The organism is Thiohalorhabdus sp. Cl-TMA (assembly GCF_041821045.1).
Taxonomy (GTDB): Bacteria; Pseudomonadota; Gammaproteobacteria; order Thiohalorhabdales; family Thiohalorhabdaceae; genus Thiohalorhabdus; species Thiohalorhabdus methylotropha.
The window spans coordinates 166,221-222,697 of record NZ_JBGUAW010000004.1 but is presented as its reverse complement, the minus strand read 5'-3'; the positions used below and the strand labels follow the sequence as shown (position 1 = coordinate 222,697).

The following is a 56,477-nucleotide window of genomic DNA, read 5'->3' as shown; positions in this document are numbered from 1 at the left end:
GGACCGCGACACCTCCGGGCTGCTGGTGGTGGCGCGTACGCCTCATGCCCGGGAGCGCCTGGTGGCACAGTTCAAGGAGCACGCCGTGGACCGCCGCTATCTGGCGGTGGTGCAGGGGGAGATCACCAGCGGCGGCCACGTGGAGGCCCCGATAGGCCGCCATCCCCGCCACCGCACCAAATTCGCCGTGGTGGAAGCGGGCAAGCACGCGCTCACCCATTACCGTGTCGAGCGGCGCTATGCCGGCGCCACGCGCATCGAGGCACGCCTGGAGACCGGCCGTACCCACCAGGTCCGGGTGCACATGGCGCACATCGGCCATCCGGTGCTCGGCGACCCCCTGTACGGCGGCAAGCGCCGGTTCCCGGGCGGGCTCGACGAGGCGGGGCGGGCCTTCGTGGGCGGATTCTCGCGGCAGGCCCTGCATGCCGGCCGCCTCACCCTCAGCCACCCCGTCACCGGCCAGCAGCTGACCTGGGAGCAGCCGCCCCCGGCGGATATGGCACGGCTGCTGGCCATCCTGGAGGACAGCGCAACATGACCGCCGTATCCGGATTCGAGCCCCACTGGACCGCGCCGCCCAATGTCCGCACCTTCGTCACCACGCGGACCGGCGGGGTTAGCGCGCCGCCCTTCGAATCCTTCAATCTGGCGCTTCACGTGGGCGACGATGCGGAGGCGGTGGCGGAGAACCGACGCCGTCTCCGGGAAGGGCTGTGCTTGCCCGCGGAGCCCGCCTGGACGGCGCAGGTCCATGGTACCCGCTGCACCCGCGCCGAGCCGGAAGGCGCCGCCGACGCGGAGGCCGACGCGGCGGTGGTGGAGGGCCCCGGCGCGGTGGGGGTGGTGCTCACCGCCGACTGCCTGCCGGTGGTGCTGGCTAGGGCCGACGGCGCCGCCGCGGCGGTGGCCCATGCCGGCTGGCGCGGTCTCGCCGCCGGAGTGGTGGACGAGGCGGTGCGCGCGCTGGGGAGCCCGGAGCGGATCCACGCCTATCTCGGCCCGGCCATCGGTCCGGACGCCTTCGAGGTGGGCGCGGAGGTGCGCGAGGCCTTCCTGGCCGGCGCGGACGAGGACCGCCGCGCTTTCCACGCCCGGAACGACCGCTGGCTCGCCAACCTCTACATCCTGGCCAGCCAGCGGCTCAAGCGCCTCGGCGTCCCGCCGCACTGTATCTCCGGCGGCGGATTCTGTACCTTCTCGGACGGGGACCGCTTCTTCAGCCACCGCCGGGATGGACAGACCGGCCGCATGGCCACCCTGGTCTGGCTGGAGGAGGGCGGGGCCTGAGATGTCGCGGCCGGGAGGCCCCTCCCACAGGGCTCCCTTGCCACCCGGCCCCTAGTGGGAGCGGCTGCCACGACAAAACCTCCAGCCGCCACCCGCAAGGGGTGCCGGGCCTTTGTGAGAGCGGCCTCCGGCCGCGACGGGCGCCGGCTTCCTCCCGGCGAGGGACGTCCGCCGCGCCCGGCGCATCGGAAACCGCGATACAGGAACGCCTCTTGACCCACTCCCTCGCCATCGCCGCCGGCGGCGCCGTCGGCGCCCTGCTCCGCTACTGGGTGGCAGCGGGCATGCACGGCCTGCTGGGCACCGGCTTCCCCTACGGCACCCTCGCCGTGAACGCGCTCGGCAGCCTGCTCATGGGCTTCCTCTCCGTGGTGCTGCTGGACCGCGCCGGGATGGGCCCCGAGGTCCGGGCGGCGGTGCTGGTGGGGCTGCTCGGCGCCTTCACCACCTTCTCCACCTTCTCCATGGAGACCCTGAACCTCCTGGAGGGCGGCTCCCGTCTGAAGGCGGCGGGGAACCTGGCCGCCAACCTGGCCCTCTGCCTGCTCGCCGTCTGGATCGGTGTCTCCGCGGGGCGCAAGCTATGACCCATACCGATGTCACCATGGTCCGCATCTACCTGACCGAGGGCGACCGCCTCCTCGACCGCCTGCTGGAGCACCTCCACGACCGCGAGCAGGTCATGGGCGTGACCGTCTTCCGCGGCACCGCCGGCTTCGGGCGGTCGGGGAAGGTCCACGGCCAGTCCCTGGTGGACATCGCCTTCGATCTGCCCCTGGTGGTGGAGTTCTTCGACGCCCCGGAGCGCGTGGAGGCGGTGCTCGACCACATCGGCGGCTGGTTCGGTCCGGGCCACATCGTCCAGTGGTCCGCCCGGGTTAACGCCTGAGCTACTTCCCCGCAAGCCCTTCCGCTCCCGTTCCGTGTGCGGTGCGTCACTCCCGCGTCCTCGGCGCCACGGGAAGCTATTGCGCATCCATAAGAGAATTGTCAGTATTCTTGCCGGGGATGCCGGACAATCCCGCCCTGGCCCGGGGAATTGCGAAATTTCGGGACAGACAGGCGGGGCCACCGGCCAAAAAGGGGGCACATCGGTCTGAACACGGGGAACACCATGACGGCACGGGCGCTCCGTCTGGGGTTGGCATGGGCGGCCATGACACTGCTGGCTGGCTGTGCGACCTACGGAGAGGGAATGAACAAGGCCCTGGTCCAGGTTGAGCAGGGCAAGTACGAGAAAGCCGACAAGAGCGTACAGAAGAGCCTCGATCCCACCGGAGACGACCAGCTCCTCTACCACCTGGAGCTCGGCACCATCCACCACCTGGCGGGCAGCTACGAGAAGAGCAACAAGCACCTGGAGCAGGCCCACGACCTGGCGGACAGTCTGCGCTCCAAGCAGGCCGAGGACTATCTGGCCGCCGCCATGGTCAGCCCCCGCGAAATGACCTACATGGGCAGCGATGTGGAGCGCGTCTACATCAGCTACTACAAGGCCCTCAACTACCTGATGCTCGCCCAGCAGGCGAAGCAGGAGCGGGTCCGGGACGAGCACCTGGAGAAGGCCGGGGTGGAGGTCCGGCGCCTGGATAACACCCTGTCCACCATCTCCTTCGACAAGGGCAACTACAAGGACGTCAAGGACAAGGAGGAGAAGACCTTCACCAAGCTCCTCGATCTCTTCCAGAAGTTCCAGGGCAACTGGCTGGACGAGGAGTGGCTGGTCTTCCGCGAGGACGCCTACGCCCGCTACCTGGCCGGGGTGCTGTACGAGAAGCGCGGCAACCTCGACGACGCGCGCATCTCCTACCAGAAGGCCGCCGAGCTGTACGAGGAGGGCTACACCAAGCAGTACCACCTGGGCGGCGGCATGGCGGAGCAGGCCTGGTTCGACGCCATCCGCATGATGCGGCGCAGCGGCGGCTGGGAGGGCGAGTGGCCGCGCCTCGCCGAGGAAAAGCTGTCCGAGTCGCGCCGGGCCCGGCTGGACCGCTACGACGACGAGACCGCCCAGATCCTGGTGATCCAGCACCTGGGCATGGTGCCCCAGCGCAAGGAGCTGAACCTGCGGCTCACGGCCCTTCCCCAGCAGCAGTCGCTGCTGCTGCGGCCGGTGCTCACCGGCGACGGCATGGAGGAGAAGGACCAGCTCAGCTGGTTCTTCCTCCTCTACGGCGACAAGGGGGTGCTGGACCTGCTGAACGGCTACCGGGAGGGCGGCCTCTACGGGGTGGCGCGCAATTTCACCAGCAAGACCGTGCCCCTCGGCCCGGCCTGGGACGTGGCGGAGCAGCTCAAGATTCCCCAGACCCTGGGCAGCACCGGTATCCGGGTTACCGTGCCCTACTACTCGCCGCTCCGAACCGCCGCCAACGGCACCCGGCTGCTGGTGGACGGCGAGGACGCCGGACAGCTCCTGGATGCGGAGTCCCTGGCGCAGCTCACCATGCAGGAGCAGCTTCTCAACGCCAGCAGCGACCTCTACAACGCCCTGGCCCGCGCTACCCTGAAGAACGTGGCCGGGTCCGAGGCGGGCGGCATGGTGAGCTCGGCCCTGGGCGGCGGAGAAGGCCTGGGCAGCCTGGCCGGCAAGCTCCTGGCCTCCGGGAGCAGCGCCGCGGAGACCCGCAACTGGCTGACGCTGCCCTACGGCATCCGGCTCATGCGCGTGGCGGTTGAGCCCGGCAAGCATCACCTGGAGCTGACCACCCTGACTCAGAACGGCAGCAGGATGGCCCGGACCGGCCGTGACTTCGAGCTGGCGCCCGGGGAGGTCCGCGTCTGGGTGCGCCGCACCATCGACCGCACCCAGGAGCGGCCGGACCGCGAATCCGACATGAAAACGGCTTCCAACTGATCCAAGAGGGGATTTCTCAGATGAACAAAGAGCACGCCTATAAAACCGCCGCCGGCCTCCTGATGGCCGCCGTGGTGGCCACTGGCCTGACCGCCTGCGGCGGCACCCAGGTCTCCCGGGTGGGCGCCAACAAGCAGATCGACGTCACCGACAAGTGGAACTCCACCGACTCCAAGCTGGTGGCCAAGCAGATGATCAAGGACATGGTCAGCTTCCCCTGGCTGGAGAAGTGGAACCAGAAGCACGACCGGATGCCGCGGGTGATCATCAAGACCGTCCGCAACAAGTCCCATGAGCACATTCCCACGGACACCTTCATCAACGACCTGAAGCGCGCCATGCTGCGCAACGGCCAGGTGGAGTTCGTGTCCGGCGGCGCCGCCCGGGAGGAGGTCCGCGAGGAGCGCAAGGAGCAGGACATCTACGCCTCCGAGGACACCCGCGCCGAGATGGGCGCCGAGACCGGCGCCGACTTCGCCCTGGCCGGCAGCATCAACTCCACGGTGCAGCAGGCCGACGGCACCCGGGTGACCTTCTACCAGGTGGACCTCAATCTGGTGGACATGACCACCACCCAGGAGGTCTGGTACGGCCAGAAGAAGATCAAGAAGGTCGCCGAGAAGGGTGGCTTCTTCTAGCGCCGGGTGGAATCGGAATCGGCTGAAAACAGGCGGTTGGGGTCCGAGGAGACTCCAACCGTTTTGGTTCGGCGAGGCCGGCGCGGAATGACGCCGCCGGCCGGCAATCCGGGCGGGAGCCCGGAAAAGGGGATTCGCATGCAGGTCAGAACGTTTCTGGGCACGCTGGCGGCGGGCCTGTCGGCCCTGGTCCTGGCGGGCTGTTTCGGCGGTGGTCCCGATGTGGGCGGCTCCGCCTCTTCCGGGGGATCCTCGGAGCTTCCGCAGTGGGTGACCTCCCCGCCGAGCGGCGACGGCTTCGCCTACGGCGTGGGCTCGGCGCGCGTCTACGCGGACCCCGCCTCCGCCCTGACGCAGGCCCAGGACCAGGCCCGGCGCGAGCTGCTCAAGCGCCTGGAGGTGACCGTGTCCGGGGAGACGGTCACCAAGGCCAGCCGCACCACCGCCGACGGCGACAGCAGCATCACCCGCTCGGTGATGGATACCGCCCGCAGCAAGGTCCGCGAGACGGAGCTCACCAACATCAAGGTGGCCGAGACCCACGTAAACCGGTCCGAGGGCATGGCCTACGCCCTGGTGAAGCTCAACCGCAGCCAGGCGGAGCTGAACCTGGCCAGCCGCATCGAGGACCTGGACGCCCGCATCGCCGAGGTGGCCGAGCGCGATAGCGGCGGCGCGCGCCTGGACCGGCTCAAGGCGCTCATGCCGGCGCTGCCCCTGCTGGCGGAGCGTAAGGAGCTCCTGCGCAAGCTGCAGCTTGTGGCCACCATGGACCCCGGGCACCGGCTGCCGGCGGAGTTCCGGGACCTGGAAAGCCGCATCGCGGGCCTGCTGGACTCCCTGGTGGTGGTGCTGCAGCCGCGGGGCGAGAGCACCCGCAAGATGGATTCCACGCTGCGCAAGGCGCTCAGCAACGAGGGGGTCCAGGTGCGGGAAGGCGGCAGCGGCGACCTTACCCTGCGCTACGAGGCTGGCCTGCGAACGGTGAACCGGGACGATCGCACCTTCGTCTTCGCCGACGGCAACGTCACTGTTCTGGACCGCGGCGGAAACGTCATCGACGAGTTCCAGGAGCGGGTCAAGGCCGGCTCCGTGGATGCCGGCGTGGCCTCCGACCGTGCCGTGGGCAAGCTCGCCGAGGGCCTCGGCAAGAAGCTGGGCTCCAGCCTGCTGGAGAGCTTCGAGCGGGCCGCCGGACGCGGCTAGTCCGCCCCGTGCAATCGCGCCGCCCCCAAAGGAAGAGCCCATGAAGCCCGGCATGCTGTGGCGCGCCGCGCTGCTCCTGCTGATGCTGGTTCCCGCCTGGGCCCAGGCAGAGCCCGACGGCGTGGTCCTGCGCACCCAGGGTACCGTCACCCTGGACGGGGAGGACGGCGCGCGAGCCCTCTCCCGGGGGGACGCCGTGAACCGGGGCGCCGCCCTCCGCACCGGCCCCGGGGCGCGCGCCAAGATCCGGATGCGCGACGGCACCGTCCTGACGCTCGGGGCGGATACCGTATTCCGGGTCGAGCGGTACCGTACCGGGCGGGACGGGGAAAAGCCGCCCGAAGGGGTCTTCCGCCTGCTGGAGGGCGTGTTCCGGGCGGTTACCGGGGCCATCACGGACAAGGGCGGCCAGATCCTGATGAAGACCCGGGTCGCCACGGTGGGCGTGCGGGGCACGGACTTCTGGGGCGGCTTCTACTTCTCCGAGGCCCTGGACGTGATCCTGCTGGAGGGGTCCGGGGTGTTCATCCGCAACGGGGCGGGTACCGTGCGGCTGAACCGGCCCAAGGAGATGACCACCGTGCGCGGTCCGGACCGGGCCCCGGAGCGGCCGGCGCTTATCGCCCCCGAGCGCCTCCAGCGGGCCGCGGGCAGCGTCGCCTTCGACTGAGGGCGCCGGCTGACGCCGAATGAAGGAGCACCTCTCGGCCGGGGGTGCTCCTTTTTGTTCCGGCCAGGCCCCGTGGGAGCGGTCTCCGGCCGGGACAATGCTTGCGGGGCCCGAAAGGCGGGGCGAGGCCTCCGGGCTCCAAGGGGACCCTGTCCTTCGGACTTCCCTTCAGTCGCCCTCCGACCTCGCCCCGCCCTTCGGGGAATGCTTTTTACGATTGCACCGCGTCAAGTCGCGGCCGGAGGCCGCCCCCACGGGCGGTCCGGCGGGCTCCTAGCGCTTGACGGCCAGGGTGATGCCGTCGGCCACGGGCAGCATGGCGAAATCAACGCGGTCGTCGGCGGCCACCTTTTCGTTGAAGTGCTTGATGGCGTCGGTGGTGGGGTCGCCCGCCCATTCCGGATCGGCCACCCGGCCGTAGCGGAGCACGTTGTCCACGGCGATCAGGCCGCCCGGCCGCACCAGCTCCAGGCAGTACTCCCAGTAGACCGGGTAGCTCTCCTTGTCGGCGTCGATGAAGGCATAGTCGAAGCTGTTGGAGCGCCCCTCGGTATTCACCAGCGTGTCCATGCTGCGGTCCGCCTCGTCGAGGTACAGGTGCATCTTGTGGCCCACGCCCGCCTCGTCCCAGTAGCGGCGCGCCACGTCCGTCCACTCCGGGCTGCTGTCCAGGGCCACCACCTCGCCGTCCTCCGGCAGGGCGAGGCCCACCGCCAGGGCGCTGTAGCCCGTGAAGACGCCCACCTCCAGGTACCTGCGCACCCCGATAAGCCTGGCCAGCAGCGCCATGAAGTGGCCCTGCTCCGGCGCGATCTGCATGTTGTGCTTGGGGTCCTTCGCCGTTTCCTCGCGCAGCCGGGTGAGGATCTCCGGCTCGGCGGGGTTGTGGGCCAGCAGGTACTCGTGTATCCGGTCATCCAGTCCGAAGGTGCGGTTGGACATTTCCGATCTCCATGAAAAACTTGTATAAACGGAATACCCTACCCGGTAGGGCCTGCTGCGGGGAAGGCCGTTCGGACCGGGCCCCGGACGTTCAGCCCGGGGGTCCGCCGCCGCTTTCGCCGTCACGCCGTTGCTTCTCGCGGCGGGCGGCCTTGGCCGCCTCGATGCGCGCCATGCAGCGCAGCGTGGCCAGGGGGCCCACCGCGACGGCGAGCACTACGGCGGCCAGCAGAAGGAGCCAGAAGGTCTCGCTCATGGTTTCTTGCTCCGGTCCTGGTAATGGCGTTGTCTTGCCGAGCGGCCCGGGCCGGGGAGGCCACCTCTTTGGCGGGCGGGGCAAAGGGTTCATTCTGTGGGGTGAGGGCACCCGGCGGGGGCCTCACCATTCCGACCTTAGCAAGGGGAGCAGCCGATGGACACGTCGTTCCTGCACAAAGCCGCCGACCTCCTGCGCAGCTGGTACGGCGAGCACACCGAGCAGGGTGCCGAAATTCCGGTGCGCACCCGGGTCAGCGACGAGGAGGACGTTCCGGGAGCGGCGCCGGTGGAGCCCCTCTATCCCGATCAGGTGGAGACCATCGCCCAGACCCTCGACCAGCGGCTCGAATCCATGGCCCAGGGTCGGCTCTACGCCTACCAGGGGGAGCCGCCCGAGGAGCTGGGCAATGCCCTCAACCTGGATGCCGGCCTGATTCTCATCGCCCTGGACGAGACCCTGAACAGCGGCGAGTCCGGCGTTGACCACCTGCGCGACATCATGGAGCAGTGGGGGCGGCTGCGCGGCGAAGCCCTGCCGGAGCAGGAGCTGGAGGACTTCCTGGGCATGGCCACCGAATACCTGTCGGCCTGGAAGGATTTCCCCGACCAGGAGGTCTTCCCCTTCGTCCTGGCCATCGGCGCCACGGACACCTACATGCTCGCCGAGGGCGAGGAAAGCCCGGAGCCCGAGCACGTTGCGCGGGTGGCGGCGGCCATGCTGGACGACGCGGCGCGCTTCTACGCCGACGTCAGCCGGATCGTGGGCGTGCGCTAGGGGCCGCTCGGCGGCGGCCCCGTGGGGGGTAGCCGGTGGCCGCGACCGTGCTGGTGGGGCCCGGAAAGAGCCGTGCTCGAAGGCGGGGCGGGGTCGGAGGGCGACTGAAGGGATGTCCGAAGGACAGGGTCCCCTTGGAGCCCGGAGGCCTCGTCCCGCCTTCGGGCCCCACCGGCATCCTGTCGCGGCCGGAGGCCGCTACCACAAAGGCGCTTCCGTACCTAGCGCGCCTCAGCGCTCCGGGCTGATCCGCTCCTCCTCCACCTCGTAGGGATAGCCCAGCCAGTCGGGGAAGTTACACACCGCCTGCCGATATTCCGCGCACTCGTCGCAGTCCGCCTGGGCGGCGCCGGGAGTGTGCGCCTGCAGCTCGCGGCAGGCCTCCAGTCGCTCCGTGATGCTCATCTCCAGGACGTTCGGTCGCATTGCCGGCCTCCCCTCGGGTATGTCCCGCATGGGCTTACCCTGTATTGGACAACGGGGGCGGCGCTCCGCTCCCGGAAAGCCGTTGTCCCCCGGGAAGGCCGCGGCTATTCGGCGGTGACCTTGCGGAGCTGCGTGAAGTCGGCCTGACCGGCCAGCACCTTGGCGATGCCGTCCTGCATGAGGGTCCGCATGCCCTGCTGCATGGCCAGGTCGCGGATCTCCGCCACCGGGGCGGAGCGGGCGATGGTCTTCTGCATGTCGGGCGAGCTCACCAGCAGCTCGTGGATGCCGGTCCGGCCCTTGTAGCCGGTGTTGCCGCACTTGGAGCAGCCCACCGCGCGGTAGAGCGTGATCTCCTCGCGCTTCAGACCCAGCTCCTCGAAGGCCTCGTCGCCGTAGGCGTGGGAGAGATTGGCGTACTCCTTCTCGTCCGGCGTGTAGGGCTCCTTGCACTCGCCGCACAGGGTGCGCATGAGCCGCTGGGCCAGCACCCCGAGCAGGGAGTCGGCGAAGTTCATGGGGTCCAGCTCCAGGTCCAGGAGCCGCGTGATGGTCTCCGGGGCGGAGTTGGTGTGCAGGGTGGAGAACACCATGTGGCCGGTGAGCGAGGCCTCCACCGCGCTCTCCGCGGTCTCTTTGTCGCGCACCTCGCCGATGAGGATGACGTCGGGGTCGGCGCGCAGGAAGGAGCGCAGGGCGGCCGCGAAGTCGAAGCCGATCTTGGGCTGCACCTGCACCTGCTGCAGGCCCTTCTGCGTGATCTCCACCGGGTCCTCGGCGGTCCAGATCTTGCGCTCGGGCGTGTTCAGCTCGCCGAGCACGCCGTGGAGCGTGGTGGTCTTGCCGGAGCCGGTGGGGCCCACCACCAGGAACAGCCCGTGCGGATGGGAGATCAGCTCCTGGATGTGCTCGTGGTTCCAGGGCTGGAAGTTCAGCTTGTCGAAGGGCAGGGCGCCGCCCGAGGCCAGCAGCCGCATCACGGCGCTCTCGCCGTTCACGGTGGGCACGGTGGCCACACGCAGCTCCAGGGGCTGGCCCTGGAGCTTCACGGAGATCTTGCCGTCCTGCGGCTTGCGCCGCTCGGCGATGTCCAGGCGCGACATGATCTTGATGCGGGCCAGCACCGCTTGGATGTGGCTGGCCGGGATGTTGAGCACCGTGCGGCAGACCCCGTCCACGCGCATGCGCACCGCCGCCGGGTCGTTGCCCTTGCCCGGCTCGATGTGGATGTCGCTGGCGCCGAGCTGGTGGGCGTCGACGATGAGCCGGTTCACCACCTGGACCACGGTGGGCTCGTTCTCGTCCACCAGCCCCTCGTCGCCCGCCTCGTCCAGGTCGTCCTCCACGTCCCCTTCGGCGAGTCGGCCGACCAGAGCCTCCAGGTTGTGGTCGGGCCCCTTGGTCTCCACCTTGGCGCCCAGGTAGCGGAGGATCTCGTCGGGGAGGCTGACGCGGATGTCGAAGTTGTAGCCGGAGAGGAAGGACTGCAGCTCCAGGATGCGGTTGGTGTCGTTGGGGTTGTCCAGGAGCAGCGTGACGGTGCTGCCCTCCACCGCCACCGGCGCGATGAGGTTGTTGCGCAGGTAGCTCCGCTTGAACCGGCCGAGCAGCTCCTCGGGGGGCTCGATGTCCGGGTCGTAGGGCATGTAGGGCACCTGGTAGTAGTGCTCCAGGGATTCCCCCACCACCGCCGGCGGCAGCTCTTCCTCCTCCAGCAGCAGCTGCACCACCGGGCTCTTGCGGTTGGCCGCCTCCTGCTGGATCTCCTGCAGGCGCTCCTGGGTGATGTGGCGGCGGCTCACCAGGTGGTCGAAGGGCCCGCGGGTGCCGCGGAAATCGTAGCGGTACTTCTGGCCGATGATGCGCGCCAGGTCCTGACAGCGGCCCAGGTCGGTCTTGTTGAAGCTGCCGCCGCCCTGGCGGTTGAGGATCTGCAGCACGCCGAGCAGCACGTCGCCGTGGATGATGGGCACCACCACCATGGAGCGGGTACGGAAGCCGGTGCGCGCGTCCACGCTGGCGTCGAAGCCCAGCTCCTCGTGGACGGCCTTGAGCTCGTCGGCGTCGTAGACGTCGCTGATGAGCAGCGGGCTCTTGGTGAGGGCCACGTAGCCGGCCACCGAGCTGGGTCCCACCGGAACGCGGATCTCCTGCACCTCGTCCCCGGTCTTGAAGCGCGAGACGATCTCGCGGTTGTGCCGGCCGCGCTGGTAGACCGTCATGCGCTCCGCCCGCAGCAGGGCCAGCATCTCCTCCTGCAAGTGCGGCAGGGCCTCGTCGAAGCTGCTGGCGTCGTGGATCTGCCGGAAGATGGCGTTCAGCCGCCGCTCGTACTCCTGCTTGTTGGCGGGCGCCTGGGCCGGCGCGGATTCCTTCTGGGTGGAGGCAGCCATGGACGTCCTCGGTAATGTCCGCAGGGAAACTGGGGGCGGGGGTCCGAAACCCGGGAGCCCCCGCCTATCGTAGCCGCCACACGTCCTTTTGGGGAGTGCCCTGATCCGTTGCGGGGTAGACCCCATGGCGGCATCCGGGTATGGTTCCTGTCGCGGGAAAGAGGGGGCCGACAAGGGCGGGGAGAACCGTATGCAGCTGCGGGTGCTCGGTTGCAGCGGCGGGGTGCAGCACGGCGCGCATACCACATCCTTTCTGTTGGACGACGACATCCTGGTGGACGCGGGTTCCGGCGTGGGGGAGCTGGACCTCGATTCCATGGCCGGGATCCGCCATATCTTTCTGTCCCATTCCCATCTCGATCACATCGGCTTCCTGCCGCTCCTTATCGACACCATCTTCGAGCGCATCCGCGAGCCGCTGGTGGTCCACGCCCGCGAGGCCACCCTGCAGGCCCTGCACGAGTACATATTCAACTGGGTGATCTGGCCGGACTTCACCGTCCTGCCCACCCCGGAGCGGCCCGTGGTGCGCTTCGAGCCCATGGAGCCCGGCGAGGTCCGGGAGCTGGAGGGCCGGCGCGTGGAGATGCTGCCCGTCCGCCACGTGGTGCCGGCCGCGGGCTTCCGCCTGAGCGACGGCGCTTCCGTGCTGGCCTTCAGCGGCGACTGCTCCACCAACGAGGTCCTCTGGGACGCCCTCAACAGCGGGCCGCGCCTGGACCACCTGCTGGTGGAGGCCGCCTTCCCCAACGAGAGCACGGAGCTGGCCCAGCAAGCCGGCCACTACACGCCGGACCTGCTGGCCGAGGACCTGCGCCGGCTTCGCCACCGGCCTGTGATCTGGATCACACATCGCATGCCGGGCGAGGAGGAGCGCATTTTCGCTGAGTGCCAACGGGCCATCGGCGATCGCGACGTGCGTCCCCTGGAGTCGGGGAAGGTGCTTCCGGAGGGATAGCGCCGGAGTCGGACTGTCAGTGCAAGGGGGGATTTCGTTATGCTCCGGGGCGCCATGGCGCGGCCCCGGGTCGGGCTGTGCCAACGGGCGGGAGCGTGCCTATGCGGGGATGGCGGAACTGGATTTTGGCGGGACTTCTGGGGGCTTCCTCGGCGGTCCACGCGCAGTCGGAGCTGGCGCCCCTGCGGGAGATGGTCCAGCAGGGGCGGATGGAGGCCGCCTACCAGTGGGCCCTGGAGCACCGCGCCGAGTACGAGGGGCGGTCCGGCTTCGACTTCTACTACGGCACCGCGGCCATCGACACCGGCCACGTGGCCGAGGGCATCTTCGCCCTGGAGCGCGTCCTCATGCGGAAGCCGGGCCTGGACCGGGCGCGCCTGGAGCTGGCGCGCGGCTACTTCCTGCTCGGCGAGGACCGGCGGGCCCGGGAGGAATTCCGCACCGTCCTCGCCCATGACCCGCCCCAGGCGGTGGTGGCCACCGTGGAGCGCTTCCTGGAGGCCATCCGCCGCCGCGCCGACCGCTACGAGACCGTCCTCACCGCCTACGCCGAGATGGGCGCCGGCTACGACACCAACGTCAACAGCGCCACCGACGCCGACAGCGTCGCCATCTTCGACGGCGCCCTGCAGCTCGAGCTGAGCGATTCCAGCCAGGAGCAGGCGGACCTCTTCCTGCGCTCCGCCGCCGGCGGCACCGTCCGCCATCCGCTGAGCCCCGACACCGGCGTCTACGGCGGCATCGACGTCCGCGGCCGCTTTCATCCCGACGAGAGCGACTTCGACACCGGGCTGCTGGCCGGCCGCGCCGGCTGGGAGTGGCGCGGCATCGACACCCGGCTGCGCCTAACGGCGCGCGCCCAGCGCTTCTTCCTGGACGCCGGCCCCTACCGCGACAGCTACGGCCTGGGCGGTGACCTGCGCTACACCTTGACCGACACCACGGCGGGAACCGGCTTCGCCCGGGTCAACCGCATCGAGTACACCGGACAGTCCATCCGCGACTCCAAGATGCTGACCGTCGGTGTCGGCGGCTCCCACCTGTTCCTCGGCGCCTACCAGCCGGCGGTGTCCGCTTCCCTGTACGCCGGGCGGGAATTGGCCGACGACAATTCCGACGCCGCCGAGGCCATCGCCGAGCGGACCCTCTACGGCCTGCAAGCGGGACTGCGCTTCGTCCTCGATCCCGATTGGACATTGCGTGTCAACGGCCAGGCGCGTTATAGCGGATACGGGGAGGAGCATGCTCTGTTCGGCGAGACCCGTAAGGAAACCTACTACCAGGCCGACGTGGCCCTGGACTGGCGGTACGACCGGCACTGGAGCGCCGGCCCCCGTCTGCGCCACAGCCGCAACGACGCCAACATCGCCCTCTACGAGTACCAGCGCACCCAGCTCTGGGTGCAGGTCCGGTACGACTACTTCTAGGAGGGAGGGCCCATGATCGCAGTGCCGCCCGAAAATCCATTCCGCCTTACCGGCGCGCCCCGCCGGGGAAACAGGCCCGCCCGAGCGGCGCGTGGCACCGCCCCCGCCTGGCCCGATTCGGCGCTGTCGCGGCCGGAGGCCGCTCCCACGGGGGGCCTCGCTGGTGGGAGCCGGGATTGTGGAAGCGGCCTCCGGCCGCGACTCCTGGAAGGGGCCACCGTCGATTCCGAATCCTCCCCGGTCCAGCCAGCGCGGCGGGAGAGTTCTGACCGAGAAGCCGCCCCGGCCCGTGGCGGCTCCCGTGGGAGCGGCCTCCGGCCGCGACGCCGTTCCCCGGCCCGGAGGCTCCTCCCCCTGGCGGCCCTGCTGCTGGCCGCCCCGGGCGCGCACGCCGCCGAGGTGGTGGGCCGGGTGCTGAGCGCCGTGGGCCCCGTGACCGCCGTGGTCCCGGAGGGCCCCGAGCGGGCCCTGGAGCGCCGCTCCCCGATCCACCAGGGCGAGACCCTGGTCACCGGTGCCGAGGGCCGGGCCCAGGTGCGCTTCGCCGACCGCGGCCTGGTGGCCCTGCGCCCCGGCTCCCGTCTGCGGGTGAAGCGCTACACCGCCGAGCCCGGCAAGGCCGAGGAGCCCGAGGCGGTGCTGGAGCTGCTGGAGGGCGGCCTGCGCACCATCACCGGCACGGTCTCCGACACCAACCGGGACGGCTACCGCATGGAGACCCCGGCGGCCTCCATCGGCATCCGCGGCACCGTCTACGCCCTGGCGGTGGGCGAGGCGGGCCTGCACGGCGGCGTGCAGCAGGGCCGCATCGAGGTCCGCAACCAGGCCGGCGCGGCCCTGGTGGAGGCGGGCACCTACTTCCACGTTGCGGCGCCCACCGTGGCGCCCGAACAGCTCATGGAGCCGCCGCGCCCGCTCCTGAAGGGATGGCGCGGGGAGCTGCGCGGCCAAGGCAAGGCCGAGTCCCCCGAGGAGTGGCGCCGGCGGCCGGACGCCGCCGGCCCCCCGGGCAAGGGCGAGGCGAAGGGCAGAGACCGGGGACGCAAGGCCCGGCCCATCGACGCCCTGGAGAAGGGCCCCGGTAATGCCCCGGCGGTGGACAACGGCCCGCCCCGGCCCAACGAGCGGGTGCGCGCCTCGGGCAATCCGAAGCCCCTGCCGCCGCAGTCCAACGGCGGCGGCAACGGGGGCGACAAGGACAGCCCGGGCAAGGGCCACAACAAATAACCGGAATCGGGAACCGGCCGCGGGCGGCCGATAGGAGAAGCCAATGACAGGGGTTCGGGCAATCGGGCTGTATGTCCTCGGTGTGGCCGTGTACCTGTCCGGTATGGGCCCGGCGGTGGCCGCCGAGACGGTGGGACGGGTCATTACCCAGGTGGGCGAGGTGGTGGCCGTGGGCCCCGACGGCGAGCGGCGCCCGCTGCGACGGCGCTCCGAGATCCGCGAGGGCGAGCGGGTTGTCACCGGCGAGGGCGGTCGGGCCCAGGTGCGCTTCAAGGACGGCGCCCTGGTGGACATCAAGCCCGACTCCGCCTTCGCCGTGAAGCGCTACCGCTCCGAGGAGGCCGGCGACGAGGAGGACAGCGCCGTCATGGGCCTGCTCAAGGGCGGCATGCGCACCATCACCGGCGCCGTGGGCGGCGGCGAGGGGCAGGAGTACGAGGTGGAGACCCCCGTGGCCAGCATCGGCGTGCGCGGCACCCAGTACCTCCTGCGCCTCTGCGACGGCGCCTGTGGCGACGTGCCCGGCGGCCTCTACGGCGGCGTGACCCAGGGCCGCATCGCCGTCTCCAACGACGCCGGCAGCAAGACCTTCGGCGGCGACCGCTACTTCCACGTGGCCTCCCGGGGCGACCTGCCGCGCGGCATCCTCCAGCCCCCTACCGACCTGGTGGCCGCCACCGGCGGCCGGGGCGGCGGCGAGGACGGTGAAGGCGGTGACGGGGAAGGGGACGCTGGGGAGAGCGGGGAAGACGCGTCCGGGGAAAACCTGGGCAGCGCCCTCAATGCCCTGGCGGACCAGGACGACTCCATGCAGGTATTCGAGGTGCCGGAGGAGGACTTCGAGGCTTCGGAGGAATCCAATAACGAAGGACAGCCCACAGGGCTGGAATCGGATCCTACACCAGAACCTGAAATTTGGGGTGCCTCCCATTTGCTTGCCCAGGAAACCTTATACTCGGGGTATTCTGGAATGGGCTACCCGGAGTCTGGGGCTACTGTAAGCATCGATGATGAGGGTGTACTGAAAGCCCAAACAATAACCGCAACCGAAAATCTAGTAATAATGGATTTTCAGGCTAATCAGGGTGCGGAACCCGCTGGGACCGGGAGGAATTTGGATCTTGGAGTTTATTGGGGGAGATGGGCCGCGGGCGATTTCAGTCTGAAGAATACAGTTCCCGGTGAGCCTGCAGGCGACTTTCATTATGCATATGTCACAGATCCTACCGCCGCGGAACAGTTGGGAAGTCTAACTGGAACCGCCACATATAATTGGGGTGGAGGAACCACTCCTACTAGTAGCACTGGCACTTGGCAGGTAGATTCTTTTTCTATGGATGTGAACTTTGGAGATAGGCAGATTTCCGGGGCAAGTTTGGAGCTTTCTCCTCATAAGGGAACATCCGGCGATTCCTTCATCGTAAATGAATACTCTTCTGTGGAACTATCTTCAAATTTTAGAATAACAATGGGCGCTTCAGGGGCGCAGGGTACTATATATGGACAATTTGTGGGTCCCTCTGCCGAGGGAAGCATGGTGATTTTCTCAGTGAAAGATGCAATCGAACTTGGTTCAACTGTGACAGGTGCGGGCCTGCTAAAACGATAAGCGCAGGAGTCCGTCATGACGGAAGTCCAAAGCAATAGATCGGTAGAAGCCCTTCTCGAACGCCTGGAGCGCCTCAACGCCATCGGCACCGCGCTGTCCGCCGAGCGGGACACCACGCGGCTCCTGGAGCAGATCCTGGTGGGCGCCAAGGAGCTCACCGGCGCCGACGGCGGCACCCTGTACCTGAAGAACGAGGCCGGGGACGCCCTGGACTTCCGCATCGTCCGCAACGATTCCCTGGGCATCGCCATGGGCGGCACCAGCGGCGAGACGGTTTCCCTGGGCGCGGTGCCCCTCCACGACGGCGCGGGGGCGCCCAACTACCACAACGTGGCCGCCTATGCCGCCCTCACCGGCAACACCGTGAACATCGCCGACGCCTACACGGCGGAGGGCTACGATTTCTCCGGGACCCGCGCCTTCGACGAGCAGACCGGCTATCGCTCGCGCTCCTTCCTGACCCTGCCGCTGGTGAGCCACGAGGGCGAGATGCTGGGGGTGCTGCAGCTCCTCAACGCCAAGTCCGAGGCCGACGGCGCGGTCACCGAGTTCTCCCCCGAGGACCAGCGCCTCGCCGAGTCCCTGGCCTCCCAGGCGGCGGTGGCGCTCTCCCAGCAGCAGCTCATCGACGCCCAGCGCGAGCTGTTCGAGTCCTTCATCCGCCTCATCGCCAAGGCCATCGACGAGAAGTCCAAGCACACCAGCGGCCACTGCCAGCGGGTGCCCGAGCTCACCATGATGATCGCCGACGCCGCTCAGCGGGCGGAGTACGGCAGCCTGGCCGAGTACGGCTTCTCTTCGGAGGAGCGCTACGAGCTGGAGATCGCCGCCTGGCTGCACGACTGCGGCAAGGTGACCACGCCCGAGCCGGTCATGGACAAGGAGACCAAGCTCCACGCCATGTACGACCGCATCAATGCCGTGGACACCCGTTTCGAGGTGCTGAAGCGCGACGCGGAGATCGCCGCCCTGCGCGAGCGCCTGGCGGCGGCCGAGGCGGGGCGGGAGCCGGCGGCGGAGGCCTCCGAGGCCGCCGTGGCGGAACAGCGGCGCACCCTGGACGAGGAGCGGGATTTCCTGCGCCGGGCCAACGTCGGCGGCGAGTTCATGCCGCCGGAGGAGCAGGAGCGGGTGCGCGCCATCGGCACGGAGCGCCGCTGGCGGGGGCCGGACGGCGCGGAGTGGCCGCTGCTGGACGAGGACGAGATCCATAACCTGTCCATCGCCAAGGGCACCCTGACCCCCGAGGAGCGGGAGGTCATGAAGGACCACATGCGGGTGACCATGGACATGCTCGAGGCGCTGCCCTATCCCCGCCACCTGCGCCGGGTGCCGGACCTCGCCGGCGGCCACCACGAGCGCATGGACGGCCAGGGCTACCCCCGCGGCCTGGTGGGCTACGAGAACCCCGACGGCGCCCGCATGATGGCCATCGCCGATGTCTTCGAGGCCCTCACCGCCGCCGACCGCCCCTACAAGACCCCCATGCCGCTGTCCCAGGCCCTCACCATCATGGGCCGCATGTGCGAGGACAGCCACTTCGACCCGGACCTATTCGACCTCTTCATCCGCGAGCGGGTCTACATGGACTACGCCGAGCGCTTCCTGAAGCCGGAGCAGATCGATGAGGTGGACGAAAGCGTCATCCCCGGCTACCAGCCCTGAGCGGGAATTGGGGGATCTACAGCGGTGTCGCGGCCGGAGGCCGCTCCCACAGGGCCCTTTTCGGATGGGGATGCCTGGGTTTTGGGGCGTAGGGGCTGAGGCTTTGTCGCGGCCAGGGGCCGCTCCTACAAGTGTCTTTCGGGCCGGGAGCGCGTTCTGTGGAGCGGCCTCCGGCCGGGTGAACCGCTCAGTCGTTCCCTCAGGCGCCGTTGTCGGTCGCTACAAAGCCCCTGGGCCCGGCTCCCGGGCTGGAAGGGCCGTTGTGGGAGCGGCCTCCGGCCGAGACGCCGTTCCTGAAGAGGCCGCACATGCCCCCGGACGATCCCCCGAAAGGATACAGGCAGCTTTGCAAAGGCCGAACCTCCATCCCCGGACAGGTATATATTCTCACCACCGTCACCCATCTCCGCCGTCCGGTCTTTTCCAGCCTTAACGACGCCCGCATTCTTATCCGGACCCTTCGCCACCAGCATGAGTCCGGCCAGGTGGACTCCCTGGCTTTCGTTGTCATGCCCGACCACCTGCATTGGCTGGTGGCCCTGCGGGACTCCGGGGAGCTTTCCAAAGTGATGCGATCGGTGAAGACCTATTCAGCCCGGAAAATCCAGTCCCGGTGCGAAATGGCCCCGAGCGGGGGGAGGTTCTGGCAGACGGGCTTCCATGACCGGGCGGTTCGACGGGAAGAGGATTTCAGGGCTCTGGCCCGCTACATCGTGGCCAATCCGCTCCGTGCCGGTCTGGCGGAAAAAATCGGGGATTATCCCCACTGGGACGCGGTCTGGCTGGACGGGGGCGACCCGGCTGGCGGGCTGGTCTGAAAGTCGCGGCCGGAGGCCGCTCCCACGGGGCCCTTTTCGGATGGGGATGGCCTGGGTTTTGGGGCGTAGGGCCGAGGTTTTGTCGCGGCCGGAGGCCGCTCCTACAAGTGCCTTTCGGGCCGGGAGCGCGTTCTGTGGAGCGCTCTCCAGCCGGGCAAACCAAACCGGGCTGTCGTTTCCGCAGGCGCCATTGCCGGTCGCTACAAAGCCCCTGGACCCGGCTCCCGGGCCGGAAGGGCCGTTGTGGGAGCGGCCTCCGGCCGCGACGACCCGGAAATCCGTCTCGACGCCTACTTGCTCTCGTGCCGGTACACCCCGTCCCAATCCGCCGGCATCCGGGTGGGGTCGATGCTTTCGATGCGCTCCAGGTAGAGCTCGTAGAGGCGCTCGTCGGGCTTGGCCCGGGACAGCTCGGTGAACAGCTCCTCGGCCTCTGCCCACTCCCGCCGCCAGTAAGCTGAAAGTGCCTGCTCGAGCTTGTCCACCTCCGCCAGCAGCTCGGCGCTGGCCTCCTCGCGCGGGCAGAGCGGCTCGAAGATGGTCAGGGGCTCGTCGCGGCCCTTCACCTGCACCCGGTCCAGGCGCCGGAACAGGATCTCGTCCTCCAGGCCCTCCCGGGTCACGTCGCTGACCACGATCGACGCGCCGTAGTGCTTGGTAAGCCCCTCCAGGCGGGAGCCCAGGTTCACGGCGTCGCCGAGTACGGTGTAGCTGCGCCGGTACTCGGAGCCCATGTTGCCCACGTTCATGGCGCCGGAGTTGAGGCCCACGCCGATGTCCACGTCGGGCAGTCCCTCCTTTTGGAACTGGAAGCGCAGGCGCTCGGCCTCGCCGCGCATGGCCAGGGCCGCCTTGACGCCGTTGCGGGCGTGCTCGGGGTCCTCCAGCGGCGCGCCCCAGAAGGCCATGATCATGTCGCCCACGTACTTGTCGATGGTGCCGCGGTGCTCGAAGATCACCCGCGTCATGGGCGTGAAGAAGCGGTTGAGGAGGTCCTTGAGCTCGGCGGCGGAGAGCTGCTCGGAGATGGCCGTGAAGCCGCGGATGTCGGCGAACAGCACGGTCATGTCCCGGCGCTCGCCTTCCATGCTGGAGGCGCTTTCCGGGTCCTGGGTCATCTCGTCCACCAGCTCCGGCGGCACGTACTGGCCGAACATGTCCTTGAGGCGCCGCCGGCCGCGCTCGGCGAACAGGAAGCCGTAGGCCATGTTCAGGGTGCCCAGCCCGAGCACCAGGAACAGCGGCAGGGCGATGGGAATGACCCAGTGCCACTGGCTCCACACCAGCACGTTGCCGGCCACCAGGGCGAGGCCCAGGGCGCCGGTGAGCAGGGAGAGGGTCAGGGGGCGCAGCAGGGGCAGCGCCACCGCCAGCAGCAGGCCCATGACCAGCATGAAGATGAAGTTGGCGCCCTCGGCCCAGGCGGGGCTGCGCGGGAACGAGCGGTTCAGCAGGCCGCGCAGGACGTTGGCGTGCACCTCCACGCCGGGGTAGACGCTCTGTACCGGGGTGGCCCGCAGGTCGTAGAGGCCGCGCGCCGTGGTGCCGATGAGCACCAGCTTGCCGGCCAGCTTGTCGGCGCTCACCTCCCCGGAGAGTACGTCGGTGGCGGAGATGTAGGGGAAGCTGCCCGCCGCGCCGCGGTAGGGCACCAGCACGTCGCCGTGGCCCCCGGTGGGGATGCGCAGGCCGCCCATGTCGAGGTGGTCCACGGTCTGCACCTCGCCCACCGGGGCGGTCACCACCCGCACCCGCTCGGCCAGGAGGTAGAGGCGCGCCATCTCCAGTGCCAGCGACGGGTACAGGGTGTCATTATGGGCCAGGATCAGGTGGTAGCGGCGCAGGATGCCGTCGCGATCCGGGAAGATGGAGAAGAAGCCGCCGGAGGCGGCGGCCTCCTGCAGCATGGGCAGGTTGCCCAGGTGGTGGTCCATGACCTGGATGGAGGTGCCCTCGGGGCCCTGGAGCTCGGCGGTGGGGAGCGGCGGTCCCAGGGCGCCCTTCTTGGGGCCCTCGCGGCTCAGCATGTAGCCCATCACCACGTCGTGGCCGTCCAGGGCGCGCGCCAGGGCGCGGTCGTCGTCCAGGGCGGGGGCGGCGGCGGACAGGGTGGCGAGCACCTCCGCCGAGGGGTCCACGCCGGGCGCCTGCTCCAGGTGGCGGGCCGTGGTGGCGGCCAGATTGCGCTGCGGCTCGGCGAAGACCATGTCCATGCCCACCACCACGGCGCCGGCCTCGAACAGGCGGTCGACGAGCTGCGCCACCTTGTCGCGGGGCCAGGGCCAGCGCCCTTCGGCGTCCAGGGACTTCTCGTCGATGTCCACGATGGCCACCGGCTCCCGTTTCTCCGTGGAGAAGGGCAGGGTGACGCGGAAGCGCAGGTCGTAGGCCACCCCTTCGAGACGCTTGCGCAGGTCCTGGACCACCGGAGCATTGGTCTGCTGGGCCCAGAGGGTCAGGACGACCAGGGCCGCGCCCAGGAGGATGGGAATGTAGTGCGCCTTCAGCTTGCCCCGGATCATGCCTGCTCCCCAATGGTATTCACCCCGGCAGTATAGCGGTCGAGCCGTTGCTGGCCAGGGGGGGATGTCCCGTGTCTCCGGGACAGGCCGTCCCGGGACTGCCCGGTGTCCCATGACGCGGTACACTCCGGCGGGGGCATTTCGTGCCGGGGGTTGCCGGATTTTGGTGTCGCGGCCGGAGGCCGCTCCCACAAACCAGGCGCCAACGGTAGGGCCCCTGTGGGAGCGGCCTCCGGCCGCGACGGATAAGGAGGCAGGAATGGCCGAGATCCTGGGCGTGGGCGGCGCCACCCTGGACATAGTCAACGTGGTGGCCGCCTATCCGGAGGAGGACAGCGAGGTGCGCGCCGAGCACCAGCGGGTGCGGCTCGGCGGCAACGTGGCCAACACGCTGGCGGTTCTCGCCCAGCTCGGCCACCGGTGCGCCTGGTCCGGGGTGTGGGCCGACGAGCCGGACGGCCGGCGCATCGTCGCCGATCTGGAGGCCTGCGGCGTGCGCACGGATCCGGCCCGGGGTCTGCCGGCGGGCAAGTCGCCCACCAGCTACATCACCCTGAGCCGGGCCAACGGCAGCCGCACCATCATCCACTGCCGGGACCTGCCGGAGCTGGACGCGGCGACCTTCGAGGCGCTGGACGTGACCCCGTACCGGTGGGTGCACGTGGAGGCGCGGCCCAACACGTCCGATGTGCTACGGATGATCCGCCACGTGCGCCGCCACAACCCGCGGGCCTGGATCTCCCTGGAGGTGGAGAAGGCCCGCGACGGTCTGGCGCACTGCCTGCACGACCCCGACGTGCTGCTGTTCTCGGGGGACTATGCCCGCCGCCAGGGGCATGCGGGGCCGGAGGCCTTCCTGCGGAGCCTGGACCCGGCGGCGGTTCCGGGGCTCAAGGTGTGCACCTGGGGCGCCGAGGGGGCGATGGCGCTGGATAACGCCGGCCGCCTCCACCATCGCCCGGCGCATCCGCCCGCCCGGGTGGTGGATACGGTGGGGGCCGGGGATACCTTCAACGCCGGACTCATCGACGCCATGGCGCGCGGCCGGTCCCTGGACGAGGCGCTGGAGGCCGCGGTGCGGCTGGCGGGGCGCAAGTGCGGCCAGGAGGGCCTGGGCGGCCTGGCGGAGGGGCCGGCATGATCCTGCGCGCCGTGACGGGGCTGTTCCCGCTGTGGGCCCTGGTGGGCGCGGTGGCCGCCTACGCCGCGCCCGGGGCCTTCGCGCCCGCCAGTCCGGCCATCCTGCCGCTTCTGGGCTTGGTCATGTTCGGCATGGGCATGACCCTGACACCGGCCAATTTCGCCGAGGTGCTGCGCCGGCCCGGTATGGTGGGGCTGGGGGTGGTGCTCCAGTACGGCATCATGCCCGCCGCCGCCTTCGCCGCGGGGCGGCTCCTGGACCTGCCGCCGGCGCTGGTGGCGGGCATGGTGCTGGTGGGGAGCTGCCCCGGCGGCACCGCCTCCAACGTCATCTGCTACCTGGGGCGGGGCGACGTGGCCCTCTCCATCACCCTCACCGCCGTATCCACCCTGCTGGCCGTGCTCCTGACCCCCGCGCTCACCTGGCTTTACGTGGGCCGCACCGTGCCCGTGCCGGTGGGCAGCATGCTGGTCACCATCGCCGAGGTGGTGCTGGTGCCCGTGGCCCTGGGCGTGGCGGCGAACGTCCTGGCCGGCGGGCGCCTGCACGGGCTGAAGCGGGTGTTCCCGGCGGTTTCGGTGGCGGCCATTGTCCTCATCATCGCCATCGTGGTGGCGCTGAACCGTGCCACCCTCGCCGGGCTGGCCCCCGCCCTGGTGGCGGCGGTGGTGCTGCACAACGGCATCGGCCTGGGGGCGGGGTACGGGGCCGCCCGGCTGCTGGGGCTCGACGCGCGCCGCGCCCGCACCCTGGCCATCGAGGTGGGCATGCAGAACTCCGGGCTCGGCGTGGCCCTGGCGGCCAAGTACCTGCCCGCCGCGGCGGCCCTTCCCGGCGCGGTTTTCAGCGTCTGGCACAACCTGTCGGGCTCGGCGCTGGCGGCCTACTGGTCGCGGCGGGCGCCCGGCGGGGAAGCCGGGCTGCGGAGCGGCCGGGCCCGCGGGGCCTGAGGAGGCGGCGCCCCGGGCCGGAGAAACACGCCGTGGGAGCGGCCTCCGGCCGCGACAGAGGTGCCGGTGGGCCCGAAGGGCGGGGCGAGGCCTCCGGGCTCCAAGGGGACCCTGTCCTTCCGACTTCCCTTCAGTCGCCCTCCGACCTCGCCCCGCCCTTCGGGGAATGCTTTTTACGATTGCACCGCGTCAAGTCGCGGCCGGAGGCCGCTCCCACGGGCATGCGGCCCGGCGCTCCGCGCGACCGACCCCGGAAAATGCCCGGAGCCATTGCGTTTCCGGAGTCCGCACGGTATGAAGGAGGGGCGGCTCCTGGCAGCCGGGAGGGCGGCCCATGCGACGTGTGATCCGGACCCATTGCGGCTGCCGCATCGTCTGCGAATGTCCCGAAACCACGGAGTGGGACTGGTGGTGCGATGCCGATGCGGTTGCCTTCTATTGCCGGTTGGTGGCCTACCGCGACCGGGAGGGCCACTGGTTCGACAGCACCGGGGCGCGGGTGGGCGGCCACCAGTTCGATCGCATCCCCAGCGCCGGGGTGACGCTGTTCGACTGCGTGCGTCTCGCCCCGGCGGTAGCCACGACTTGAGCACGGCGCGCGAAACCAGCGGTCTAGGCAGGTATCGGGGCATGTGGTAGCCTGCCTCGCTTGACCGCCGTGCGAAAGTGGCGGAATTGGTAGACGCGCTGGATTTAGGATCCAGTGCCTTCGGGCGTGGGGGTTCGAGTCCCCCCTTTCGCACCAAACGCGACCCGCAAATCCCTCCTGCAATCATCCCGTTTGAAATCCCCGGAGTGAACAGGGCCCGTTCGTTGTCGTCACTGCTGCGATCCAGCTCCGATTCCCGATGCGGCAGACCACGGGGCGGCGGGTGTGGGGGGTCCGGTATTCGGCCCGATTTGTAACCAGGAATCAGAGAACGAGGGGCAGAACATGGAAGTTTCGGTCAACGAGGGTTCTGGGCTGCAGCGCCAGGTAACCGTGACGGTCCCCGCGGAGCGGGTGAACCAGGAGCTCGATCAGCGCCTGAGCCAGCTCGCCAAGAACGTGAAGCTCCCCGGTTTCCGGCCCGGCAAGGTCCCCCTGTCGGTGGTGGAGAGCAAGTACCGGGACGAGGTTTACGGCGAGGTGCTCAACGCCCTGGTCTCCGAGACCTACAGCAGCGCGCTGGAGGAGCACTCCCTGAACCCCGTGGCCCAGCCCGACCTCCAGCCCGGCGAGCTGCAGCGGGGGCAGGATTTCTCCTACACGGCCACCTTCGATGTCTATCCGGAGATCGAGCCCACCGGCTACAAGGGCCTGGAGCTGGAGAAGAAGACGGCCGAGGTGGCCGACTCCGATATCGACGACACCATCGAACGGCTGCGCCAGATGCGCGCCGACTTCCAGGAGGTGGAGCGCGCCGCCGCCGAGGGCGATCAGGTGGTGGTGGACTTCATCGGCCGCATCGACGGCGAGGCCTTCGAGGGGGGCGAGGCCTCCGACTATCCCATGGAGCTTGGCGAGGGCCGCCACCTGAAGGAGATGGAGGAGGGCCTGGTGGGCGCCTCCGCCGGGGAGACCCGCACCATCGACGTACCCTTCCCGGAGGATTACCCCAACGAAGAGCTGGCTGGTAAGACGGCCCAGTTCGAGGTGACCGTCAAGCAGGTCCGCGAGAAGGCGCTGCCCGAGGTGAACGAGGAGTTCATCAAGGGCTTCGGCGTGGAGGACGGCTCCCTGGAGACCCTACGCTCCGACATCCGCGAAGGCCTGGAGCGGGAGGTCTCGGAACGGGGCCGCGAGGAGCTGCGCCGCCAGATCTTCGAGAAGCTGGGCGAGGCCAACGACTTCCAGGTTCCGGAGCAGCTCGTGGAGCGCCAGATCGACCGCCTGGTGGAATCGCAGAAGAACCAGTACCGCCAGCAGGGCCTGGACCCCGACACCCTCGGCCTGGATTCCGACGCGATGCGCGAGCAGTTCCGGGAGAACGCCGCCAATCAGGTCAAGATCGGCCTGACCATACCGGAGATCGCTAGCGCCGAGGAGATCGAGACCACCCAGGACGAGGTCCGGGAAGAGCTCGAGCGCATGGCCGATCAGTACGGCTCCCAGCGGGACCAGTTCATGCAGTACGTGGCCCAGAACCAGGAGCAGATGCAGGAGGTCGAAGGTAGAGCGCTCGAAACCAAGGTGATAGATTGGATCGTCGAGAATGCCCAGGTGAACGAGGAAAATGTGCCCGTCAGCACCCTGTTGGGCTGGGACGAGGAATCGGGCGACGGCGAGGGGCAGTAGCGCCCGGGCCGGGTGGGGACGGATGCCGAGCTTGAAACCCCGGGGCATCGTCCCCATCTAAGGGATTACCCGATACCTTCAAACAACCGATAAGACCAGGACACCGCAATTGGATTGGGAACCGAGTCAGCACGGAGCGGTCGATACACAGGCGCTGGGCTACGTGCCCATGGTCGTGGAGCAGACCGGCCGCGGCGAGCGTGCCTATGACATCTACTCCCGCCTCCTCAAGGAGCGAATCGTCTTTCTGGTGGGCCCGGTGGAGGACCACATGGCCAATGTGGTGGTGGCCCAGCTCCTGTTCCTGGAGGCGGATAACCCCGACAAGGATATCTACCTCTACATCAACAGCCCCGGGGGTTCGGTGACGGCCGGCCTGGCCATCTACGACACCATGCGCTTCATCCGGCCCGACGTTTCCACGCTCTGCGTGGGGCAGGCGGCCAGCATGGGGGCGCTGCTGCTTACCGCGGGGGCGGAAGGCAAGCGGCATATGCTTCCCCACTCCCGGGCCATGATCCATCAGCCGTTGGGCGGCTTCCAGGGGCAGGCCACGGACGTGGACATCCACGCCCGCGAGATCCTGAAGACCCGCGAGACCCTCAACAAGATCATGCAGGAGCACACGGGTCAGAGTTACGAGCGAATTCAAGAGGACACCGAGCGCGACTTCTTCATGTCGAGCAACGAAGCGGTGGACTATGGACTCGTTGATTCGGTCCTGGAGAATCGTCCCTCCGGAGGGACCGGCTAAAGGTATCCAGCGATGAGCGATGACAAGGAAGGCCGCAACAACGGCGGGGAACAGCTTCTCTACTGTTCCTTCTGCGGGAAGAGTCAGCACGAGGTCCGCAAGCTGATCGCGGGCCCGTCGGTATTCATCTGCGACGAGTGCGTGGATCTCTGCAACGAGATTACCGCCGAGGAAGAGGAGGAGCCTTCCTCCCTGTCCGGCCTCGAGGGTCTGCCCCGGCCGCGGGAGATCTTCGATACCCTCGATGATTACGTGGTGGGCCAGGATCTGGCCAAACGGGTGCTCTCCGTGGCCGTCTACAACCACTACAAGCGGCTGGAGTCCCGCGAGCAGGAGGACGAGGTGGAGCTCTCCAAGAGCAACATCCTCCTCATGGGGCCCACCGGCTCCGGCAAGACGCTGCTCGCGCAGACGCTGGCCCGGATCCTGAACGTTCCCTTCGCCATCGCCGACGCCACTACCCTCACGGAGGCGGGCTACGTCGGCGAGGACGTGGAGAACATCATTCAGAAGATCCTCCAGAACTGCGACTACGACGTGGAGAAGGCGCAGCGCGGGATCATCTACATCGACGAGATCGACAAGGTCACCCGCAAGTCGGAGAACCCCTCCATAACCCGCGACGTGTCGGGCGAGGGGGTGCAGCAGGCCCTGCTCAAGCTCATCGAGGGCACGACCGCTTCGGTGCCGCCGCAGGGGGGGCGCAAGCATCCCCAGCAGGAGACCCTGCAGGTGGATACCACCAATATGCTCTTCATCGCTGGCGGCGCCTTCAACGGCCTGGAGGACGTGATCCGGCGGCGCAGCGAGACCGGCGGCATCGGCTTCGCCGCCGAGGTGCGCAGCGAGGAGGAGAAGGGCAAGCGCGACGAGCTGCTGCGCAAGGTGGAGCCGGACGACCTGATCAAGTACGGCCTGATCCCCGAGTTCGTGGGCCGGCTGCCGGTGCTCGCCACGCTGGACGAGCTCGACGAGGAGGCCCTGATCTCCATCCTCACCGAGCCCAAGAACTCCCTCGTGAAGCAGTACGAGCGGCTGTTCGAGATGGACGGCGTGGAGCTGGAGCTGCGCGACGACGCCTTGCACGCGGTGGCCCGCAAGGCCATCGAGCGGGGAACCGGGGCTCGGGGCCTGCGCTCCATCCTGGAGTCCGCCATGCTCGAGATCATGTACGAGCTGCCCTCCATGAGCGGTGTCAAGAAGTGCGTCATCGACGCCTCCGTGATCGAGGAGGGCGGGGATCCGCTGCTGATCTACGAGGACGAGGAAGAGAACCGATACGCCGGGGGCGACGCCCAGCGCTGAGGCCCCGGCGCTACAGGCGTGCGGCGGCGCCTGGCCGGCTTTCCGCCGGGCGGGCGCCTCCGAGCGCCGAGGAAGGTAAAGCACGATATGGCCGAACAGGAACAGAATCCGATTACCGCGCAAACCGGGGACGTGGTGCCCGTCCTGCCGCTGCGGGACGTGGTGATCTTCCCGCACATGGTGATCCCGCTGTTCGTGGGCCGGGAAAAGTCCATCGCCGCCCTCGAGGAGGCGATGGCCAACGACAAGCAGATCCTGCTCGTGGCGCAGAAGGACGCCTCCGTGGACGAGCCGGAGGCGGAAGGCGTGCATCAGGTGGGCACGCTCTCCACCATCCTGCAGCTGCTCAAGCTGCCCGATGGCACCGTGAAGGTGCTCGTGGAAGGCGGCAAGCGGGCCAAGGTCGCCGACTTCCAGGCGGAAGGCGAATACTATACCGCGCAGGTGGAGCTCCTCTCCGAGGGTCCGTTCGAGGACAAGGAGATGGATGCCCTCATGCGCTCGGTGATCAACCAGTTCGAGCAGTACGTCAAGCTCTCCAAGAAGACGCCGCCGGAGGTGCTCACCAGCCTCTCCTCCATTGAGGACCCGGCGCGCCTCGCCGACACCATCGCCGCGCACCTCTCGCTGAAGGTGGAGGAGAAGCAGGAGGTCCTGGAGATGGAGGACCTCCGCGAGCGGCTGGAGCATCTGTACTCCATGATGGAGTCTGAGATCGACCTCCTGCAGGTGGAGAAGCGCATCCGCGGCCGCGTGAAGTCGCAGATGGAGAAGTCCCAGCGCGAGTACTACCTGAATGAGCAGATGAAGGCCATTCAGAAGGAGCTCGGCGAGCTGGAGGACGGCGGCAACGAGGCCGACGAGCTGGAGGAGAAGGTCGAGAACGCGGGCATGCCCAAGGAGGTCAAGGAGAAGGCCGACAAGGAGCTCAAGAAGCTGCGCATGATGAGCCCCATGTCCGCCGAGGCCACCGTGGTCCGCAACTACATCGACTGGCTGGTGGCCGTGCCGTGGAAGAAGAAGTCCCGGCTCACCCGCGACCTGGGCAAGGCCCAGCGGGTGCTGGACGAGGACCACTACGGCCTGGAGAAGATCAAGGAGCGGATCCTCGAGTACTTGGCCGTGCAGCAGCGGTCCAAGAAGCTCAAGGGCCCCATCCTGTGCCTCGTCGGACCGCCGGGCGTGGGCAAGACCTCGCTCGGCAAGTCCATCGCCCGTGCCACGAACCGCAAGTTCATCCGCATGAGCCTGGGCGGCGTGCGCGACGAGGCGGAGATCCGGGGCCACCGGCGCACCTACATCGGCGCGCTGCCCGGCAAGATCGTCCAGAACCTCTCCAAGACCGGGACCCGCAACCCGCTCATGCTCCTGGACGAGGTGGACAAGATGGGCATGGACTTCCGGGGCGATCCGGCCTCCGCGCTGCTGGAGGTGCTGGACCCGGAGCAGAACTACCACTTCCAGGACCACTACCTGGAGGCGGAGGTGGACCTGTCGCAGGTCATGTTCATCACCACTGCCAACAGCATGAACATCCCCCCGGCGCTGCGGGACCGCATGGAGATCATCCAGCTCCCCGGCTACACCGAGGAGGAGAAGCTCCACATCGCCGAGCAGTACCTCCTGCCCAAGCAGAAGGAGGCCAACGGGCTCAAGAAGGACGAGCTCACCGTCTCCCAGAATGCGGTGCTGGACATCATCCGGCGCTACACCCGCGAGGCCGGCGTCCGGAACCTGGAGCGGGAGATGGGCACCCTGTGCCGCAAGGCGGCCAAGGAGCTGCTCACGGACAACAAGCGCAAGAAGGTCCAGATCACCCACAAGAACCTGGAGAAGTACCTCGGGGTGCCGCGCTACCGCTACGGGCAGGCCGAGGAGGAGAACCAGGTGGGTGCCGCCACCGGCTTGGCCTGGACGGAGGTGGGAGGCGACATCCTTACCATCGAGGCAACCGTGGTGCCCGGCAAGGGCAAGCTGACCATCACCGGCCAGCTCGGCGACGTCATGCAGGAGTCCATCCAGGCGGCCATGAGCGTGGTCCGTGCCCGCTCGCGCTGGCTGGGCCTGGAGCCGGACTTCTACCAGAAGCACGACATCCACGTGCACGTCCCCGAGGGCGCCACGCCCAAGGACGGTCCCTCCGCGGGCATCGGCATGTGCACCTCGATCATCTCCTCCTTTACGGGCATTCCCGTGCGGGCGGATGTGGGCATGACCGGTGAGCTGACCCTGCGGGGCCGGGTGCTACCCATCGGCGGGCTGAAGGAGAAGCTCCTCGCGGCGCGCCGCAGCGGCCTCAAGGAGGTGGCCATCCCCCGGGAGAACGAGAAGGACCTCACCGAGATCCCGGCGAATATCAAGGATCCGCTGACGATCCATACGGTGGATACCATCGACGAGGTGCTGAAGATCGCCCTGGAGTACCTGCCGGAGCCGCTCCCCGAGGCGGGGCCGAGCCCCAAGGGAGAGGATCGGGACTCCACTCAGGAACGGCCAACAGCGCATTAGAAAATTCTAAAAACGGAAAACCGGGTCGGATTCCGACCCGGTTTTTTTGTGTTGAGCAACGGAAAGAACGCTGGTATGTTGCATTTCCAGTGTCCGGGGTTCCTTGCGCGAAGCTCGACAGTCCGCCGAGTTTCGAAAATTTAATGGTTTTTTTGTCAGGGGGCCTTCAGCGCGGTGTTTTTCATGGTTGACATTGTCGCGCAAGGGCTCGTATAAGAAATCAGGGTCACTCACCGGAAGAAAGGGGAGTACTGTGAACAAGACCGACCTGATCGAGAAGGTGGCGAAAGACGCGGATCTGTCCAAGGCTGCGGCTGGGCGGGCCGTAAACGCAGTTTTCGAGGGCATCTCCGATTCCCTGTCCAAGGGCGAAGAAGTCGGCATTGTCGGTTTCGGGACCTTCTCCGTGTCCGAGCGTCCGGCGCGCCAGGGTCGCAACCCGCAGACCGGGAAGCCGATCCAGATCGCCGCGACCAAGGTGCCGAAGTTCAAGGCTGGCAAGAATCTGAAGGATTCCGTAAAATAAGGAGTTTTCGGGGGCGGTTAGCTCAGTTGGGAGAGCGCCGGTCTTACACACCGGAGGTCACAAGTTCGAACCTTGTACCGCCCACCAAAACTCGTTATAATCCGTTTTCAGTTAGGGGCGGTAGCTCAGTTTGGTTAGAGCGCTGGCCTGTCACGCCAGAGGTCGCGAGTTCGAGTCTCGTCCGCCCCGCCATATTCTGAAAAGCGAACCTTTCGAGGTTCGCTTTTTTTGTGTTTGTGGTCGCTTGCAAACGGAAAGTGGCCAAAAACGGCATTGCGGCCGTCCAGGGCCCATATCCGGACTTGCCCGGCAAGGCGCGCCGCCGCCCCCGCCCACGCGGGAATCTTCCGGGGATCAGGACGGCTTTGGCCGTCCGCCCGATGCGCACCGGGGAATATTCCTTCTCCAGGGCGGGCAGGGGGGTTCCGCTCCGCACCTTGCACCTTTATTTTATCCCCTCCGCTGTTGACCGCGCGCCCTGAGGGGCCGGCCCTCCCGTAGGCGGCGATGGCCGCCGGCCGCTAGCGCGCTTGCCGCTTCGATCACCATGTACCGACCGAGGACCCCGTAGATGCTCGATTTCATGCGTCGCCAAGCCCAGGGCTGGATCGTCAAGGTGCTGTTCTCCTTGATCGTCCTGAGTTTCGTCTTTTGGGGGATGGGGGATTACTTCTCAGGCGATACGTCAGTGGCGGTGGCCAAGGTGGGGGACCAGGAAATCACCCAGCAGGCCCTGGAGAGCCGTGTCCGGAACCAACGGCAGCGCCTGCGTCAGCAGCTGGGAAGCCGGTTCTCCATGGATCAGATCGATCCACAGCGGCTGCGGCGGGCGGTCCTGCGGCAGATGATCCGGGAGCGGCTCCTCGACCTGGAGGCCCAGCGCCTGAATCTGACGGCCTCCGACCAGTCGGTGCGGATGGCCATTCAGGGCCAGCCGGTCTTCCAGCAGGGCGGCGAATTCAGCACCAGCCAATACCAGAGCATCCTCGGCCGCATGGGAATGGCGCCGGGCGAGTATGAAAACCGGGTGCGGCAGGACCTGGCGGTCCAGGACTATCGCCGCTTCCTGCAGGGGGGCACCCTGGTGGCGGAGGAGGAGGTCTGGAAGACCTTCCGGCGCCAGAACCAGGAGCGTCGCATCCGCTACGGCAGCCTCGCGCCTTCCGCCTTCGCCGATCAGGTTTCCCTGAACGAACAGGCCCTGCGCGATTCCTATGAGAAGAACAAGGAGCAGTATCGGCGGCCGGCGCGGAGCAAGGTGCGCTACGTGGTCCTCGATCCTCAAGCCGTGGCCGAGCAGATCGAGGAGCCGGGCACCGAGGAGCTGCGGACCTATTACGAGGAGAACGCGGACCGTTATACCGGCGACTCCGGAGAGCCGCGGGAGTTTGCCGAGATCCGGAAGCAGGCCGCATCGGACTGGCGCCGGGACCGGGCGGTGGACCTTATCTATGACCGCCTGCCCACCTTCAACGATCTCTTGTATACCCGGGACACCCTGAAGGCGGCCGCCGAGGAGTTCGGCCTGGAGGTTCGGACCTCCTCCTGGATTCCGCAGGAGGGGGCCATGCCTTCGGGCTCGCCCAGCGCGGAGGCGTTCCGGGAGGCGGCCTTCCAGACCGACGTGGGCCGCAATTCCGAAGGGGTGGAGCTCGGCGACGGCCGTTTTGCCGGAATGCACGTCCTGGAACGGCAGCCATCGACGGTGGAGCCCTTCGAGGCGGTCAAGGAGGCGGTGCGTCAGGATCTGCGGCGTAAGCGCGCCCGCGAGCTGGCCAAGAAGAAGGCGGAGGAGGCCCGCCAGGCCGTGGCGGGAGGCGCCTCCCTGGACAAGCAGCTCGAGGATCTGGGCATTTCGGTTCAGGGGGCCGGTCCGGTAACCCGGGAAGAGGCCCGCGAACAGCTCCCCAGCGGTATGGCGGGCCCGGTGTTCGCGGCGGAGGAAGAGGCCGCGGGAACGGCGCACGTTTCCCGGACCGACTATGCCGTCTTCCGGGTGGAGGAGGTGATTCATCCGCAGCGGGACCAGCTCACCGACCAGGCGCGGCAGCGCATCCGGAGCCAGATCCGTCAAAGCCGCGGCCAGGCCCGCCTGCAGGCCGTCCTGAATCATCTCCGTCAGCGTTTCGAGGTCCGGATCCTGAAGGACTTCTCCTCGGGGCAGGGCTGATTCCGGAAGGCAGCGCGCCCCCGCGCCGGAAAGGCGCGGGAGGTGCGGAAAAAGGGCGAACGGGTGGGAATCTTGGACATATACCGGCTGGAAGCGGCGATCGTGCGGGCCCGGAATCACGTGTATTTCCGGCTCCACCGCAAGGACGATCCGCAAAAGGAAAAGATCTTCGTGGTGGGGCATCCGCGCTCCGGCACCAAGTCCCTGCACAAGCTCTTCACCGAGAACGGCCTGCGGAGCCTGCACTTTCCGGGCAACTGGAACACGCGGAAGTACGACTGCTTCTCGGACCGGGGCAACTACCAGCCCCTGGGCCTGATGCGCGCCTACTACGTGAACAGCACCTTCATCCTCAATACCCGCCCCGCCTACAAGTACATCCGTAGCGCCATGAACCACTGGTTCGGCAAGGGCAAGAAGAAGGGCACGGGCTGGCTGAATCCCGGCGTGAAGAACATCCAGAACGAGATCCTGGCGCGGAACGCCTTCTTCATGGATTTCGTCCGGCTCTTCGCCGACGGGGGCAATTTCCTGGTGGTGAACATAGAGCGGGAAGGGGCCTTCGACTTCCTATGCGACCGGCTTGGCCTGGAAAGGGCCCCGGCGAAGCGGGAGGCGCAGAAGAACTGGAAGGAAGGCCACCTGCAGAAGATCGATGACGCCTTTGAGGGCCTCGGAATCGCGGACAGCCGCATGGAGCCCTTCGTGAACGCGGACCTGGTGGGTGATGACGACCAGGCCCTCTACCAGGAATTCCTGCGGGAAAAGCAGGACCGCATCTACCTCTGACCGGGCCCGGTATCCCCCCATTCCCTTTCCGGGCTTCCCTCCAAGAACCGAGCGAACCGGATCCAGCCGGGACGGCCGCTGTTCCGAATGGGCGGTCTCCGCCATTCCCGTACAGATATGGTCCGGCGAAACCGGTACAGTTTTTCGCTCGGAAAAACTGTACCGGTAAAATTCAAACAGAACTGCTTCTGTAATGGGTGGCCCCGGCTGGCTAAGCTGTGTGGCGTATCGCGGCATTGCGGCCGCCGCCAAACAGCCAACAGGAGCATCCATGACCATTCGCAACCTGAACACCGGCAACCAGTACGGCCAATACACCCCGGACTTCGTGGACTACTGGGACCAGCTCGTGGGCTGGGAGGCCCGGGCAGCTTCCGAGGGCGGCTTCTACGAGCGCCTGCTCAAGGGCTCCGGAGTGCGCGAGGTGGCGGACGTGGCCTGCGGAACGGGCTTCAACGCCATCAACCTGGCCAAGTCGGGCCTGGTGGTCACGGCCACCGACGGCTCGGAGAACATGCTGGCCAAGACCCGCGACAACGCCGCGCAGATGGGCGTCACCTTCGCCGATACCCGGACCGCCGACTGGGTAAAGCTGGACAAGGAGCTGGGCGCGGAGCGGTTCGATGCCCTGGTCTGCCTGGGTAACTCCTTCACCCACCTGTTCGAGCATGAAGCCCGGCGGGACGCCATGGAGGCCTTCTTCAAGGTGGTGCGGCCCGGCGGCATGGTGATCGTCGATCACCGCAACTACGACTCCATGCTGGATCACGGCTACAGCTCCAAGCATCAGCACTACTACACCGGCAAGGGCGTGGACGCCTATCCCGCGGAGCTGACCCGCTATCTGGCGCGCTTCGAGTACAAGTTCACGGACGGGGCCCAGTTCCAGCTCAACATGTATCCGCTGCGGCAGGATTATGTCTCCCACCTGTTCGAGGATGCCGGCTTCATCAACGTCGAGCGCTACGGCGACTTCGAGAAGCCCTACGACCGCGAGAACGTGGATTTCATCCAGCAGGTGGCCTACAAGCCCAAGGCCTGAAGCGGCCGAGACATCCCGGCGCCCGCCGCGTACGCGGGCGCGGGATGCCGGGGAGGAGCAGACATGCGCGATGCCATTAGCGACGTGGTCTCGGAAGCGCGGAGCTACTACGACGGCGCGGCCAACGAGATCTACAAGGATATCTGGGGCGAGAACATCCACATGGGGTTGTTCGAGTCGCCCGACGAGGACCTGCCCACGGCCATGGCCCGCACCAACGAGATCATGAGCCGCAATGTGGGCCTCACCCCCGCCCAGGAGGTGCTGGACGTGGGATGCGGATACGGCGCCCTGGCGCGCTTCCTGGCGGAGCATTACGGCTGCCAGGTGCTCGCCACCAACATCTCCGAAAAAGAGCTGGAGCGGGGACGCCGGCTCACCAGCCAGGCGGGCATGAGCCACCGCGTGGCCTTCGAGTGGGCGGATTTCCACGAGCTGCCCTACCGCGCCAACCGCTTCCACGTGTACTGGTCCCAGGAGGCCTTTCTGCACGCCGCCGACAAGCGCCGGGTGCTGGAGGAGGCCCACCGGGTCCTGCGGCCCGGCGGCCGGCTGGTGTTCTCGGAGCTGCTGGTACGCGGCGGGACTCCCGAGGACATCCGGGCGCGGATCTATGAGCGCGTCGGCGCCCCCGAGATGTGGGACGACGGCGATTACCTCGAGGCCCTGGCCGATCTCGGCTTCACCATCCGCAGCCACCAGGACTGGTCGGAGAACGTGGCCCTGTCCTACGGCTGGGTCCGCGAGGAGCTGGAACGGCGGCGGGCGGAATTCGAGGACCGGGTGGGCCGGGAGGTGGTGGATGCCACCTCCGATGCCCTGCGGTTCTGGGTGGATCAGGCCCGGGCCAACCGCATCGGCTGGGTCTACTACGTGGCCGACAAGTAGCCCGCTTCGGACTGCCGGACGCAAAAGAGCCCCCGATCGGGGGCTCTTTGCTTGGTACCGCCTTGCGGGGTGCGGCTACCCTTTTGCCGGGGCCGCTACATGGCGATGCTGTGGTAGCCGCTGTCCACGTGCAGCACCTCGCCGGTGATGCCGGAAGCCAGCGGGCTCGCCAGGAAGGCGGCGGTGTTGCCCACTTCCTCGATGGTGGTGTTGCGGCGCAAGGGCGCGCGCTCCTCGTTGTGCTGGAGGATGGTGCGCATGTCGCCGATGCCGCTGGCGGCCAGGGTCTTTATGGGGCCGGCACTCACCGCGTTCACGCGGACGCCTTCCGGACCCATGCTGGCGGCCAGGTAGCGGACGCTCGCCTCCAGGCTGGCCTTGGCCACGCCCATGACGTTGTAGTGCGGGAAGGTGCGCTCGGCGCCCAGGTAGCTCAGGGTCAGGATGGCGGCGTCCTCCCGGTCCTTCATGAGCGGATGGGCGCCCTGGGCGAGGCGGGTGAGGCTCCAGCTGCTGATGTCATGGGCCGTCATGAAGCCGTCCCGCGTGGTGGACTCCATATAGCTGCCCCGCAGCTCCTCCTTGGGCGCGAAGGCGAGGGAGTGCACCAGGACGTCGAGGCCGCCCCATCGGCTTTCCAGCTCCTTGAAGACCTCGTCCACCTGCCCGTCGTCGGTGACGTCGCAGGGAAGCACCATCTCGGCGCCCAGCTCTTCCGCGAGGGGCTGCACGCGCTTGAGGAAGCCTTCGTTCTGGTAGGTGAGGGCCAGCTCGGCACCTTGCGCCGCCATGGCCTGAGCGATGCCCCAGGCGATGGAGTTCTTATTGGCGATGCCGAAGATGATGCCCTTTTTGCCGGTGAGAAAACCCATGGGCTATGCGGCTCCTGACTGGTTGAAATGCCTGAGGAGGCGGTTGCGTCGGGCAAGTTTATAGGCTCGGGACCCGGCTGAAAAGAAGTGTGCCGGGGTTACTCCACCTCGCCCGCCTGACGGGGGTCGAAGGCGTCCCGGAGGCCTTCGCCGAACAGGTTGAAGCCGAGCACGGTCACCCAGATGGCCAGCCCGGGGAACAGGGAGAGCCACCAGGCGAACTCGATGTGGTCCTTGCCCTCGGCCAGGATGTTGCCCCACGAGGCGAAGGGCGGCTGGACGCCGAGCCCCAGGAAGGAGAGCGCCGATTCCACCAGGATGGCCTCGGCCACGCCGAGGATGGCGGCCACCAGCACGGGCGCCATGCCGTTGGGCAGCAGGTGCAGGCCGATGAGCCGGCCGTCCCCGGCGCCCAGGGCGCGGGCGGCGAGCACGAACTCCCGGGAGCGCAGGGAGAGCAGCTCCGCCCGCACCAGCCGCGAGACGCCCATCCAGGAGGTGAGCCCGATGACCGCCATGACGTTGAAGATATTGGGCTCCAGGAAGGCGATCACCGCCAGCACCAGGAAGAAGGTGGGCACCGCCAGCATGATGTCCACCAGGCGCATGATCAGGCTGTCCGCCCACTTGCCGTAATAGCCCGCCAGGCTGCCGAGCAGCACGCCGATGAGCGTGGCGATGCCCACGGCCACGAAGCCCACGGACAGCGATACCCGGGCCCCGTAGAGGATGCGGCTGAAGACGTCGCGGCCCAGGCGGTCGGTGCCCATCCAGTGGGCGGCGGAGGGGCCCTCCAGGATGTGGTCCACGTTAATGGCGTAAGGGTTATACGGCGCCAGCCAGGGGGCGAAGATGGCGGCCAGGGCCATACAGCCGACGATCACCCCGCCGGCCACGGCCAACGGATTGCGCAAGAGACGGCGGACGGCGGGGCTCATGAGGAGGCCAGCCCCCGGCGAACCCGCGGGTCCGCCCACGCGTAGGCCAGGTCCGCCAGCAGGTTGCCGAGCAGGGTGAGGATGGCGCCGATCACCAGGATGCCCATGACCACCGGATAATCGCGCATCAGGACCGCGTTGAAGAACAGCTGGCCCATGCCCGGTATGCCGAAGATGGTCTCGAAGATCACCGAGCCGCCGATGAGGCCGGGCACGGACAGCCCCAGCAGGGTGATCACCGGCAGCAGGGCGTTGCGCAGAGCGTGGCGGTAGATGACCGTGCGCTCGGCGAGCCCCTTGGCCCGGGCGGTGAGCACGTAGTCCTGGCGGATCACCTCCAGCATGTTGGAGCGCACGTAGCGGGAGAAAGCGGCGATGCCGGCGAAGGCGGACACCACCACCGGGAGCACCAGGTGCTCCGCCAGGTCCCCCAGCTTGCCCCAGAAGCCGAGCTGCTCGTAATCGAAGCCGTGGATTCCGGAAACCGGCAGCCAGCCCAGCTGGACGCCGAACAGCACCATGAGCAGCAGGGCCAGCCAGAACCCGGGAATGGCGAAGGCGAGGAAGACGATCACGGTGAGGCTGCGGTCCAGCAGGCTGTTCTGGCGCACCGCCGAGATCACGCCCACCGGCAGGGCCACGGCCAGGATCACCAGCAGGGAGGCGATGTTGATGGCCAGGGTCACGGGAAGCCGCTCGCCGATCTTGGTGAGCACCGGGCGGTTATCGGAGCTGAATGACTGGCCGAAGTCGAGCACCGCGACGCGCTTCAGCCACAGCCAGTACTGCACGTGCAGCGGCTCGTCGAGGTTGTAGGCCTCCCGCAGCTTCTCCCGCGCCTCCATGCCGCTGCGCGGATTGAGGCTGGTCTCCAGGGTGGTGATGTCGCCCGGCGCCAGATGCATCACCCCGAAGGAGATGATGGTGATGCCCAACAGCACCGGGACCATCCAGAAGAGCCGTTTCACCAGGTAGATCAGCAATTGGGCGACTCTGCGGGGTTGGGGGAACGTCCTCCGCTCATAACGCCACAGCGGAGGGGCGGAACGCCAGCGCGCTCCCGGATACCGGGCCCGCGCGGGCACTGGCTTTCGGCTCCCCGGCGGGGAGCTTATTTAGCGCTGAATCTCGATTCGCTGCAGTGGCTCCGGTATGTACCACTCTTCCACGTTGTACTCGATACCCGCCGGCGCCGGCTCGATGTTGCGGATGCGGCGGTCGATGGCGGACAGGGAATAGGGTGCGTACAGGTACACGATGGGGCAGGCCTCCAAAAGCTCGCGGGCGAGCTCGTGATAGATCTCGGCGCGCTTGCGCGGCTTGAACACCCGCAGGCCTTCCTCCAGGAGCCGGTCCACCTCCGGATCCTCCAGGCCGACGAAGTTGAACTGGCCCGGCTTCTGCTGGCTGGAGTGCCAGATGCTGTACTGGTCGGGGTCCGGAGACAGGCTCCAGCCCAGAATCACCGCGTCGAAGTCGTGCTTGTTGATGTACTGGCTGATGAAGGTGGCCCACTCCACCAGGCGCACGGTGATGTCGATACCCACCTGGCGGAGGCGCCGTTGGATCAGCGTGGCGGCGATCTGCCGTTCCTTGTTGTCATTGTTGGTGATGATCTCGAAGGCCAGCTCCCGGCCTTTCTTCTCCCGCACGCCGTCGCCGTCGGCGTCCTTCCAGCCGGCCTCGGTCAGCATGCGCCGCGCCTGGGCGGGATCATACTCATAGGGGTCGATGTCGTCGGGATACCAGCGCGTTCCCGGCTTGTAGGGCGCGGAGATGCGCTCCGCCAGTCCCAGGGTGACGCCCTTCATGAGCTCGGTGCGGTCGATGGCGTGGGCGATGGCGCGCCGCACCCGGATATCGGTGAAGGGCTTGCGGCGCAGGTTGAAGCCCAGGTAGGTGTAGTTGCTGCCCAGATAGCTGTAAGTGGCGATCCGCTCGCGCAGGTCCTCCCGCTTCGGGAAGGTCCGCTTGAACAGGGTGGGGGAGGGGCTCATCTGGTCGATGTGGCCCGCCTCCAGCTCCAGGAACTGGGTGGTGGTGTCCGGGATGATGCGGAAGGATACCCGGCCGATGTACGGACGGCCCCGGTAGTAGGCGTCGTTGGCGCGCAGATGGAGGGATTGCCCCGCCATCCAGCGCTCCAGCCCGTAGGGGCCCAGGCCGATGGGGTCGCGGGCGAAGTCCGTGGTATTGATGTTCTCGTCCCGCAGAAGGTGCGCCGGCAGGATCGAGAGGGAGGCCCAGGTGGAGAGCGCCGGGGCGTAGGGCTCGTCGTAGTGGGCGATGAAGGTGTGCCTGTCGGGGGTCTCGATGCGGCTCACCCGCCGGTACTGCTGCCCGTAGGGGGTGCGTGTTTCCGGATCAACGACGGTGCGCCAGGTGAAGGCCACGTCCTCGCTGGTGAAGGGGTGGCCGTCGGGGAACCGCACGCCCTCGCGCAGGTGGAAGGTGAGCTTCTTGCCATCCTCGCTCACGGACCAGCGCTTGGCGAGGGCGGCGGTGAGCTCGAGGTTCTTGTCGTAGCGCAGCAGCGTGGCGTGGATGAGCCCGCCCACGGCGCTGGAGGCGGAATCCCCCGCCATGAACGGGATCAGGTTGGAGGCCTCGGCGGCGACGGCCACCATGCGCTCGCCGCCATGGGCGGGGGCTCCTTCCCGGTCCGGGACCGCCGCGCCGGCGAGCCCTGAAAGGGCGAGGGCGAGCCCCCCCAGGATCCAGCGCCTGATGGCAAATGGCGGGGCGGTTTCAGCCAAGTAGAATCAGCCTCGGTGCTCGGCGAGCTTCGTCGGATCCACGTAGATGGTCAGTTTGTCGCCGGGGTGAATGAGCTCGTCCTGCGCCAGGTCGTTCCAGTTGCGGAGCCGGTGCAGCGCCACGTTGAACTTGCGGGAGATGGACCACAGGGAATCGCCCTGCCGCACCCGGTAGCGTAACCGGGCGGAGCGGCTGTTGCTACTGCTGACGTCACCCCCCGAGACCCAGACGGCGAGCTTCTGGCCTTCCCGGAGGGTATCCCCGGGGGCCATGCCGTTCCACTTCGCCAGGAGGTTCATCTTCACGTTGAAGCGGCGCGAGATTTCCCAGAGGGACTCGCCGCGGCGCACCCGGTGAATGACCTTGGAGCGGCCGCTCGGACCGTCGCTGCGGATGGCGGCCAGGCGCTGGGAGCGGCTCAGGGCGTATTTCTGCTCGGAGCCGGAGGCGGTGGGGATCACCAGGTGCTTGCCCGCGGTAATCCGTGAGCCCGACAGGTTGTTGACCCGCTTCAGCACGGAGACGGTGGTACGGTATTCGGAGGCGATCTCCGAGAGGGTTTCCCCCCGGTCGATGCGGTGGCGCGCCCACCGCACCCGCTCCGAGGGATCCAGCTCGGCCAGCGCCTCCTTGAACTGCTCCTTGGTGCCCAGCGGCAGGACCAGGCGGCCGGGGCCGTCCGGCGGTGTGCACCACTGATTGAGGCCGGGGTTCAGGCGGTACAGGGTCTCCACTTCGGAGCCGCTGAGGTCGGCGGCCCGGGCCAGGTCGATGGGCTTATCCAGGTTCACCACCTGGAACCCGGGCTTCATGGGGATGTCAGGAAGGTTGATCCCGTACTCGTCGGTGTTGCGCACCACGTGCGAAAGGGCGAGCAGCTTGGGCACGTAGCCGCGGGTCTCCCGCGGCAGGTCGAGGTGCCAGAAGTCGGTGGGCTGGCCGCGCCGCTCGTTCTCGCGGATGGCGCGGCTCACCGTGCCCGGGCCGGAGTTGTAGGCGGCCAGGGCCAGGAGCCAGCTGTCGAAGCGGTCGTTCAGGCGCTTCAGGTATTCCACGGCGGCGTCCGTGGCCGCCAGGATGTCCCGGCGGCCGTCGTACCACCAGTTCTGCTCCAGGTCGAAATGGCGTCCCGTGGCCGGGGTGAACTGCCAGATGCCCGCCGCGCGCCCCGACGAATAGGCGAAGGGCCGGAAGGCGCTCTCCACTACCGGCAGAAGGGCCAGGTCCAGGGGCATGTCCTCCTCTTCCAGGCGTCCCAGGATATGGGGCAGGAAGGGCTTGCCGCGGTTGAAGACCCGGTTCAGGTAATTCTCGTGCGTCCGGTAGAAGCGGATGAACGCCTGGACCTGATGGTGCTCGGTGGTTTCCAGCTGCAGGCGCGGCAGGAAGTAGCCCCAGAATTCCTCCGCGGGCTCCTTGTCTTCCGCGATCTGTTCGGCGGCCGTCCGAATGGCGTCCCCGGATGCCTGCGGGCGGAAGGCGATGTCGTCCTCTATGAGGCTGGGGAGGCGCATGGCCAGGGCCGGCTTCGAATCGGCCTTCCCCGTCTGCTCTTGGTCGGTGCCACCAGCCGTCTTGTCGGCGCGTGTGTCGGCAGCGTCGGCGGTATCGGCGGAGGTGGAGGTATCGGCGGCGGTGCCGTGCATCTGGGCACAGCCCGTCATGAACAGGGAAATGCCGATGAATGCCAGAGTGCGCATCGAGTATTGCTCTCCTGTGCGTTCGGGGTCGGCGCCGCCGCCAGCGGCCCGCCCCGACCGTCCCCAGCCGCCGTTCAGTGGCGGCCGCAACGATGATAAGATTCCGGCCCCTTTTTGGGGGACGTCGCGCAGAGCCGTCAGAGTAACATCTTTGGACACGGTGTCCGACCACGAGGAACCGAGCCCTAAATGACCGTACGAACCCGCTTCGCACCCAGCCCCACCGGCTATCTCCATATCGGTGGCGCCCGTACCGCCCTGTTTTCCTGGCTGCATGCCCGGCAGAACCAGGGGGCCTTCGTCCTTCGCATCGAGGATACCGACGCCGAGCGGTCCACGCCCGAGGCGGTGCAGGCCATTCTCGACGGGCTTTCCTGGCTCGGCCTCGACTGGGACGAGGGCCCGTTCTTCCAGAGCCAGCGCACGGAAAGATATCGGGAAGTCATCCACCAGCTATTCGAGGGCGGTCAGGCCTATCACTGCTATTGCACCAAGGAAGAGCTGGACACCATGCGCGAGGAGCAGCGCGCACAGGGCAAAAAGCCCATGTACGACGGGCGCTGCCGCCAGCGCACCGAGCCCCGCGAGGGGGTGAGCCCCGTGGTGCGCTTCAAGGCCCCGGAGCGCGGCAAGACCGTGGTGGAGGATCGGATCCACGGCACGGTGGCCTTCGACAACCGGGAGCTCGACGATCTGATCATTGCCCGCTCCGACGGCAGCCCCACCTATAACCTGACGGTGGTGGTGGACGATTGGGACATGGGCATCACGGACGTCATCCGCGGCGACGACCATCTCAACAACACCCCGCGCCAGATGCAGATCCTGCAGGCGCTCGGCGCGGAGCCGCCGCGCTACGCGCACGTGCCCATGATTCTCGGCGAGGACAAGAAGCGGCTCTCCAAGCGCCACGGCGCGGTGAGTGTCCTGCAGTACAAGGAGGACGGCTTCCTGCCCGAGGCCCTGGTCAATGGCCTGGCCCGGTTGGGCTGGTCCCACGGTGACGACGAGATCTTCGCCCGGGACGACCTGCTGCGGCTGTTCGCCGTGGAGTCGGTGGGCAAGACCGCGTCGGTGTTCAACCAGGAGAAGCTCGTCTGGCTGAACGGCCACTACATCCGCGAGCGGGAACCGGCGGATCTGGTGGAGCCGTTCAAGGATCAGCTCCGCAAGCGAGGAGGGGACCCCGAGGCGGTGACGGATCTCATACCGGTCATCGAGAGTCTGCAGGAGCGGTCCAAGACCATCGCCGAGATGGCGGACACGGGGCTGTTCTTCTTCCGGGATTTCGAGGAGCTCGACGAGAAGGCGGCCAAGAAGAATCTCAAGCCGGCGGTGGAGGAGCCGCTGCAGGCGGTGCGTGACGGCCTGGCGGCGCTGGATGCATGGAGCGGCGAGGCGGTGCACCAGGTGATCCAGGACGTGGTGGACGCCCGCGAGATGAAGTTCGGCAAGGTGGCGCAGCCCATCCGGGTGGCCGTCTCCGGCGGCGCCGTATCGCCGCCCATCGACGTGACCTTGCAACTGCTCGGTCAGTCCACTACCATTGAACGCTTGGATCGGGCTCTGGTCTACATCCGGGAGCGCGCCGCACAGGCCGAATAGCTCCTTGACAGGGCATCCGGAGAGTCCTAGAATCCAACACTTCTTTTCGGGGCCGTAGCTCAGTTGGGAGAGCGCGTGAATGGCATTCACGAGGTCGCCGGTTCGAACCCGGCCGGCTCCACCAAACCCCGAAAGCCCCGCCATCCGGCGGGGCTTTTTTATGTCCTGACCGCGCCGGCCACCTGAAGGGGTCTTGTGGGAGCGGCCTCCGGCCGCGACGGACTGGCTGCCCCGAAGGCTGCGCCCGGGAGCCGGTCCGCAGGGCCCCTTCCTCGCAGCAGACTTGGGCCGGTGCGTATTCCCTTTCGACAACCAAGCGAGGCGCATGGTGAGCGCGGAGAAGACGCTTGAAACGCTCATATTCCACAGCCGGTGGCTGCTGGCGCCTTTCTACATCGGGCTGGTCATCGGCATGGTGCTGCTGCTCGGCAAGTTCGGCGAGGAGCTCCTGTACTTGGTCCTGGACCTGCCGAACGCCGGCACGGGCGAGCTGATCGTCGGCATCCTGTCCCTGATCGACCTGTCCCTGGTGGCGAGCCTGCTGCTGATCATCATTTTCAGCGGCTATGAGAACTTCGTCTCCAAGATGGATACCGGGTCCCACGAGGATCGCCCGGAATGGATGGGCCACGTGGATTTCTCCGATCTCAAGCTGAAGGTGATCGGCTCCATCGTCGCCATCTCCGCCATCGAGCTGCTCAAGTCCTTCGTCAAGGTGGGCAGCCTGACCAACGAGCAGCTCGCCTGGAAGGTGGCCATTCACCTGACGTTCGTGGTCTCCGGGGTGCTGTTCGCGGTGATGGATCGGCTGAGCGAGCGGCACTGATTGTCCTGAAGTCCTTAATGGGATTGTCCCGTCCCTGTCGCATGGGCTAGCTTGTAGCCGCACCGCCCACCGCCTGGAGAAAACCGGCCCATGCGCGCCCGCTTCCCGCGTCCCGACCTCTTTTACGTTGCCCTGCCGCTGTGTGCCCTGGTGGCGGTGCTGGGCCTGGTGTCCCCGACCCTGCTCGAGGCCTGGGCCAGGTATTTGGTGAGCACTGCCTTCCGGGGGCTGGACTGGTTCTTTCTGGCCACCACCTCCGGCTTCGTGCTGCTCTCTCTGTGGCTGGGATTCGGCCGCTACGGCTCGGTGAAGCTGGGCCGGGGGAACGACGAGCCGGAGTTCTCCACGGCGTCCTGGCTTTCCATGCTCTTCGCCGCCGGCATGGGCGTCGGGCTGCTTTTCTGGGGGGTGGCCGAGCCGGTGAACCACTTCTCCGCGCCGCCGCTGGGGGAGGGTGGAACCGGCGAGGCCGCCCGGCGGGCCACCGTCTACACCCTGTTCCACTGGGGCCTGCATGCCTGGGGCGTCTATTGTCTGAGCGGCCTGGTGCTGGCCTATTTCGGTTTCCGGTTCGGTGCGCCCCATCTGGCCGGTACGCCCATCCGGCATATATTCCGTGGCCGCTGGGTGGGGCCGGTAGCCTGGATGGCCGATCTGGTGGCGGTGCTGGCGGTAGCCTTCGGCGTGGCGGGGTCCACCGGCACCGGGGTCATGCAGCTCCAGGCCGGGCTGCACGCGGTGGCGGGGGTGCCGCTGCATTCCGCCGCCTGGGCCTTCGCCATACTCGGTGTCCTGGTGGTCACCTACCTCTCCTCGGCCATCACCGGGCTCGACAAGGGCATCAAGTGGCTGTCCAACCTCAACATGCTGGTGGCCGTGGCCCTGGTGCTGTTCCTGCTGGTGGTGGGGCCCACGGCCTTCCTGCTCCGGGGTCTGTTCACCGCCGTGGGCGACTACCTGAGCAGCCTCGTGACCCTCTCCCTGCAGCTTTTCCCCTACGAGAAGCCCGGTGAATGGCCGAGCCAGTGGCTGGAGACCTGGACGCTCACCAACTTCGTCTGGTGGATCGCCTGGGCCCCCTTCGTGGGCGTGTTCATCGCCCGGGTCAGCAAGGGACGCACCATCCGCGAGTTCGTTCTCGGCGTCCTCTTCGTGCCCGCGGTGTTCTCGCTGCTGTGGTTCGTGGTGTTCGGCGGCACCGCCATCCACGAGGAGCTGTACGGCGCCGGGGGCATGGAGCGGCTGGTGCGCGAGGACGTAACCGCGGCCCTGTTCGCCCTCTTCGACCGGTTGCCGGCGCCCACCCTGCTTGGGGTGACGGCGGTGCTCCTGGCCTTCATCTTCCTGGTGACCAGCCTTAACAGCGCCACCTTCGTGCTCGGCATGCTCACCAGCGGCGGCAGCCCGGACCCCTCCATCCGGCGTCAGCTGGCCTGGGGCTTCGGCCTCGGGGCATTGGGCGCCGCGCTGCTGCTGTCCGGCAACGTGCACGCCTTGCGGGCCGTTTCCATCAGCGGCGCCATTCCCTTCATCCTCATCCTGCTCCTGCAGGTAGTGGCCCTGGTGCGGGGTCTGGCCATCGAATTCCCGCGCAGGGGGCTGCCGGAGAGCGGGCCGCCAGATGGGAGCGCCATTCCGGAGGAGGGCGCCTGATGCGAGGCCTGATCGCCGCTTTTCTGGTCGTCATCCTGGGTGTCGGCTGCAGCGGCCCCCAGGGCCCGTTGCGCGTAGGCGCCAAGGATTTCGAGGAGCAGCTGATCCTTGCCCACATGCTGGCCGAGCTGGCGCGGAGCGAAGGCATGCGCGCCATTCTGGTGGAGTGCCAGGACACCTACGGCTGCCAGCAGGCCATGCGGCGGGGGCAGGTGGATGTGATGGTGGAGTACTCGGGGACCGCCTCGGTGCTCGGGGGGTTGGCGGCGGCCGGTGATGCGCCCGGGGACCAGCGTGCGCTGTACGAGGGCCTGGGCATGCGCTGGCTGGGCGATCTGGGCTTCGACAATTCCTACGAGATGGTGGTCCCCACCGCCCGGGCGGCCTCCCTGGACTTGCGCGCCATCAGTGACCTGAGCCGGCTGGAAGGCGGTCTGCGCATCGCCACGCCCTCGGTGTACGCCCGCCGGCCCGGGGACGGGCTGTTCCCCCTGCTGCGCCGCTACGGGCTACGGCTGGCGGAGCCGCCCTTGCTGTTCGATCAGCCGGCGGAGCGCTACGAGGCGGTGCTGACCGGCCGGGCGGACGCCGCCGTGGCCTACGCCACCGACGGGGCCCTGGCGGGCCGGCGGCTCCGTGCCCTGGAGGACCCCCTGGATTTCTTCCCGCCCTATCAGGGCGGGGTAGTGGCCCGGGCGGACGCCGTCTCCCGCTATCCGCAGCTGGAAGGGCTGGTGGCCAAGCTCCAGGACCGGCTGGATACCGCCACCATGCGGCGTCTGAACGGCCGGGCGCAGATGGAGGGGCAGGCGCCCGCCGCCGTGGCCGCCGATTTCCTGCGCACCGCCGGCCTCATCAAGGAAGGCGGCGAAACCGCCCGGGAGGCGGAGCTCTTTCTGGCCGCCCACGAGGGGGACCGCCTGAGCGCCGAGACCAACCGGGCATTACGGGCCGTGCGTCAGGCCTTTCCGCAGCGCTCGGTGACCGTGGTGGAGGGCGCGGATCCCATCGGCCTGCTGGCCGATGGCGGGGCGCGGCTGGCCGTGCTCGGCGGTGAGCGGTTCTTCACCGGCGGCGGGGAAAGCCCCGAGCGCGATCAGCGTGCCGAGGCGGTGGCCGTGGTGGGCACGCGGACCATCCATCTGGTGCGCAGGCAACGGCATGATGCCCAGCCGCTCGCGGGGCGAATCGGCGTCCTACCGTCGGGAAGCGGCGCGGCGCGGGTGGCGACGGACATCCTGGAGCTGGCCGGGAAGAAGCCCGCCCGGCACGGGCAGCCCCGGGAGCTGCTCCGGGGCCTTCGGGAAGGGCGGCTGGACGGGGTGCTGGTGCTCACGGAAGTCCCGGATCCCGAATTTGCGGAGGCCCTGGCCCGGTTTCCGGACCTGCACTTCCAGGCGCTGGACGACCGGCCCGGGGGGCGGCGCGGAATGGTACTGCCTTATTTGCGAGCCACCCGGATTCCGGCGGGCAGTTATCCGCATCAGCCCGATCCGGTGGAGACGGTGGGCTCCCAGGTGGTGGTAGCGGGACCGGCGCCCCAGGACGGCGGCGCCGCCCGGGTGGGCGGGCCCGCGGCGGCTCTGCGCACCGCCGGCCTACCGCTCTCCGAGGCGGAGGTGGACGGGCTGGTGGCCGCGAGCACGGTCAAGGAGCTGCCGGATCCCGTGCTGCCCTCTCCGTGGTCCCTGTCGGGCGGAGAGACCCGGACCGGAGGAGCGGCCTTCGAGCGCGTCCTGGACACGGTCCTGAACGTGCTGGTCTGGGGCTTCCTGCTCTGGCTGGTCTTCCTGCTCCTGCGCCCCGCCCGACAGGCCTGAGCGGTCGATGTCCGCTCAGTTGGGGCCGTCGTCGCCCCGCGACCGCCATTTGCGCAGCACCGACAGCCGCCAGGTGCCGAGGAACAGGGTGTAGCCCAAAAGGGCGGTGGGTACGGCGATGAGCAGGCTGCCCAGCCCGACGTAAGCGGTGTGCATCGCTGCCTTTCCCGCCATCCCGGAGGCGGTGAGGGTGGCTCGGACTAGATCGCCGAATACCGCCTCTCCCAGGCGGTTGAAGGCGAAATACAGCGCGGGCGCGGTCAGCGGGTTGCTCACCCAGGAGACGAGGAAAGCGGCGGGGAAGCTGGCCCGCAGGAGGAGGCAGATCACGGCCATGAGGAAGATCTGGATGCCCACCGTCGGGGTGAGGCCGACGAAAAGCCCTACGCCCACCCCGCGCGCCAGCGTGCGGCGATGCAGGCCGAAGAAGCCCGAGCGCGCCAGAAAGCGGCTGATCAGAGGATGATTTCCCAGCCAGGCGCGCACGCGGGCCTCGGAGGGCAGTTGCCGGCGAAAGAATCGATGCATGGCCATGGCGGGCGCGCAGGGTCCGGGGAGGAAAAAATCGAGCCGGGGATTGTACCCCGGCTTCTGCGCGAGACGGTAGCCCGGTTTCCTATTTCAAACCGTACTTGTAGTCGTATTTGGTGAGCTTGCCGTCATTGTTCAGGTCTTCTTCCTTGAAGCGCTCCTTCTTCACGCCCTGGTCCTTCACCTCCTGGTAGGTGAGCTTGCTGTCGCCGTTCTCGTCCACTTTCTGGAATTTCGGAAGGTTGGCACCCGACTGCTTGCCGGAGTCGGAGGCCCCCAGAACCGGGGTGGCTACGGCCAGAAGGAGCGTGGCGGCCAGCCAGGTCAGCATGCGCATAAGGTCCCTCCATTCGGTTCGGTAGGTCGGTCCGTTGACTTGCCAGCGGCGCGCATTCTTAACATGCCCTCCCCCGGGCCTGGCCACCCCGCGCGGAAAAATCAAAAAAAATCTTTATGTTGGTGTGAACTCTCCCGCGCGGGTTGTTGACCAATCCTTGAACGGCGCATTATTCCGTAAAATTTTCAAAACCTTGAGGAGTTTCCATGTTTCGTACTTCCGGCCGTTTGGGAATGATCGGTTTGCTGGCCTTCGGGCTGCTCGCTTCGCCACTGGCGCTCGCCCAGAGCGGTGGAGGGGCGTCCGGCCCGGCTGTTTCGGGCGGCCAGCAGTCCGATTTCCAGCAGGCCCGCAAGGAAGCCATGAAGCTGCAGCAACAGATCCGCACCATCCAGCGGAAGACCCTCAAGAACAATCCCGACCTGCAGGAGCGCCAGAAGGAGCTTCAGAACCGGCTTAAGGAGCGGATGGCCAAGGAGGGATTCGCCGCCAAGGACCGCAAGCGTTTCCAGGAGCTGCGCGGCAAGATGGCCAAGGCCCGTTCCGCGGGGCAGCAGGGCCAATCCTTTCCGAAGGAGGAGATGCAGGAGCTGCAGAAGCTCATGAAGTCGCGCCAGCAGGCCCGTAAGGCGGCCATGCAGAGCCCCGAGCTGCAGAAGGCGCGCAAATCCTTCCAGGAGGACCTGCTGGTCGCCATGAAGGATGAGAACCCCGATACGCAGGCGATGCTCGACAAGCTGCGCAAGAAGGCCCAGGAGGTGCGCCAGATGATGCAGAAGAAGGGGGCCGCGAACGGATCCTAGCGGGTCTTTCACGACCTGAGCGCCAAACCCCTCATGGTCCAGGAGTGGGCCGCCGAATCCGCTCCGTCTGCCGGCGATCCACTCCTGGCCCCCTTCTTACCGCACGCAAGAAAGGAACGTATGTCATTCCAAATCCCGCGGTTGTTGCCGGGGCTGGCGGTGCTGCTGAGCCTCAGCCTGGTGGCCACCGCCTGTGCCGACCCCGCCACGAGCACGTCCGAGCCCGAGGCGCAGGAGGCGGCCAGCACCGCTGAGAAGCCCGTCGATAATGCCTCCCGGCTGCCCGACTTCACGCAAATCATCCAGGCCAACCAGAAAGCGGTGGTGAATATCAGCACCACCCGCGAGGTGGGCGGCGGCGGTCCGCAGATCCCCGAGCGGTTCAAGGGTACGCCCTTCGAGCGATTCTTCCGTCGGTTCTTCGGTGGCCCCGACGGCGGGGGGCAGAAGCGCGAGGTGAGCTCCCTCGGCTCCGGCTTCATCGTTTCCTCCGATGGCCACATCGTTACCAATGCCCACGTGGTCAAAGGCGCCAGCGAGATCGTGGTGCAGCTCTCGGACCGGCGCCAGCTCGAGGCGGAGCTGCTGGGAACCGACCGCGCCACGGACGTTGCCCTGCTCAAGGTGGATGCCTCCGGCCTGCCGACGGTGGCGTGGAGCAGCGGCGACAAGCTGGAAGTGGGCGACTGGGTGCTGGCCATGGGCTCGCCTTTCGGCTTCGAGCAGAGCGCAACGGCGGGCATCGTCAGCGCCAAGGGCCGCAGCATCCCCGGCAAGGCGGGAAGCTACGTGCCTTTCCTGCAGACCGACGTGGCCATCAATCCGGGCAGCTCCGGCGGACCTCTGTTCAACCTGGCCGGGGAGGTGGTGGGCATCAATGCCCAGATCTACTCCCGCTCCGGGGGCTATATGGGGCTGTCCTTCGCCATTCCTACCCGTATGGCCCGGGATGTTGTGGCCGAGATCAAGGAGCACGGCGAGGTCCGCCACGGCTACCTGGGCGTGGGTGTCCAGCGGCTCAATCGGGAGCTCGCCCAGTCCATGGGGCTCGACAAGCCCCGGGGCGGCCTGATCGCCGACGTCAAGCCGGATAGCCCGGCCGCCGAGGCCGGCCTGCAGTCCGGGGACATCATCCTGGCCGTGGATGGCGAGCCGGTGGCCAAGGCCGGCGACATTCCGCCCAAGATCGGGCGTCTGGACCCGGGCACCGAGGTAACCCTCACCATCCTGCGCAGCGAGGAGCGGATCGAGAAGACCGTCACCCTCGGCTCCCTGGCGGAGGCCCGCGGCGGGGCCAACGGCGAAGCGGAGCCCGCCACGGCCCTGGGCATGCAGCTGGCGCCCGTTCCGGATCAGCTTCGTCAGCAGCGCTCCCTGCCGGAGCAAAGTGGCGCCCTGGTCAAGGGAATCGAGCCCGGCCCGGCCCGGGATGCGGGTATTCGCCCCGGCGACATCATCCTCAAGTTCGGGGATGTGCGCGTGAAGAATCCCGGGACCATCGACAAGCTGCTGGACCGGGTCGAGGAGGGCGCCCGCGTCCCCGTGCTGGTGCAGCGCAAGCAGCAGATGCTGTACGTGCCCTTGCGGATCCCGTAAGGGCGTCCCGGGCCTCGAGTAGGCCCGGAGACCTGAGCCTTTCTTTCGGCCCCATGTCCGGCATGGGGCCGTTTTCGTTCGGAGCGCTCGCGATCTCTCGCACCGGGAGCGGAACGGGTACCGGCCTAGAAAACGGCCCGGATCCCCGCCCGCGGGCCGTGCAGGATGAACTGCGCTTCCGGCGGGAGGATCTCGCCTTCCTCCGGTTCGGGAAAATCCGGGAACCGGGAAAAATCGACCATGGTTATTGCACGCAGGTGGTAGCCGATATTGGCCGTAATTCCCCAATGCTCCCCGCGGCTACCGAAAAACCAGCCCAGCTCGTAGGAGCCGGACTGCCCGAAAAGGTAGTACTCCTGGCCATCGACCCCGTGCTGTTGCATTTCCGGAGCGTCACTAGTGACTGCTTTGGAGATTCCCCAAACCCCATTGGTCGAAAAGTACCAGGTATTCACGTCGTCCGTTCGGTCACTCATAAGGTAGTCCCGGATCGGGTCGTAATACACACCGAGTCCGAGATGCTGGAATTTTACGTTGTCGTCCTGGATGTGGTCATTGAAATCCCCCCCGGTTCCGTATTCGAAAAGGATCGGCATGGCGAATTGTTGATAGCCGACGCCCAAGTAAAACGCACCGTCAGTGCTGACTTTGGATACGAGATTGATGCCCAGGTACGGGCTCTCGAATTCGCCGATCTTGGTGCCCCCTGATCCGTTGGTGGAAACGATATCCCCGGAGACCTCCCCCCGCTCCACATGGACGGTGTAGTCATCAAAGACCAGGCCCACGGCCAGATCCCGGACCCGGTTCCGGTCGTCGAAATTCACATCCCCGAAGATTCCAGCGAGGTCTCTGCTTTGCCAACCGAAACGCAGGGATTTTATGCGGTTGGTATCCGATTCGTATTTCCGGTCGTGCTCCTCCCCCAAGAACTGGCTGTCCCAGGCGCCCACCCCCAGGTATCCCCCCGCGAGCGCGGAATCCGAGGCCAGCAATACCGCCACTCCCGCCAGCACTTTGGTGACCGCCTTCAAGCGTCCGATGGGTCCCATTTCCATGCCCTTTCTCCAGATGTAGCGCCCGATGGCCGCAGGTCGTCGATTCCCGGTGTCCCGGTGCGAACGTGTTTTCCCTCCCTTTTCAGTTGTCCTTTTACAGCAAGCTGAAACGGAAAGACTCACCCAAATGCGGTATATGGTCCGGAAAAATCGGATCCGGAGCTCGCAGCGAAGCTGCCCCTTTCGGTGCCAGTTCATGGTCCCGACAGGGGGGCGTTTGGAATCGTTCGCCGGGAACCGCAGGAGATGCACGAGGCAGGGCGGAGGGGGAGTGGACGGGAAGGTATGCGGTGGCCGGTGGTGTCCAGCGACGGGAATTGCTCGGGACGACGCAAAAAACCCCGCCCGGTGGATACCCGGGCGGGGTTTTTTGCCTGATTTCCCAAAAGGGTGGATCAGGCCCGTCTATGGCTGGGGGACCAGGATTCGAACCTGGGTTAACGGAACCAGAATCCGCTGTCCTACCACTAGACGATCCCCCAAGCGAGACCGACAAGTATAAGGAGGGGCTGTTGATGGGTCAAGACGGTTCCGGGCGGGCCTGCCTTAGGGCAGGCATCCCTTTATGCTAGATTCCCCGGGATATTTCAAAGCCAAGCCGACGGGGATCCGGGGATGAGTCCAGCAGCAGTCGCCGCCATAGCCATAGCCTTCTATCTGGTCTTCTACCGCTACTACAGCCGCTTTCTGGCGGAGCGGGTCTGGCGGCTTGATCCCGGGGCGGTTACTCCCGCGCACGCCCACCGCGACGAGCTGGATTTCGTTCCCACCAACAAGTACGTCCTGTTCGGTCACCACTACGCCTCCGTGGCCGGCCTGGCGCCCATGCTCGGGCCCGCCATCGCGGTGATCTGGGGCTGGGTTCCGGCCCTGCTGTGGGTGGTGCTGGGGGCGCTGCTGATCGGGGCGGTACACGATTTCTCCGCCCTCTCCCTGTCCGTCCGCAACAATGGCCATTCCGTGGGCCGGATCGCCGAGCGGGTGATCACCCCGCGGGCCAAGGTGCTGTTCCTGCTCATCATCTTCTTCCTGGTGGCCCTGGCCATGGGGGTGTTCGTGCTGGTGGTGGGCTCCCTGTTCGCCTCCCCCGCCAGTGGCCCGGAGACGGTGGTGCAGCATCCCGAGGCGGTGATGCCCACCTTCTCGCTGATGGCGCTGGCCATGGTGGTGGGCTTCCTCCACTACCGGCGCGGCTGGCGGCTGGGTCCGCTGACGGCCGCGGCTTTCCTCGGCGTGCTGGCACTCACGTTCGGCGGGCTGCAGTTCCCGGTCATCGGGGTGGACGCTTCCCTGTGGCGGTGGGCGCTGCTCGCCTATGCGCTGGTGGCCTCGCTGCTCCCGGTGTGGCTGCTGCTGCAGCCCCGGGATTTCCTGAACTCCCTGCTGCTGTACCTGGCCCTGGCCGCCATTCTGGCGGGTCTGTTCCTGCTCAATCCGGAGTTCGCCGCCCCGGCCTTCAACCCGAGTCCCGAGGGCGCGCCGGCCATGCTGCCTTTCCTGTTCATCATCATCGCCTGCGGCGCCATCAGCGGCTTCCACGGCGTGGTGGCCAGCGGCACCACCGCCCGGCAGCTGGACAAGGAGCCGGATGCCCGGCTGGTGGGCTACGGGGGCATGATCGGCGAGAGCCTGCTGGCCTTGATCGCGGTGCTGGCCACAACCGCCGGATTCTCCAGCTACGCCGCGTGGGCGGACCACTACGCCACCTGGGAGGCGGGCTCCGGCCTCGCGGCCAAGCTGGGCGCTTTCATCCACGGCACCGGACTGTTCATCCACTCCTGGGGTGTGCCCCAGAAGCTGGCCGAGGCCTTCGTCTCCGTGGTGGTAGTGGCCTACGCCCTCACCTCCGTGGACTCCGGGACCCGGTTGTTGCGCTACAACCTCAACGAGATCGGCGCCACCTTTGGGCTTCGCGCCCTGGAGAACCGCTGGGTGGCCACCCTGTTCGCCGTGGCGGCCATCGGTTTCTTCGCCTTCTTCAAGGTGGACGGCAAACCGGCGGGCCTCCACCTGTGGGCGCTGTTCGGCACCACCAACCAGATCCTGGCGGCGCTCACGCTTCTGGCGGTTTCCGCCTACCTCTTCCATATGCGGCGGCCGGTGGTCTACACCGTGGTTCCCATGGTGCTGGTGCTGGTGGCCACGGTGACGGCCATGGTCTATAACCTCGCCGATTACATCGCCAAGGGCAATTGGGCGCTGACCATCGTGGGCGGCATCATCCTGCTGCTCGCCCTCTGGGTGGTGCTGGAAGGGGTCTCCATGGTGCGCGCCCACCGGGAGAAGCGGCAGGAGGGGGCCGCGGCCGACGGGGGCGGCTGAGCCTTCAGTCCTCCCCGAACAGAATCTTCTTTTCCATCTCCGTGTAGACGAAGTTGGCGTTCTTGCGGTGGTTCTCCTCGAACAGGGCCGTTTCCTCCCATTCCGGGAAGGCCTCATCGGCCTTGTCCACGGCCCTGGACAGGGGAGACATGTTCCGCACCGCCTCCCGCATCATGTTCCGCAGCCGGGTTACATAGGAAACCGTCCTGCGGCGCATGGGGAAGGGGGGTCCCTCCTGGGCCACTCCGTGCCCGGGGATCAGCAGCCTGGTACCCAGCTCCCGGGCAAGGTCGTGCGCCTTGAAGTAATCGTCCAGGTCGCCGTCCAGCATGTAGGTGGTGCGGTTCTGAAAGTACAGGTCGCCGGCCCATGTGATGCCCCGTTTCGGCATGTGGACCAGCAGGTCGCCGAAGCTGTGGTGGCCACCCACGTTGTAGACGTGAAACACCTCTCCGCCGAGCTGTAGCTCCAGGGGGCCCCCGAAGGCGGGCTCCACGACCCTGTCCGCATGGACACCCTTGAAGCCCTCGAAGTCCGATCCCAGGAGCTCCTTCCGATAGGCCACGCTAGCCTCGAACTGGCTGGAATTGAGGTAGTGCCGGGTGCCGGGGTGGGCGATGATCTTGGCCTCCGTCTTTCTCCGGAAGGCGACGGCGCCGTAGGAGTGGTCCGGGTGGTTGTGGGTGAGGATGAGGTATCGGATGGGCTTGTCCGTTACCGACCGGATGGTATCGATCCACCGCCGGCCCAGGCGGGGACTACCGAGGGAATCGATGACCACCACCCCTTCCCGGGTCACCACGAAGCCCGCATTGCCGTTGAAGCCCCGGTTGAATTCGTCGACGGTCCCGATCACCCCGTGGGTGAGGTACACGTCCGGGGCCACCTCCCGCAATGTATCCCTGGGCGTCAGCACGGCATCCGGTTTTCTGGCTTCCAGGGCCTCCTGGACGGCCGGGGGCTGAATGTCCACTCGGACCGGCGGATGATCCCCCGGTCGGCTTTCCTCCCCGGCAAATAGGGAAGGCGTCGCTATTTGGAGACAGGCGGCAAGGGCGATTCCCGCGCAAGCTTGAAATATTCGCATGTTCTCCTCCCATCCGGCAGCCCGGAGCGGCAGTTTATCCCCCTTTTGACAAATCTCGATAGCCTGCGCGCAATCCGGGGATACAAAAATGGTAGCGTTGTAAAAATGAAACACTCGGCGGGAAAAGGCCCTTGGACACGTGAAAAACGCAGTCCGGTGGTGTTGCGTGGGTGTCAGGGCTGTGCTACAAACTCCTTATTCGCATTGCCCAAGACCTCTAGAGGGAGGAAGAACATGCGCAACAAGCTTGTTGCTGCCGCAATTGCCGGTCTGGTGGCTGTCCCCGCCGGCGCCCAGGCCGAAGCCGAAGTGAACTGGTTCGGCTTCAATCAGATTACCGCCAACACTGGAGGTGCCGACGCCCAGGGTGATGGTGGGGGCCTGCAGTTCGGTGCTGATCGCATCCGTATCGGCTACAAGGCCAAGTTCGATTCCGGGGCCTTTTCTAAGCTGCAGGTAGATTTCAATTCTACCGGTGTTGATAACGATAATATTTCGCCTGGGGACTCGATTTCGAACACCAATCAGCTGCCCAACATC

The 56,477-nt window shown here is 67.5% G+C and carries 49 protein-coding genes and 5 tRNA genes (2 of these 54 cut by a window edge); 39 read left to right on the top strand and 15 right to left on the bottom strand.

Annotated features, from left to right (window positions below; translation table 11 throughout):
• The 8 genes from ACERLL_RS07210 to ACERLL_RS07175 form a co-directional block, all read left to right on the top strand.
• Positions 1-541 carry the 3' portion of an RluA family pseudouridine synthase gene (locus tag ACERLL_RS07210; protein ID WP_373655394.1) on the top strand. It extends 449 nt beyond the left edge of the window, so the window shows 541 of its 990 coding nt (coding positions 450-990); its start codon lies off the left edge, out of view; its stop codon occupies positions 539-541.
• Positions 538-1,290, top strand: coding sequence for a peptidoglycan editing factor PgeF (gene pgeF / locus ACERLL_RS07205; RefSeq protein ID WP_373655393.1), 753 nt, complete (start codon positions 538-540; stop codon positions 1,288-1,290). Before ACERLL_RS07210 ends, pgeF begins: the two co-directional genes overlap by 4 nt.
• 212 nt (positions 1,291-1,502) lie before the next feature.
• Complete coding sequence (gene crcB / locus ACERLL_RS07200) at positions 1,503-1,877, top strand: fluoride efflux transporter CrcB (RefSeq protein WP_373655392.1); 375 nt, start codon at positions 1,503-1,505, stop codon at positions 1,875-1,877.
• Positions 1,874-2,179: a DUF190 domain-containing protein gene (locus ACERLL_RS07195; protein WP_373655391.1), complete on the top strand. Its 306-nt coding sequence runs from the start codon at positions 1,874-1,876 to the stop codon at positions 2,177-2,179. The genes crcB and ACERLL_RS07195 overlap by 4 nt, the downstream gene beginning before the upstream one ends.
• 306 nt (positions 2,180-2,485) lie before the next feature.
• Positions 2,486-4,147 carry a COG3014 family protein gene (locus ACERLL_RS07190; protein WP_373655390.1) on the top strand — a complete coding sequence of 554 codons (1,662 nt, stop codon included), beginning with the start codon at positions 2,486-2,488 and terminating at the stop codon, positions 4,145-4,147.
• Between the two features lie 20 nt (positions 4,148-4,167).
• Complete coding sequence (locus tag ACERLL_RS07185) at positions 4,168-4,785, top strand: penicillin-binding protein activator LpoB (protein ID WP_373655389.1); 618 nt, start codon at positions 4,168-4,170, stop codon at positions 4,783-4,785.
• A gap of 138 nt (positions 4,786-4,923) precedes the next feature.
• Entirely contained in the window at positions 4,924-5,991 is a 1,068-nt protein-coding gene (locus tag ACERLL_RS07180; RefSeq protein WP_373655388.1) for a hypothetical protein, read from the top strand.
• Between the two features lie 40 nt (positions 5,992-6,031).
• Entirely contained in the window at positions 6,032-6,661 is a 630-nt protein-coding gene (locus ACERLL_RS07175) for a FecR family protein (protein ID WP_373655387.1), read from the top strand.
• Between the two features lie 273 nt (positions 6,662-6,934).
• On the opposite strand, the gene ACERLL_RS07170 is transcribed toward ACERLL_RS07175, so the two are convergent.
• Both ACERLL_RS07170 and ACERLL_RS07165 read right to left on the bottom strand, forming a co-directional pair.
• On the bottom strand, positions 6,935-7,603 hold the full coding sequence (locus tag ACERLL_RS07170; protein ID WP_373655386.1) for a class I SAM-dependent methyltransferase: 669 nt from the start codon (positions 7,601-7,603) through the stop codon (positions 6,935-6,937).
• 91 nt (positions 7,604-7,694) lie between these two features.
• On the bottom strand, positions 7,695-7,859 hold the full coding sequence (locus tag ACERLL_RS07165; protein ID WP_373655385.1) for a hypothetical protein: 165 nt from the start codon (positions 7,857-7,859) through the stop codon (positions 7,695-7,697).
• A gap of 156 nt (positions 7,860-8,015) precedes the next feature.
• Here ACERLL_RS07165 and ACERLL_RS07160 point away from each other — a divergent pair, with 156 nt between their 5' ends.
• Positions 8,016-8,636 (top strand): hypothetical protein, encoded by a 621-nt coding sequence (locus ACERLL_RS07160; RefSeq protein ID WP_373655384.1) that lies wholly within the window; start codon positions 8,016-8,018, stop codon positions 8,634-8,636.
• A 231-nt stretch (positions 8,637-8,867) separates the two neighbouring features.
• On the opposite strand, the gene ACERLL_RS07155 is transcribed toward ACERLL_RS07160, so the two are convergent.
• Entirely contained in the window at positions 8,868-9,062 is a 195-nt protein-coding gene (locus ACERLL_RS07155; RefSeq protein ID WP_373655383.1) for a hypothetical protein, read from the bottom strand.
• A 104-nt stretch (positions 9,063-9,166) separates the two neighbouring features.
• Positions 9,167-11,455 carry a GspE/PulE family protein gene (locus tag ACERLL_RS07150; RefSeq protein WP_373655382.1) on the bottom strand — a complete coding sequence of 763 codons (2,289 nt, stop codon included), beginning with the start codon at positions 11,453-11,455 and terminating at the stop codon, positions 9,167-9,169.
• Positions 11,456-11,645: 190 nt separating this feature from the next.
• Between ACERLL_RS07150 and ACERLL_RS07145 the strand changes: the two genes are divergently transcribed.
• The 6 genes from ACERLL_RS07145 (at position 11,646) to ACERLL_RS07120 (ending at position 19,159) form a co-directional block, all read left to right on the top strand.
• Positions 11,646-12,413, top strand: coding sequence for an MBL fold metallo-hydrolase (locus ACERLL_RS07145; protein WP_373655381.1), 768 nt, complete (start codon positions 11,646-11,648; stop codon positions 12,411-12,413).
• A gap of 125 nt (positions 12,414-12,538) precedes the next feature.
• The gene (locus ACERLL_RS07140; protein ID WP_373655380.1) at positions 12,539-13,840 is read left to right on the top strand and encodes a surface lipoprotein assembly modifier; all 1,302 of its coding nucleotides are present in this window, start codon (positions 12,539-12,541) and stop codon (positions 13,838-13,840) included.
• A gap of 12 nt (positions 13,841-13,852) precedes the next feature.
• Positions 13,853-15,067: a FecR family protein gene (locus ACERLL_RS07135; RefSeq protein WP_373655379.1), complete on the top strand. Its 1,215-nt coding sequence runs from the start codon at positions 13,853-13,855 to the stop codon at positions 15,065-15,067.
• 43 nt (positions 15,068-15,110) lie between these two features.
• Positions 15,111-16,676 (top strand): FecR family protein, encoded by a 1,566-nt coding sequence (locus tag ACERLL_RS07130; RefSeq protein ID WP_373655378.1) that lies wholly within the window; start codon positions 15,111-15,113, stop codon positions 16,674-16,676.
• Between the two features lie 15 nt (positions 16,677-16,691).
• On the top strand, positions 16,692-18,341 hold the full coding sequence (locus ACERLL_RS07125) for an HD domain-containing phosphohydrolase (RefSeq protein ID WP_373655377.1): 1,650 nt from the start codon (positions 16,692-16,694) through the stop codon (positions 18,339-18,341).
• A gap of 308 nt (positions 18,342-18,649) precedes the next feature.
• The gene (locus tag ACERLL_RS07120) at positions 18,650-19,159 is read left to right on the top strand and encodes an REP-associated tyrosine transposase (RefSeq protein ID WP_373655376.1); all 510 of its coding nucleotides are present in this window, start codon (positions 18,650-18,652) and stop codon (positions 19,157-19,159) included.
• 290 nt (positions 19,160-19,449) lie between these two features.
• Here ACERLL_RS07120 and ACERLL_RS07115 read toward each other — a convergent pair whose 3' ends face one another.
• The gene (locus ACERLL_RS07115; protein ID WP_373655375.1) at positions 19,450-21,681 is read right to left on the bottom strand and encodes a CHASE2 domain-containing protein; all 2,232 of its coding nucleotides are present in this window, start codon (positions 21,679-21,681) and stop codon (positions 19,450-19,452) included.
• Positions 21,682-21,940: 259 nt separating this feature from the next.
• Here ACERLL_RS07115 and ACERLL_RS07110 point away from each other — a divergent pair, with 259 nt between their 5' ends.
• From ACERLL_RS07110 to ACERLL_RS07040, 15 genes are all read left to right on the top strand, one after another.
• On the top strand, positions 21,941-22,822 hold the full coding sequence (locus ACERLL_RS07110) for a PfkB family carbohydrate kinase (protein ID WP_373655374.1): 882 nt from the start codon (positions 21,941-21,943) through the stop codon (positions 22,820-22,822).
• Positions 22,819-23,772, top strand: coding sequence for a bile acid:sodium symporter family protein (locus ACERLL_RS07105; RefSeq protein WP_373655373.1), 954 nt, complete (start codon positions 22,819-22,821; stop codon positions 23,770-23,772). The genes ACERLL_RS07110 and ACERLL_RS07105 overlap by 4 nt, the downstream gene beginning before the upstream one ends.
• A gap of 334 nt (positions 23,773-24,106) precedes the next feature.
• Positions 24,107-24,361: a hypothetical protein gene (locus tag ACERLL_RS07100; RefSeq protein WP_373655372.1), complete on the top strand. Its 255-nt coding sequence runs from the start codon at positions 24,107-24,109 to the stop codon at positions 24,359-24,361.
• A gap of 71 nt (positions 24,362-24,432) precedes the next feature.
• Positions 24,433-24,517 (top strand) — tRNA-Leu (locus tag ACERLL_RS07095).
• Positions 24,518-24,706: 189 nt separating this feature from the next.
• Positions 24,707-26,050, top strand: coding sequence for a trigger factor (gene tig / locus ACERLL_RS07090; protein ID WP_373655371.1), 1,344 nt, complete (start codon positions 24,707-24,709; stop codon positions 26,048-26,050).
• A 154-nt stretch (positions 26,051-26,204) separates the two neighbouring features.
• A complete protein-coding gene (gene clpP, locus ACERLL_RS07085) occupies positions 26,205-26,804 on the top strand; it encodes an ATP-dependent Clp endopeptidase proteolytic subunit ClpP (protein ID WP_373655517.1) in 600 nt (199 codons plus the stop codon).
• 12 nt (positions 26,805-26,816) lie between these two features.
• Positions 26,817-28,109, top strand: a complete 1,293-nt coding sequence (gene clpX, locus ACERLL_RS07080) for an ATP-dependent Clp protease ATP-binding subunit ClpX (RefSeq protein WP_373655370.1) — start codon at positions 26,817-26,819, stop codon at positions 28,107-28,109.
• An 87-nt stretch (positions 28,110-28,196) separates the two neighbouring features.
• A complete protein-coding gene (gene lon / locus ACERLL_RS07075) occupies positions 28,197-30,617 on the top strand; it encodes an endopeptidase La (protein WP_373655369.1) in 2,421 nt (806 codons plus the stop codon).
• A gap of 253 nt (positions 30,618-30,870) precedes the next feature.
• A complete protein-coding gene (locus ACERLL_RS07070; protein ID WP_054966998.1) occupies positions 30,871-31,143 on the top strand; it encodes an HU family DNA-binding protein in 273 nt (90 codons plus the stop codon).
• 11 nt (positions 31,144-31,154) lie between these two features.
• A tRNA-Val gene (locus ACERLL_RS07065) sits at positions 31,155-31,230 on the top strand.
• Between the two features lie 27 nt (positions 31,231-31,257).
• Positions 31,258-31,335: transfer RNA gene (locus ACERLL_RS07060), tRNA-Asp, on the top strand.
• A gap of 379 nt (positions 31,336-31,714) precedes the next feature.
• A complete protein-coding gene (locus tag ACERLL_RS07055; protein ID WP_373655368.1) occupies positions 31,715-33,313 on the top strand; it encodes a peptidylprolyl isomerase in 1,599 nt (532 codons plus the stop codon).
• Positions 33,314-33,385: 72 nt separating this feature from the next.
• Positions 33,386-34,102 carry a hypothetical protein gene (locus ACERLL_RS07050; RefSeq protein ID WP_373655367.1) on the top strand — a complete coding sequence of 239 codons (717 nt, stop codon included), beginning with the start codon at positions 33,386-33,388 and terminating at the stop codon, positions 34,100-34,102.
• A gap of 271 nt (positions 34,103-34,373) precedes the next feature.
• Complete coding sequence (locus tag ACERLL_RS07045; protein WP_373655366.1) at positions 34,374-35,144, top strand: class I SAM-dependent methyltransferase; 771 nt, start codon at positions 34,374-34,376, stop codon at positions 35,142-35,144.
• Positions 35,145-35,207: 63 nt separating this feature from the next.
• On the top strand, positions 35,208-36,032 hold the full coding sequence (locus ACERLL_RS07040) for an SAM-dependent methyltransferase (protein WP_373655365.1): 825 nt from the start codon (positions 35,208-35,210) through the stop codon (positions 36,030-36,032).
• A 95-nt stretch (positions 36,033-36,127) separates the two neighbouring features.
• Here ACERLL_RS07040 and ACERLL_RS07035 read toward each other — a convergent pair whose 3' ends face one another.
• The 5 genes from ACERLL_RS07035 to ACERLL_RS07015 all read right to left on the bottom strand — a co-directional run bounded on the left by ACERLL_RS07035 (position 36,128) and on the right by ACERLL_RS07015 (position 42,299).
• The gene (locus ACERLL_RS07035; RefSeq protein WP_373655364.1) at positions 36,128-36,904 is read right to left on the bottom strand and encodes an enoyl-ACP reductase FabI; all 777 of its coding nucleotides are present in this window, start codon (positions 36,902-36,904) and stop codon (positions 36,128-36,130) included.
• Between the two features lie 98 nt (positions 36,905-37,002).
• Positions 37,003-37,842, bottom strand: a complete 840-nt coding sequence (locus tag ACERLL_RS07030) for an ABC transporter permease (protein WP_373655363.1) — start codon at positions 37,840-37,842, stop codon at positions 37,003-37,005.
• The gene (locus ACERLL_RS07025) at positions 37,839-38,825 is read right to left on the bottom strand and encodes an ABC transporter permease (protein WP_373655362.1); all 987 of its coding nucleotides are present in this window, start codon (positions 38,823-38,825) and stop codon (positions 37,839-37,841) included. Before ACERLL_RS07025 ends, ACERLL_RS07030 begins: the two co-directional genes overlap by 4 nt.
• 132 nt (positions 38,826-38,957) lie before the next feature.
• On the bottom strand, positions 38,958-40,598 hold the full coding sequence (locus tag ACERLL_RS07020; RefSeq protein ID WP_373655361.1) for a peptide-binding protein: 1,641 nt from the start codon (positions 40,596-40,598) through the stop codon (positions 38,958-38,960).
• Positions 40,599-40,604: 6 nt separating this feature from the next.
• Positions 40,605-42,299 (bottom strand): LysM peptidoglycan-binding domain-containing protein, encoded by a 1,695-nt coding sequence (locus ACERLL_RS07015; protein WP_373655360.1) that lies wholly within the window; start codon positions 42,297-42,299, stop codon positions 40,605-40,607.
• Positions 42,300-42,488: 189 nt separating this feature from the next.
• Between ACERLL_RS07015 and gltX the strand changes: the two genes are divergently transcribed.
• The 5 genes from gltX (at position 42,489) to ACERLL_RS06990 (ending at position 48,203) form a co-directional block, all read left to right on the top strand.
• The gene (gltX, locus tag ACERLL_RS07010; RefSeq protein WP_373655359.1) at positions 42,489-43,904 is read left to right on the top strand and encodes a glutamate--tRNA ligase; all 1,416 of its coding nucleotides are present in this window, start codon (positions 42,489-42,491) and stop codon (positions 43,902-43,904) included.
• Positions 43,905-43,952: 48 nt separating this feature from the next.
• Positions 43,953-44,028 (top strand) — tRNA-Ala (locus ACERLL_RS07005).
• Positions 44,029-44,229: 201 nt separating this feature from the next.
• Entirely contained in the window at positions 44,230-44,730 is a 501-nt protein-coding gene (locus ACERLL_RS07000) for a TIGR00645 family protein (RefSeq protein ID WP_373655358.1), read from the top strand.
• Between the two features lie 90 nt (positions 44,731-44,820).
• Entirely contained in the window at positions 44,821-46,383 is a 1,563-nt protein-coding gene (locus ACERLL_RS06995) for a BCCT family transporter (protein WP_373655357.1), read from the top strand.
• On the top strand, positions 46,383-48,203 hold the full coding sequence (locus ACERLL_RS06990) for a glycine betaine ABC transporter substrate-binding protein (protein WP_373655356.1): 1,821 nt from the start codon (positions 46,383-46,385) through the stop codon (positions 48,201-48,203). Before ACERLL_RS06995 ends, ACERLL_RS06990 begins: the two co-directional genes overlap by 1 nt.
• 15 nt (positions 48,204-48,218) lie before the next feature.
• Here the strand turns inward: ACERLL_RS06990 and ACERLL_RS06985 are convergent, their stop codons facing one another.
• Both ACERLL_RS06985 and ACERLL_RS06980 read right to left on the bottom strand, forming a co-directional pair.
• Positions 48,219-48,689 carry a DUF2062 domain-containing protein gene (locus tag ACERLL_RS06985; RefSeq protein WP_373655355.1) on the bottom strand — a complete coding sequence of 157 codons (471 nt, stop codon included), beginning with the start codon at positions 48,687-48,689 and terminating at the stop codon, positions 48,219-48,221.
• A 130-nt stretch (positions 48,690-48,819) separates the two neighbouring features.
• The gene (locus tag ACERLL_RS06980) at positions 48,820-49,071 is read right to left on the bottom strand and encodes a hypothetical protein (RefSeq protein ID WP_373655354.1); all 252 of its coding nucleotides are present in this window, start codon (positions 49,069-49,071) and stop codon (positions 48,820-48,822) included.
• Between the two features lie 206 nt (positions 49,072-49,277).
• Between ACERLL_RS06980 and ACERLL_RS06975 the strand changes: the two genes are divergently transcribed.
• Both ACERLL_RS06975 and ACERLL_RS06970 read left to right on the top strand, forming a co-directional pair.
• A complete protein-coding gene (locus ACERLL_RS06975; RefSeq protein WP_373655353.1) occupies positions 49,278-49,874 on the top strand; it encodes a hypothetical protein in 597 nt (198 codons plus the stop codon).
• Positions 49,875-49,994: 120 nt separating this feature from the next.
• A complete protein-coding gene (locus ACERLL_RS06970; RefSeq protein WP_373655352.1) occupies positions 49,995-51,470 on the top strand; it encodes a Do family serine endopeptidase in 1,476 nt (491 codons plus the stop codon).
• Positions 51,471-51,595: 125 nt separating this feature from the next.
• On the opposite strand, the gene ACERLL_RS06965 is transcribed toward ACERLL_RS06970, so the two are convergent.
• Together ACERLL_RS06965 and ACERLL_RS06960 are read right to left on the bottom strand one after the other, a co-directional pair.
• Positions 51,596-52,528, bottom strand: coding sequence for a hypothetical protein (locus ACERLL_RS06965; RefSeq protein ID WP_373655351.1), 933 nt, complete (start codon positions 52,526-52,528; stop codon positions 51,596-51,598).
• Between the two features lie 408 nt (positions 52,529-52,936).
• A tRNA-Gln gene (locus ACERLL_RS06960) sits at positions 52,937-53,010 on the bottom strand.
• Positions 53,011-53,143: 133 nt separating this feature from the next.
• On the opposite strand from ACERLL_RS06960, the gene ACERLL_RS06955 reads away from it, so the two are divergent.
• Positions 53,144-54,850, top strand: coding sequence for a carbon starvation CstA family protein (locus ACERLL_RS06955; RefSeq protein ID WP_373655350.1), 1,707 nt, complete (start codon positions 53,144-53,146; stop codon positions 54,848-54,850).
• 4 nt (positions 54,851-54,854) lie between these two features.
• On the opposite strand, the gene ACERLL_RS06950 is transcribed toward ACERLL_RS06955, so the two are convergent.
• Positions 54,855-55,823: an MBL fold metallo-hydrolase gene (locus ACERLL_RS06950; RefSeq protein ID WP_373655349.1), complete on the bottom strand. Its 969-nt coding sequence runs from the start codon at positions 55,821-55,823 to the stop codon at positions 54,855-54,857.
• A gap of 348 nt (positions 55,824-56,171) precedes the next feature.
• Here ACERLL_RS06950 and ACERLL_RS06945 point away from each other — a divergent pair, with 348 nt between their 5' ends.
• On the top strand, positions 56,172-56,477 hold the start of the coding sequence (locus tag ACERLL_RS06945) for a porin family protein (RefSeq protein WP_373655348.1). The gene runs 825 nt beyond the window's last position; only the first 306 of its 1,131 coding nucleotides appear in the window; it begins with the start codon at positions 56,172-56,174; its stop codon lies beyond the right edge, outside the window.

Coding starts and splice junctions, on each gene's coding strand:
- pgeF (WP_373655393.1), top strand. CDS start 538: ATGACCGCCGTATCCGGATTCGAGCCCCACTGGACCGCGCCGCCCAAT.
- ACERLL_RS07195 (WP_373655391.1), top strand. CDS start 1,874: ATGACCCATACCGATGTCACCATGGTCCGCATCTACCTGACCGAGGGC.
- ACERLL_RS07190 (WP_373655390.1), top strand. CDS start 2,486: ATGAACAAGGCCCTGGTCCAGGTTGAGCAGGGCAAGTACGAGAAAGCC.
- ACERLL_RS07185 (WP_373655389.1), top strand. CDS start 4,168: ATGAACAAAGAGCACGCCTATAAAACCGCCGCCGGCCTCCTGATGGCC.
- ACERLL_RS07180 (WP_373655388.1), top strand. CDS start 4,924: ATGCAGGTCAGAACGTTTCTGGGCACGCTGGCGGCGGGCCTGTCGGCC.
- ACERLL_RS07175 (WP_373655387.1), top strand. CDS start 6,032: ATGAAGCCCGGCATGCTGTGGCGCGCCGCGCTGCTCCTGCTGATGCTG.
- ACERLL_RS07170 (WP_373655386.1), bottom strand. CDS start 7,603: ATGTCCAACCGCACCTTCGGACTGGATGACCGGATACACGAGTACCTG.
- ACERLL_RS07165 (WP_373655385.1), bottom strand. CDS start 7,859: ATGAGCGAGACCTTCTGGCTCCTTCTGCTGGCCGCCGTAGTGCTCGCC.
- ACERLL_RS07160 (WP_373655384.1), top strand. CDS start 8,016: ATGGACACGTCGTTCCTGCACAAAGCCGCCGACCTCCTGCGCAGCTGG.
- ACERLL_RS07155 (WP_373655383.1), bottom strand. CDS start 9,062: ATGCGACCGAACGTCCTGGAGATGAGCATCACGGAGCGACTGGAGGCC.
- ACERLL_RS07150 (WP_373655382.1), bottom strand. CDS start 11,455: ATGGCTGCCTCCACCCAGAAGGAATCCGCGCCGGCCCAGGCGCCCGCC.
- ACERLL_RS07145 (WP_373655381.1), top strand. CDS start 11,646: ATGCAGCTGCGGGTGCTCGGTTGCAGCGGCGGGGTGCAGCACGGCGCG.
- ACERLL_RS07135 (WP_373655379.1), top strand. CDS start 13,853: ATGATCGCAGTGCCGCCCGAAAATCCATTCCGCCTTACCGGCGCGCCC.
- ACERLL_RS07130 (WP_373655378.1), top strand. CDS start 15,111: ATGACAGGGGTTCGGGCAATCGGGCTGTATGTCCTCGGTGTGGCCGTG.
- ACERLL_RS07125 (WP_373655377.1), top strand. CDS start 16,692: ATGACGGAAGTCCAAAGCAATAGATCGGTAGAAGCCCTTCTCGAACGC.
- ACERLL_RS07120 (WP_373655376.1), top strand. CDS start 18,650: ATGCCCCCGGACGATCCCCCGAAAGGATACAGGCAGCTTTGCAAAGGC.
- ACERLL_RS07115 (WP_373655375.1), bottom strand. CDS start 21,681: ATGATCCGGGGCAAGCTGAAGGCGCACTACATTCCCATCCTCCTGGGC.
- ACERLL_RS07110 (WP_373655374.1), top strand. CDS start 21,941: ATGGCCGAGATCCTGGGCGTGGGCGGCGCCACCCTGGACATAGTCAAC.
- ACERLL_RS07105 (WP_373655373.1), top strand. CDS start 22,819: ATGATCCTGCGCGCCGTGACGGGGCTGTTCCCGCTGTGGGCCCTGGTG.
- ACERLL_RS07100 (WP_373655372.1), top strand. CDS start 24,107: ATGCGACGTGTGATCCGGACCCATTGCGGCTGCCGCATCGTCTGCGAA.
- tig (WP_373655371.1), top strand. CDS start 24,707: ATGGAAGTTTCGGTCAACGAGGGTTCTGGGCTGCAGCGCCAGGTAACC.
- clpX (WP_373655370.1), top strand. CDS start 26,817: ATGAGCGATGACAAGGAAGGCCGCAACAACGGCGGGGAACAGCTTCTC.
- lon (WP_373655369.1), top strand. CDS start 28,197: ATGGCCGAACAGGAACAGAATCCGATTACCGCGCAAACCGGGGACGTG.
- ACERLL_RS07055 (WP_373655368.1), top strand. CDS start 31,715: ATGCTCGATTTCATGCGTCGCCAAGCCCAGGGCTGGATCGTCAAGGTG.
- ACERLL_RS07045 (WP_373655366.1), top strand. CDS start 34,374: ATGACCATTCGCAACCTGAACACCGGCAACCAGTACGGCCAATACACC.
- ACERLL_RS07040 (WP_373655365.1), top strand. CDS start 35,208: ATGCGCGATGCCATTAGCGACGTGGTCTCGGAAGCGCGGAGCTACTAC.
- ACERLL_RS07035 (WP_373655364.1), bottom strand. CDS start 36,904: ATGGGTTTTCTCACCGGCAAAAAGGGCATCATCTTCGGCATCGCCAAT.
- ACERLL_RS07030 (WP_373655363.1), bottom strand. CDS start 37,842: ATGAGCCCCGCCGTCCGCCGTCTCTTGCGCAATCCGTTGGCCGTGGCC.
- ACERLL_RS07015 (WP_373655360.1), bottom strand. CDS start 42,299: ATGCGCACTCTGGCATTCATCGGCATTTCCCTGTTCATGACGGGCTGT.
- gltX (WP_373655359.1), top strand. CDS start 42,489: ATGACCGTACGAACCCGCTTCGCACCCAGCCCCACCGGCTATCTCCAT.
- ACERLL_RS07000 (WP_373655358.1), top strand. CDS start 44,230: ATGGTGAGCGCGGAGAAGACGCTTGAAACGCTCATATTCCACAGCCGG.
- ACERLL_RS06995 (WP_373655357.1), top strand. CDS start 44,821: ATGCGCGCCCGCTTCCCGCGTCCCGACCTCTTTTACGTTGCCCTGCCG.
- ACERLL_RS06990 (WP_373655356.1), top strand. CDS start 46,383: ATGCGAGGCCTGATCGCCGCTTTTCTGGTCGTCATCCTGGGTGTCGGC.
- ACERLL_RS06980 (WP_373655354.1), bottom strand. CDS start 49,071: ATGCGCATGCTGACCTGGCTGGCCGCCACGCTCCTTCTGGCCGTAGCC.
- ACERLL_RS06975 (WP_373655353.1), top strand. CDS start 49,278: ATGTTTCGTACTTCCGGCCGTTTGGGAATGATCGGTTTGCTGGCCTTC.
- ACERLL_RS06970 (WP_373655352.1), top strand. CDS start 49,995: ATGTCATTCCAAATCCCGCGGTTGTTGCCGGGGCTGGCGGTGCTGCTG.
- ACERLL_RS06965 (WP_373655351.1), bottom strand. CDS start 52,528: ATGGAAATGGGACCCATCGGACGCTTGAAGGCGGTCACCAAAGTGCTG.
- ACERLL_RS06955 (WP_373655350.1), top strand. CDS start 53,144: ATGAGTCCAGCAGCAGTCGCCGCCATAGCCATAGCCTTCTATCTGGTC.